The 57,671-nt window shown below is 36.3% G+C and carries 64 protein-coding genes (1 of these 64 running past the window's edge); 14 read left to right on the forward strand and 50 right to left on the reverse strand.

Annotated elements, in window-relative coordinates:
- The 28 genes from T529_RS13860 to T529_RS0102120 form a co-directional block, all read right to left on the reverse strand.
- The coding region (locus T529_RS13860; protein WP_476661777.1) for a transposase at positions 1-145 on the reverse strand (145 nt) is incomplete at its 3' end.
- 137 nt (positions 146-282) lie between these two features.
- Entirely contained in the window at positions 283-486 is a 204-nt protein-coding gene (locus T529_RS0101990; protein ID WP_033161947.1) for a hypothetical protein, read from the reverse strand.
- A gap of 49 nt (positions 487-535) precedes the next feature.
- On the reverse strand, positions 536-1,360 hold the full coding sequence (locus tag T529_RS0101995) for a hypothetical protein (protein WP_033161948.1): 825 nt from the start codon (positions 1,358-1,360) through the stop codon (positions 536-538).
- Positions 1,354-2,049, reverse strand: coding sequence for an ABC transporter ATP-binding protein (locus T529_RS0102000; protein ID WP_033161949.1), 696 nt, complete (start codon positions 2,047-2,049; stop codon positions 1,354-1,356). The genes T529_RS0101995 and T529_RS0102000 overlap by 7 nt, the downstream gene beginning before the upstream one ends.
- A complete protein-coding gene (locus T529_RS0102005) occupies positions 2,050-2,424 on the reverse strand; it encodes a GntR family transcriptional regulator (protein ID WP_033161950.1) in 375 nt (124 codons plus the stop codon).
- 114 nt (positions 2,425-2,538) lie between these two features.
- Complete coding sequence (locus T529_RS0102010) at positions 2,539-4,182, reverse strand: AAA family ATPase (protein ID WP_033161951.1); 1,644 nt, start codon at positions 4,180-4,182, stop codon at positions 2,539-2,541.
- Positions 4,183-4,330: 148 nt separating this feature from the next.
- A complete protein-coding gene (locus T529_RS0102015; protein WP_081823034.1) occupies positions 4,331-5,122 on the reverse strand; it encodes an SDR family NAD(P)-dependent oxidoreductase in 792 nt (263 codons plus the stop codon).
- 196 nt (positions 5,123-5,318) lie between these two features.
- Positions 5,319-6,119 (reverse strand): ABC transporter permease subunit, encoded by an 801-nt coding sequence (locus T529_RS0102020; protein ID WP_033161952.1) that lies wholly within the window; start codon positions 6,117-6,119, stop codon positions 5,319-5,321.
- 14 nt (positions 6,120-6,133) lie between these two features.
- Positions 6,134-6,460 (reverse strand): SdpI family protein, encoded by a 327-nt coding sequence (locus T529_RS0102025; RefSeq protein WP_033161953.1) that lies wholly within the window; start codon positions 6,458-6,460, stop codon positions 6,134-6,136.
- Entirely contained in the window at positions 6,460-7,272 is an 813-nt protein-coding gene (locus T529_RS0102030; RefSeq protein WP_033161954.1) for an ABC transporter ATP-binding protein, read from the reverse strand. The genes T529_RS0102025 and T529_RS0102030 overlap by 1 nt, the downstream gene beginning before the upstream one ends.
- A gap of 93 nt (positions 7,273-7,365) precedes the next feature.
- Positions 7,366-8,046, reverse strand: a complete 681-nt coding sequence (locus T529_RS0102035) for an Ltp family lipoprotein (protein WP_033161955.1) — start codon at positions 8,044-8,046, stop codon at positions 7,366-7,368.
- A gap of 105 nt (positions 8,047-8,151) precedes the next feature.
- On the reverse strand, positions 8,152-8,988 hold the full coding sequence (locus tag T529_RS0102040) for an N-acetylglucosamine kinase (protein ID WP_033161956.1): 837 nt from the start codon (positions 8,986-8,988) through the stop codon (positions 8,152-8,154).
- A 2-nt stretch (positions 8,989-8,990) separates the two neighbouring features.
- Positions 8,991-10,082 (reverse strand): DUF871 domain-containing protein, encoded by a 1,092-nt coding sequence (locus T529_RS0102045; RefSeq protein ID WP_033161957.1) that lies wholly within the window; start codon positions 10,080-10,082, stop codon positions 8,991-8,993.
- Between the two features lie 63 nt (positions 10,083-10,145).
- Positions 10,146-11,435 (reverse strand): PTS sugar transporter subunit IIC, encoded by a 1,290-nt coding sequence (locus tag T529_RS0102050; RefSeq protein ID WP_033161958.1) that lies wholly within the window; start codon positions 11,433-11,435, stop codon positions 10,146-10,148.
- Between the two features lie 114 nt (positions 11,436-11,549).
- Positions 11,550-11,849, reverse strand: a complete 300-nt coding sequence (locus T529_RS0102055) for a hypothetical protein (RefSeq protein ID WP_033161959.1) — start codon at positions 11,847-11,849, stop codon at positions 11,550-11,552.
- Entirely contained in the window at positions 11,846-12,982 is a 1,137-nt protein-coding gene (anmK, locus tag T529_RS0102060) for an anhydro-N-acetylmuramic acid kinase AnmK (protein WP_033161960.1), read from the reverse strand. Before anmK ends, T529_RS0102055 begins: the two co-directional genes overlap by 4 nt.
- A complete protein-coding gene (gene murQ, locus T529_RS0102065; protein ID WP_033161961.1) occupies positions 12,979-13,884 on the reverse strand; it encodes an N-acetylmuramic acid 6-phosphate etherase in 906 nt (301 codons plus the stop codon). The genes anmK and murQ overlap by 4 nt, the downstream gene beginning before the upstream one ends.
- Positions 13,884-14,720 (reverse strand): MurR/RpiR family transcriptional regulator, encoded by an 837-nt coding sequence (locus T529_RS0102070; RefSeq protein ID WP_033161962.1) that lies wholly within the window; start codon positions 14,718-14,720, stop codon positions 13,884-13,886. Before T529_RS0102070 ends, murQ begins: the two co-directional genes overlap by 1 nt.
- Before the next feature lie 158 nt (positions 14,721-14,878).
- Complete coding sequence (locus tag T529_RS0102075; RefSeq protein ID WP_033161963.1) at positions 14,879-15,283, reverse strand: very short patch repair endonuclease; 405 nt, start codon at positions 15,281-15,283, stop codon at positions 14,879-14,881.
- Positions 15,284-15,402: 119 nt separating this feature from the next.
- Positions 15,403-16,290, reverse strand: a complete 888-nt coding sequence (locus tag T529_RS0102080; protein ID WP_051646799.1) for a YitT family protein — start codon at positions 16,288-16,290, stop codon at positions 15,403-15,405.
- Entirely contained in the window at positions 16,238-16,969 is a 732-nt protein-coding gene (locus tag T529_RS0102085) for a copper homeostasis protein CutC (RefSeq protein ID WP_033162024.1), read from the reverse strand. The genes T529_RS0102080 and T529_RS0102085 overlap by 53 nt, the downstream gene beginning before the upstream one ends.
- Positions 16,969-18,066 carry a Sapep family Mn(2+)-dependent dipeptidase gene (locus T529_RS0102090; RefSeq protein ID WP_033161964.1) on the reverse strand — a complete coding sequence of 366 codons (1,098 nt, stop codon included), beginning with the start codon at positions 18,064-18,066 and terminating at the stop codon, positions 16,969-16,971. Before T529_RS0102090 ends, T529_RS0102085 begins: the two co-directional genes overlap by 1 nt.
- Positions 18,067-19,020 carry a glycosylasparaginase gene (locus T529_RS0102095; RefSeq protein ID WP_033161965.1) on the reverse strand — a complete coding sequence of 318 codons (954 nt, stop codon included), beginning with the start codon at positions 19,018-19,020 and terminating at the stop codon, positions 18,067-18,069.
- A gap of 74 nt (positions 19,021-19,094) precedes the next feature.
- Positions 19,095-20,462, reverse strand: coding sequence for a PTS sugar transporter subunit IIC (locus T529_RS0102100; protein ID WP_033161966.1), 1,368 nt, complete (start codon positions 20,460-20,462; stop codon positions 19,095-19,097).
- A gap of 37 nt (positions 20,463-20,499) precedes the next feature.
- On the reverse strand, positions 20,500-20,823 hold the full coding sequence (locus T529_RS0102105; protein WP_033162025.1) for a PTS sugar transporter subunit IIB: 324 nt from the start codon (positions 20,821-20,823) through the stop codon (positions 20,500-20,502).
- On the reverse strand, positions 20,798-21,154 hold the full coding sequence (locus tag T529_RS0102110; protein WP_051646800.1) for a PTS sugar transporter subunit IIA: 357 nt from the start codon (positions 21,152-21,154) through the stop codon (positions 20,798-20,800). The genes T529_RS0102105 and T529_RS0102110 overlap by 26 nt, the downstream gene beginning before the upstream one ends.
- Positions 21,155-21,240: 86 nt before the next feature.
- A complete protein-coding gene (locus T529_RS0102115; RefSeq protein ID WP_051646801.1) occupies positions 21,241-21,774 on the reverse strand; it encodes an RDD family protein in 534 nt (177 codons plus the stop codon).
- Positions 21,775-23,664, reverse strand: coding sequence for a BglG family transcription antiterminator (locus T529_RS0102120; protein ID WP_051646802.1), 1,890 nt, complete (start codon positions 23,662-23,664; stop codon positions 21,775-21,777).
- 374 nt (positions 23,665-24,038) lie between these two features.
- Here T529_RS0102120 and T529_RS0102125 point away from each other — a divergent pair, with 374 nt between their 5' ends.
- Positions 24,039-24,689, forward strand: coding sequence for a hypothetical protein (locus tag T529_RS0102125; protein WP_033161968.1), 651 nt, complete (start codon positions 24,039-24,041; stop codon positions 24,687-24,689).
- A 52-nt stretch (positions 24,690-24,741) separates the two neighbouring features.
- On the opposite strand, the gene T529_RS0102130 is transcribed toward T529_RS0102125, so the two are convergent.
- From T529_RS0102130 to T529_RS13020, 5 genes are all read right to left on the reverse strand, one after another.
- A complete protein-coding gene (locus T529_RS0102130) occupies positions 24,742-26,340 on the reverse strand; it encodes a hypothetical protein (RefSeq protein ID WP_033161969.1) in 1,599 nt (532 codons plus the stop codon).
- A 1-nt stretch (position 26,341) separates the two neighbouring features.
- Complete coding sequence (locus T529_RS0102135; protein WP_033161970.1) at positions 26,342-27,049, reverse strand: ABC transporter ATP-binding protein; 708 nt, start codon at positions 27,047-27,049, stop codon at positions 26,342-26,344.
- An 83-nt stretch (positions 27,050-27,132) separates the two neighbouring features.
- Positions 27,133-28,026 carry an ABC transporter permease gene (locus T529_RS0102140; protein ID WP_033161971.1) on the reverse strand — a complete coding sequence of 298 codons (894 nt, stop codon included), beginning with the start codon at positions 28,024-28,026 and terminating at the stop codon, positions 27,133-27,135.
- Complete coding sequence (locus tag T529_RS0102145; RefSeq protein WP_238560769.1) at positions 27,998-28,918, reverse strand: ABC transporter ATP-binding protein; 921 nt, start codon at positions 28,916-28,918, stop codon at positions 27,998-28,000. The genes T529_RS0102140 and T529_RS0102145 overlap by 29 nt, the downstream gene beginning before the upstream one ends.
- A 110-nt stretch (positions 28,919-29,028) precedes the next feature.
- A complete protein-coding gene (locus tag T529_RS13020; protein ID WP_156032139.1) occupies positions 29,029-29,196 on the reverse strand; it encodes a hypothetical protein in 168 nt (55 codons plus the stop codon).
- A 109-nt stretch (positions 29,197-29,305) separates the two neighbouring features.
- On the opposite strand from T529_RS13020, the gene T529_RS0102150 reads away from it, so the two are divergent.
- The 6 genes from T529_RS0102150 to T529_RS0102175 all read left to right on the forward strand — a co-directional run bounded on the left by T529_RS0102150 (position 29,306) and on the right by T529_RS0102175 (position 35,926).
- Positions 29,306-29,710, forward strand: a complete 405-nt coding sequence (locus tag T529_RS0102150) for a hypothetical protein (protein ID WP_033161973.1) — start codon at positions 29,306-29,308, stop codon at positions 29,708-29,710.
- Entirely contained in the window at positions 29,707-30,771 is a 1,065-nt protein-coding gene (locus tag T529_RS0102155) for a DNA/RNA non-specific endonuclease (RefSeq protein WP_033161974.1), read from the forward strand. Before T529_RS0102150 ends, T529_RS0102155 begins: the two co-directional genes overlap by 4 nt.
- 435 nt (positions 30,772-31,206) lie before the next feature.
- Positions 31,207-32,544, forward strand: coding sequence for a dicarboxylate/amino acid:cation symporter (locus tag T529_RS0102160; protein WP_033161975.1), 1,338 nt, complete (start codon positions 31,207-31,209; stop codon positions 32,542-32,544).
- A 130-nt stretch (positions 32,545-32,674) separates the two neighbouring features.
- A complete protein-coding gene (locus tag T529_RS0102165) occupies positions 32,675-33,307 on the forward strand; it encodes an NAD(P)-dependent oxidoreductase (RefSeq protein ID WP_033161976.1) in 633 nt (210 codons plus the stop codon).
- Between the two features lie 81 nt (positions 33,308-33,388).
- The gene (locus T529_RS0102170) at positions 33,389-33,829 is read left to right on the forward strand and encodes an Rrf2 family transcriptional regulator (RefSeq protein WP_033161977.1); all 441 of its coding nucleotides are present in this window, start codon (positions 33,389-33,391) and stop codon (positions 33,827-33,829) included.
- A 642-nt stretch (positions 33,830-34,471) separates the two neighbouring features.
- On the forward strand, positions 34,472-35,926 hold the full coding sequence (locus tag T529_RS0102175; RefSeq protein ID WP_033161978.1) for a sucrose-6-phosphate hydrolase: 1,455 nt from the start codon (positions 34,472-34,474) through the stop codon (positions 35,924-35,926).
- Between the two features lie 27 nt (positions 35,927-35,953).
- Here T529_RS0102175 and T529_RS0102180 read toward each other — a convergent pair whose 3' ends face one another.
- Positions 35,954-36,532, reverse strand: a complete 579-nt coding sequence (locus T529_RS0102180) for a VanZ family protein (RefSeq protein WP_051646803.1) — start codon at positions 36,530-36,532, stop codon at positions 35,954-35,956.
- An 83-nt stretch (positions 36,533-36,615) separates the two neighbouring features.
- A complete protein-coding gene (gene rsmH / locus T529_RS0102185) occupies positions 36,616-37,665 on the reverse strand; it encodes a 16S rRNA (cytosine(1402)-N(4))-methyltransferase RsmH (protein ID WP_033161979.1) in 1,050 nt (349 codons plus the stop codon).
- A 170-nt stretch (positions 37,666-37,835) separates the two neighbouring features.
- On the opposite strand from rsmH, the gene T529_RS0102190 reads away from it, so the two are divergent.
- The 4 genes from T529_RS0102190 to T529_RS0102205 all read left to right on the forward strand — a co-directional run bounded on the left by T529_RS0102190 (position 37,836) and on the right by T529_RS0102205 (position 41,421).
- Positions 37,836-39,263 (forward strand): alanine/glycine:cation symporter family protein, encoded by a 1,428-nt coding sequence (locus tag T529_RS0102190; RefSeq protein ID WP_033161980.1) that lies wholly within the window; start codon positions 37,836-37,838, stop codon positions 39,261-39,263.
- Positions 39,260-40,231, forward strand: coding sequence for a homocysteine S-methyltransferase (mmuM, locus tag T529_RS0102195; RefSeq protein WP_033161981.1), 972 nt, complete (start codon positions 39,260-39,262; stop codon positions 40,229-40,231). Before T529_RS0102190 ends, mmuM begins: the two co-directional genes overlap by 4 nt.
- A gap of 31 nt (positions 40,232-40,262) precedes the next feature.
- Entirely contained in the window at positions 40,263-40,667 is a 405-nt protein-coding gene (locus T529_RS0102200) for a pyridoxamine 5'-phosphate oxidase family protein (RefSeq protein WP_033161982.1), read from the forward strand.
- 91 nt (positions 40,668-40,758) lie between these two features.
- Positions 40,759-41,421: a cupin domain-containing protein gene (locus T529_RS0102205; RefSeq protein WP_238560770.1), complete on the forward strand. Its 663-nt coding sequence runs from the start codon at positions 40,759-40,761 to the stop codon at positions 41,419-41,421.
- Positions 41,422-41,458: 37 nt separating this feature from the next.
- On the opposite strand, the gene T529_RS0102210 is transcribed toward T529_RS0102205, so the two are convergent.
- Both T529_RS0102210 and T529_RS0102215 read right to left on the reverse strand, forming a co-directional pair.
- Positions 41,459-42,022, reverse strand: coding sequence for a GNAT family N-acetyltransferase (locus tag T529_RS0102210; protein ID WP_033161983.1), 564 nt, complete (start codon positions 42,020-42,022; stop codon positions 41,459-41,461).
- Between the two features lie 8 nt (positions 42,023-42,030).
- Entirely contained in the window at positions 42,031-42,540 is a 510-nt protein-coding gene (locus T529_RS0102215; RefSeq protein WP_051646805.1) for a GNAT family N-acetyltransferase, read from the reverse strand.
- A 170-nt stretch (positions 42,541-42,710) separates the two neighbouring features.
- Here T529_RS0102215 and T529_RS0102220 point away from each other — a divergent pair, with 170 nt between their 5' ends.
- On the forward strand, positions 42,711-43,046 hold the full coding sequence (locus T529_RS0102220; RefSeq protein ID WP_033161984.1) for a hypothetical protein: 336 nt from the start codon (positions 42,711-42,713) through the stop codon (positions 43,044-43,046).
- 48 nt (positions 43,047-43,094) lie between these two features.
- Here T529_RS0102220 and T529_RS0102225 read toward each other — a convergent pair whose 3' ends face one another.
- Together T529_RS0102225 and T529_RS0102230 are read right to left on the reverse strand one after the other, a co-directional pair.
- Positions 43,095-43,679 carry a class I SAM-dependent methyltransferase gene (locus tag T529_RS0102225; protein WP_033161985.1) on the reverse strand — a complete coding sequence of 195 codons (585 nt, stop codon included), beginning with the start codon at positions 43,677-43,679 and terminating at the stop codon, positions 43,095-43,097.
- 60 nt (positions 43,680-43,739) lie between these two features.
- On the reverse strand, positions 43,740-45,161 hold the full coding sequence (locus tag T529_RS0102230) for a C69 family dipeptidase (protein WP_033161986.1): 1,422 nt from the start codon (positions 45,159-45,161) through the stop codon (positions 43,740-43,742).
- A 203-nt stretch (positions 45,162-45,364) separates the two neighbouring features.
- On the opposite strand from T529_RS0102230, the gene T529_RS0102235 reads away from it, so the two are divergent.
- A complete protein-coding gene (locus T529_RS0102235; RefSeq protein WP_033161987.1) occupies positions 45,365-46,678 on the forward strand; it encodes an ATP-binding protein in 1,314 nt (437 codons plus the stop codon).
- A 62-nt stretch (positions 46,679-46,740) separates the two neighbouring features.
- Here T529_RS0102235 and T529_RS0102240 read toward each other — a convergent pair whose 3' ends face one another.
- From T529_RS0102240 to T529_RS0102275, 8 genes are all read right to left on the reverse strand, one after another.
- A complete protein-coding gene (locus T529_RS0102240; RefSeq protein WP_033161988.1) occupies positions 46,741-48,429 on the reverse strand; it encodes a sensor histidine kinase in 1,689 nt (562 codons plus the stop codon).
- The gene (locus tag T529_RS0102245) at positions 48,422-49,102 is read right to left on the reverse strand and encodes a response regulator transcription factor (RefSeq protein ID WP_033161989.1); all 681 of its coding nucleotides are present in this window, start codon (positions 49,100-49,102) and stop codon (positions 48,422-48,424) included. The genes T529_RS0102240 and T529_RS0102245 overlap by 8 nt, the downstream gene beginning before the upstream one ends.
- Positions 49,103-49,185: 83 nt before the next feature.
- Positions 49,186-49,836, reverse strand: a complete 651-nt coding sequence (gene phoU, locus T529_RS0102250) for a phosphate signaling complex protein PhoU (protein ID WP_033161990.1) — start codon at positions 49,834-49,836, stop codon at positions 49,186-49,188.
- Between the two features lie 3 nt (positions 49,837-49,839).
- On the reverse strand, positions 49,840-50,592 hold the full coding sequence (pstB, locus tag T529_RS0102255; RefSeq protein ID WP_033161991.1) for a phosphate ABC transporter ATP-binding protein PstB: 753 nt from the start codon (positions 50,590-50,592) through the stop codon (positions 49,840-49,842).
- Between the two features lie 7 nt (positions 50,593-50,599).
- Positions 50,600-51,460, reverse strand: coding sequence for a phosphate ABC transporter permease PstA (gene pstA / locus T529_RS0102260; RefSeq protein WP_033161992.1), 861 nt, complete (start codon positions 51,458-51,460; stop codon positions 50,600-50,602).
- A complete protein-coding gene (gene pstC / locus T529_RS0102265; protein ID WP_033161993.1) occupies positions 51,453-52,370 on the reverse strand; it encodes a phosphate ABC transporter permease subunit PstC in 918 nt (305 codons plus the stop codon). Before pstC ends, pstA begins: the two co-directional genes overlap by 8 nt.
- A 2-nt stretch (positions 52,371-52,372) precedes the next feature.
- The gene (locus tag T529_RS0102270) at positions 52,373-53,209 is read right to left on the reverse strand and encodes a phosphate ABC transporter substrate-binding protein (RefSeq protein ID WP_033161994.1); all 837 of its coding nucleotides are present in this window, start codon (positions 53,207-53,209) and stop codon (positions 52,373-52,375) included.
- Positions 53,210-53,485: 276 nt separating this feature from the next.
- Positions 53,486-53,797 (reverse strand): type II toxin-antitoxin system RelB/DinJ family antitoxin, encoded by a 312-nt coding sequence (locus tag T529_RS0102275; RefSeq protein ID WP_033161995.1) that lies wholly within the window; start codon positions 53,795-53,797, stop codon positions 53,486-53,488.
- Between the two features lie 403 nt (positions 53,798-54,200).
- On the opposite strand from T529_RS0102275, the gene T529_RS0102280 reads away from it, so the two are divergent.
- On the forward strand, positions 54,201-55,094 hold the full coding sequence (locus T529_RS0102280) for a YitT family protein (RefSeq protein WP_051646806.1): 894 nt from the start codon (positions 54,201-54,203) through the stop codon (positions 55,092-55,094).
- Between the two features lie 517 nt (positions 55,095-55,611).
- Here T529_RS0102280 and T529_RS0102285 read toward each other — a convergent pair.
- The 3 genes from T529_RS0102285 to serC form a co-directional block, all read right to left on the reverse strand.
- Positions 55,612-55,947 carry a hypothetical protein gene (locus T529_RS0102285; protein WP_033161996.1) on the reverse strand — a complete coding sequence of 112 codons (336 nt, stop codon included), beginning with the start codon at positions 55,945-55,947 and terminating at the stop codon, positions 55,612-55,614.
- 114 nt (positions 55,948-56,061) lie between these two features.
- Entirely contained in the window at positions 56,062-57,228 is a 1,167-nt protein-coding gene (locus T529_RS0102290; RefSeq protein ID WP_033161997.1) for a phosphoglycerate dehydrogenase, read from the reverse strand.
- On the reverse strand, positions 57,228-57,671 hold the 3' portion of the coding sequence (gene serC / locus T529_RS0102295; RefSeq protein ID WP_033161998.1) for a 3-phosphoserine/phosphohydroxythreonine transaminase. The gene runs 645 nt beyond the window's last position; only the last 444 of its 1,089 coding nucleotides appear in the window; its start codon lies beyond the right edge, outside the window; its stop codon occupies positions 57,228-57,230. Before serC ends, T529_RS0102290 begins: the two co-directional genes overlap by 1 nt.

Below are 57,671 nucleotides of genomic sequence, written 5' to 3' on the forward strand. Positions count from 1 at the left end.
AATATAGCGGATCACAGATATCATAGATAAAACTCCAGTCTACATATCTATCAAGTTTTCTTACCAGGTGGTCCTCTGGGACCAGGTCATCAAGCAGTGCACAGATCATGTACTGTTGCTTCTGTTCAGTCTTATTCTTAGCCATGCCACATCAGCTCCTTCATGCATATATTATACCATATATGAAGTATCATCTTGATATTTCTATTCTCCATACAAAAAAGACTGTCCACAATCATTTGATTGTCAACAGTCTGTAAAGGGTGGACATTTGTCCACCCTTTAATGTGTTGTTAGATTTTGTGTTGCATATTCCTGATATAGATCTAATAGATTGCCCCAGGCTTTTGTGAGCATGGTATTGTAGGCAGTGATGAATTGGGCCTGATCAGGTGGTAATTTCTCAATAACCTGATCCGATGACATCAAAACATCTTTCACCATCTCAATACTCTCCCACAGCTTTTCACTCTCTTCAAATGTCATATTTTCTCTCCTGATACCATCTTACCATATCAGCACACAGTCACAAAGCTTATTCTAAATTAAGTCGCTTTTCTAAGAAATACCAAGTCACAAACCAATAGATTGCAGCTACAATACCAAAGCCAACAATCATGATAAGCAAACCAAAGCCAAAAGGATTGGCAACACCATCCATATCAAATGGACGATTCAATAAAGCAAAGATATAGTGACTTGCATAGCCTGTCATACCTAAGATTGTCATAATAACGGCTTCAGCAATCTGGAATCCCCCATAAGCAAGAATACTGCCAATAATACGATGTTCATTCCATTGTGAGCCAATAGCCATTGCTGCATAGATACGAATAATCATTAAAGATATGATGACAATCAAGACAACAATACCAAGAATGATATTGATTATCATTGTAGGGGTAACTTGACTTAAGGTATGTGCTATTTCTTCAAATGTTGGTGTGACGATCGTTACTGGATCTTCACCACTAAGACCAATCATTGCAAATGCAAGAGCACTTGCTGAAATAATGAAAGCTAAGACACTAAAGATAATCCAGATGACATTGGAAATCACTTTAGCACTAATCAGCTTATTTGTTGAAACAGGCAAAGAAAACATCAGATAGCCTTCACGCCCCAGCAGGTTCTTATAGAAGCTATTGATAAGTAACACAATGGTCATCACCCCAACAGCGACAAGAATAACGCCATAGACAATAGGCATGAATGCCATCAAATATTCATCAAGCACATTATTCATGACAGCTGATAAACTTAAGCCTGTAATAACTGAAGTTGCGATTAACAAGCCATAGAGTGGCAATAAGATTCTGCCAAACATCTTCATTTCATATTTCAATAACTTCCCTAACATTTAAATACCTCCCTGAAATATTCATCAACACTCATTCCTGTCTTTTCTCTAAGTTCATCGGCATTCTCATGAAGCACAACTTCCCCTTCTTTTAAGAAGACCACTTCATCAAGAATGGACTCAACATCATTAATAAGATGTGTTGAGATAAGAACAACCGCATTTTCATTATAGTGCGATACAATCGTATGAAGAATATAATCTCTAGCTGCTGGATCAACCCCAGCAATAGGTTCATCAAGTAAATAGATTCTCGCCTGTCTGCTCATTGTGAGAATAAGCTGAACCTTTTCACGATTACCTTTAGAAAGCTTTTTGATGGTTTTCGTACAATCAATATGTAAGTTCTCCAGCATTTCTCTCGCAATCTTTTCATCAAAGTCTTCATAGAAATCTTTATACATCTTGATTAAGTCGTTGACTTTCATCCAGTCCGGTAAGAAATCACGATCAGGTAAATAAGAGACAAAGCTCTTTGTCTTCGCTCCTGGTGCTAATTCGTTGAGTATAATTAGCCCACTTGTTGGTACAAGCAAGTGCTCTAATAGCTTAATCAGCGTAGTCTTACCACTGCCATTAGGCCCAAGCAAGCCGACAATACGCCCTGCTTCTAAAGACAAATTCACTTGTTTTAAAGAAACTGTACTTCCATAGTTCTTACTAACATCCTTACATTCAATAAGTGCCATTTACTTCTCCTCCTTATCTTCCCCATAATTCTTCACAGCAGCAATAATCTCCTGCTTATCCATTCCCATCTTTTCAAGATTATGAAATAATTCAGCGATATATTGTTCACTCATAGCCTTTCTTAATTCCTTCATCACATTCTCATCCTCACTTACAAATCTACCTGCTGTTCTTTGTGTATAAAGCAAACCTTCTTGTTCTAATTGTGTTAAGGCACGTTGCATTGTATTGGGATTCACACCAGCATCAACTGCCATTTCTCTAACTGGAGGGATTTTACTGCCGGCAGTCAATTCCCCACTAGCAATCATCCCTTTAATCTGAGCAATGATCTGGAGATAAATAGGAATACCATTCTTAAATTCCCATTTCATATTTTCACTTCCTTTGTATTACCTTCTTAGTACAATAACACAATATCACGAGACTCATCTTGTGTCAATGCATTAATACAATAATTCAAGAAGAAAAAAAGAGCACCGAAGTGCTCATTGTTCATCCGTCTTTACGACATAACATTGTTTCTTATTGAAGGATATGCCATAGCCTACTGCATGTGCATATTTCTTAAATCTCTTCTCTCCGAAATAATTGCGATCCGTGATTTGTTTTGCGCCATCTACTGCATCTTCAATCAGGTCATCATCGCTTAGCGAATGCTTGCATTCAATAATGACTACAGTACCAAGTATCGAGTCAGGCAAGATGCACAAGTCAAACCTGCCATCTCCCGCCTCTCTGTTGGAGATGACTTCATGATCATTCAGCAGTCCTACTAAGAATCCATGGTAGAAGCTTTCCTGGTTGTCATAGTAGCTGATGCTTCTCATTAATATGTCATTAAGTATCTCATTCACGCTTGCTTCATTTCCTGAAATGAGTTCCTGATAGAGTGTGTTCTTTCTTGCACTTGCATAGTCCCTGAAGTAGCTCATGAAGGACTGCCGATAGATCTCGTAGACTTCCCTGTTTGGGATGACGAGTTCATACCGGTGATCACCCAGGTCATTGATTGCCTTGAGATAGCCTGTAAGCAGTAGGAAGCTGTAGATGTTGTTGATGTTGTCCATCTCACGGTACGTCAGCTCCGCCTTGATGTCCTTTATGATGGACTGACCGTTCATGAGCTGCTCAAACTCGTTTCTTAGCCTTCTGTCACCACTCTGGATATACTGCATGACAATACTATTGCTGCTCGTATTAGCCCAGAAGGATACCGGCCTGAAGGAGACATCCCTTATCCTGTACTTCACATAGCTTAGGGTGCTCCATGGATTATAGATCTCAAGATCTCCAAACCTGTATCCATCATACCATTCCCTGACCTCATTCATGCTCTGAGATAACTGATAGTCAGATAAGAGCTGCTCAACCTCTTTGGTGGTGAAGCCAAAACACTCATTGGCGATATTGTCAAGGATTGAATAGGATGAGAAGTTATTGAGGCCTGTAAAAATGCTTTCCTTGGATATTCTTAGACAGCCTGTCATGATGCCTTTCTCTAGTGCATCATTGGTCTTGAGAGATGACGAGAATACGCTTCTTAGAAAATCAACCATCTTATCATAATAATCATTCTGGTAAGCTGCCTGCATAGGAACGTCATATTCATCTATCAGGATGATGACTTTCTCGTGGTAATGTGCGAACATTGCCTGAGATATTATGCGCAATGATGTACTCAGGTCCTCTATGGAAGCAGTCTCGCTATGCAAGCTGTTAAGCTTATTCTTTGTGATATCTGTGAGATGATCAGATTCTAATAGTTCTAAGTTTTTTTCTAATAATTCATAGATGATATTTGAAAATGCATTCAGTTGTCGCTCATATGATAAGTTTGTCATTTCTTTCAACGAGAGAAAGATAACAGGATACTGGTTCTGATGCTTCATTGCTTCGCTGTTATGTGAGATGTTCAGGCCATCAAAGAGATAGCTATTCTCTTTCTCCTTGTTGGAGAAGAAATAGTAAAGCATCGACATGTTCAGTGTCTTGCCAAAGCGTCTAGGGCGTGTGTAGAGAACAACTTGTTCATTAAGGACTTCTGAGATGAAGTTTGTCTTGTCTATATAGTAGGCATTCTTATCAATCAGCGTCTTGAAGTTCTCTATTCCAGTTGGTATCAGCTTCATTCTGTCACTTCCTTTCACTATCTAGGTTGATTCCTCTTGTCATATTATATCCTATATCCATTTTTATTGCATTATGGGAAAAGTTTTATATTCATTTATATCATTCGCGCCAAAGAAAAAAGGATGGAATAATCCATCCCTTAGCATATTAATATGTAGATTTAACCATACCACCATCAACATTAAGTGCAACACCATTAATATAATGAGCCGGTTCAGAACTTAAGAAGACGGCTGCATTTGCGATTTCTTCTGGCTTTGCATAACGTCCAAATGGAATATTTGTCTTGGCATACCATTTAATAGCTTCTTCTTTTTCCATGCCTGTTGCTTCTGAAAGCTGATCACCCAACTGACCCTTAGCACGCCATAATGGTGTATCTACTGGACCAGGGCATACTGCGTTGACATTGACATTAAATGGAGCACAATAATTTGCATAGTCCTTAGATATCATGATATCTGCAGCTTTAATAGAATCATAGCTCAATAAGCCACCTGGCTGTTTACCAAACATGGATGCCATGTTGACAACAGAGCCCCAGCCATTTTCTTTGAAATATGGAATACAAAGTTGAATAAAACGAACAGGTGCATAAAGCATTAATTCAGAATGTTTTCTAAAGACATCTTCAGGGAATGTTGCTAAATCCATAATCTTAGCTGTACCAGCATTATTAACCAATACATCAATACGTCCATATTCTTTATGAACATGATCAACAAATGTCTTACAAGATTCAGCATTTGTGACATCTACCTTTTCTATATACACCTTGGTATCCTTCAATTCATCCTTAAGTGCCTTCAAGCCATCATAGTTAATATCAGCCAATGCCAGGTTAGCACCTTCTTTTGCATAAGCCTCTGCTGTTGCTTTACCAATACCACTTGCAGCACCAGTGACAATAACTGTACGACCTTCCAAACCTAATTCCATAAAAATCCGCCTCCAATTTACTTTTATGTTACCATCGGTATAGTCTTCTTCATTGGAGTTGTTAAGTTATATGACTTATTATTTGAATAGATTTCATAGAGATATGATAGATATTATGTAAATACACAACATCTATCACATTAACAGCAACTTCACTAAGCTGGCTAAAAAGCTATGGGAAACATTCTCATAGCTTTTAGACATATATATCCTTTTTTACAAATATGATACAGCTTAATACACAAAGTATTATTGCAACAGCAAGCAAAAGAAAGCTTGAGGATAATCCATGAGCTTTGTTTGTAATGATGCCATTGGCATCAAAGAGCGTAAAAAATGTAAAGTATTTTGCGTCTTCAGCCTTTCCTCCAACATTCGCAAGCATTTGTAGAACATACATGAAGATAGGAATACCTGCGCCAAATCCAAGGGAATATTTTGTATCCTGGAAAATACATGAAAAGAAAAAGCATATTGAGGCAATAAAGTAATGCAGAAATAATAAGCCTAGATTCAGTTTTAATAATGCCATTGTATCTAAGCTATGTGGGAATTGATGTCTAGCATAAATGAGTTCTAATACTGTTGTATAGCCTATTAATAGACTTACTGCCAACAATAAGACAGCCAATTGTGTTATGACAATTGTCTTACGCTTATGTCCACCTGTAAGCAGTAAAGCCATTGTGCCATTATCCGTATATTTCGCAATCAAGTTATTTGCTCTTAAAATAGAAAATAAGATCGGAAACAACAACAATATAAAACCATATAAATATGAAACCATAAATCCCAATAGTGTATGAGTCCCTGTATTCATGCCTACAGATGCCATTAAATCAGGCATCATCTTACTAAATGAATCCAAAGTCTTCATCATTTGGGGATCATACATATTTATAATAATGACAATATACATCGTCATAACAGCTCCTAGAATTAATAAAAGCTTAATGCTTCGTTTTAATTCATAGAAAAAAAGCGTGCGATTGAACATAGAATCATCTCCCATCATATTTGTTTATTAACAGCATATGTTATAGCTAATAATGCCAATATATTTATTGAGGCAATAAGCACAGAATTCCATTCCATCGCCAAGAGTTTCAAAAACCGCAATAAGACAACAAGTACTAATAAGACAATACCAACACGTACACAATACTTCCCACAAAGCAATTGAGCCTTTTTCCAGTTTTCTTTGTTTTCCATAGAACGTGTTGTTCTCATGCCGGAATACTGACTGATATCTCCATTAGCGATTTTCTTCCACCAAGGATAAGAGAAAATCATAAACAAAGGAATGCTGTAATCAATAATCATAAAGAAATATTTCATCATTGATCTCCTTGATAGTAGTCCATAAAGATATGTTCAAGACTGGATGTAGAAGTCACATGTACTTTATTCCCCTCAGCAATACCATCAAAGTCCCTAGCAAATGCTTCAGCTTCTTGGTTAGAAGATAATGTAACAGTGTATTGATGCATATGTCTCTTACGTAATATTTCAATTGAATCTACCGTAACCATCTTTCCTTGACGTATAATACCAACACGATCACAAGTACGTTCAACTTCTTCAAAGATATGACTTGAAAGTAGTATTGTTTTACCTTTTTCTTTCTCTTTGGCGATAAGTTCAATAAAGTGTTTTTGCATAAGTGGGTCCAACCCACTAGTAGGTTCATCGAGAATAAGAATATCAGGATTATGCATGAAGGCTGAAACAATGCCTAGCTTCTGTTTCATACCTTTGCTCATTTTCTTGATTTTACCTTGAGGATTGAGTTCAAAGAGTTCAATGAGTTCTTGTTGTCTTCTCATATCAACATGACCACGATATTTAGTCATAAAGCCAAGGAATTCATGACCAGTCATATCATCAAAGAAAGCCATCTCACCAGGAATATAGCCTAGATGCTTATTAATATAAGCACTCTCTTTCCAGCAATCATGACCATTAATCGTACAAGTGCCTGACTGATTCTTAATGAAGCCTACTAAATGCCTTATTGTCGTTGTCTTACCTGCACCATTTGGGCCTAGAAAGCCAAACACTTCTCCTCTATTCACATCAAACGAGATATCAAAGACACCTTTGCCATGCCCATAGTCTCTTGTAAGATGCTTGATTTCAATAACACCCATATGATCACATCCTTTACCCTTTATCTATAACTATCATATCTATTTTCTAAGCAAAGAAAAAGCACCTGTTATACAAACAAGTACTTTTGTCACTTATTCACTTAAATGATCAACTGCATATTGAGCTTCAGCTGGTTCGAATTGTTCTCCATAAGCCGATACGAGCTGATCATAAATAGCTTTCTTAGACATATTCATATCACTTTGATAAGTTTTAGCCTTTTCTAATGCATTTGCATTCCAGTCTGCTTTTACATGATCAATTGCATATTGAGCTGCATCAGCCGGGAACTGTTCACCATATTCAGAAGTTAACTGTTTATAAATGCCTTTCTTAGACATATGCATGTTATCTGAATAGCTTTTAGCTTTATGTAATGCATTAAGATATTCTATCGATGGCTTTTTGCCTTTTGAATAGGTAATTGTAAGTGAAGAGCCTTGTTTAACTGATGTATCAGCTTTAACACTTTGACTCACATAACCGCCTTCAGCAACACTATCAGAATAATCATCAACAAGCTTGTAGTTCATTTTATTATCCTGACACCATTTTTCAACGTCAGCTCTTGCCATCTTAGAAAAATCAACAACTTTGACTTTTACACTCTTTTCGGCAGTTTTTGGCGCAGTCTCCTTTGTTTTTGACTTGTCGTCGCCACCCATACTTGAAAAAGCAATGACAACAACGACTACAATAAGCCAGAACCACCATTTCTTAAATAATGGTTTCTTTTGTTTTAGTTGATCTAGGTCTTTATTCTTTGATTTCATCTTCATATTCCTCCCATTTTCTCAAAAAATACATAATCCCATAGAAATATTATATCAAGATGAAACAATTGATTGTAGAGACATATTTGTCTCATAAAGAACATATTAATGCTTTAAATGATAGATATAGCCACCATAAACTGGTTCATGTTTTGCCACTTCTATATGTATATGAGGTAAATAAGATTGAATGGCATCCATATAGTATTGGCTATGTGATAAGCCTCCAGTAATAACGACAGGCAGGTCATCTGTTTGCGCACTAGTAATCAGTTTTGCCGCATTGCTTGCAGAAGTTTTAATAATTTCTAAACATTCTTCAGGATGATCCAAGGCTATTCTTGCTGCCTTCGCAATTAGTGTTCGCTTAACAATACCATGATCAACAACTTTTGTGATAAGTTCATTTGGCGTATTGAGCTCATATAGTTCAGTGACTGAATCAATGATGATACCTTTTCTCTTTCGTCCATCTGCTTCCAAGGCAAATGTTTTAAGTACATTTTGTCCAAGTTCATATCCAGAACCTTCATCACCCAAGACAAATCCCCAACCACCAATTTGCGTTGTTTTTGCGCTCTCTTTGCGAAAGGCAACACTGCCCGTACCAAGAATCACAGTAATACCATCGTGTCCTAACAATGTACTATACATGGCCATTTCTGTATCTGGAATAATGTGGTAGGGATGATTGCCGCATGCCTTAGCTACAAGCCAATCAATTTTATCTTTTAAGCTTTGGGAACGGCCATAGCCTGCAAAACCAAAGACAATAGGTGCATTGTCATCTAGAATACATGCCTGAATATTATTAATAATGGTCTCATCATCATTTTGCATGGGATGACAGCTGCCCACAACAACTTCGTTAAGTACATCTCCATTTTCATTATATAGAACAGCTTTTGACTTTGTTCCTCCTACATCAACACTAATGACCATAACTACATCTTTGTGAATTCAAACTTCTGCCATGGCTTGATGACATCGATTAAGAATTCTTCTTCCTTTCTCATGTGACCAACAACATTTGTCTTACCACTATTCATCATATCTTTTTTCGCAATCTGTACTTCACCTGCATAATGTCCATACTCAGAACTTTCAACAAGAATATCACCTCGATGAATATATTCTGGAGCATTGATAATTGGGAAATTCTCACCACGATATTTTACACGTGTCAATGTTGAACGAATAATATTTTCATTGATATCTCCCCTGTTCATTTGAAGTTCTCCAAAAAGAACCTTTTCAAAGATTTCAGGTAGTTCATTTATTACAGAAATAGAGAGATTAAGTACTTGTAAGTTAACTTTATTTAATGCTTGTAGTTCTTTTTTTGAAGGATAACAATTGGCTATAACAATATCATCAATATTGCCCATCGATACATAATGCTTAACCTGGATATCTAATGGAAGATGACGATGCATTTCAAGCGTACAAAGTCCTTCCTTTACTGGCCATGGTCCAAAACTATCTTTTTCCTGTGAACCAACAAATGCTGCTGTTTTAAGGCCATATTGTTTAAATCTCTTTGTGGTGTTATAGAAGTGTTCGTATGTTAATCCTGTGTAGGGATGAGGATAGAAATTATGACAACCTTGTAAATGATAGATATCTGGCTGATAATCCATAATTGTATCAAGTGTATGAGTGTTATTTGACATATTGATTTCAATAATGAGATGTTGAGGATTATAAGTCATTAGTGATTCTTCCATACCTGTAAAGCCCTGATCAAGGCGTATGCCATCTGCCTCTATTTCTTTAAAGAAAGATAAATCTTGATATGAAATACCTAGCTTACTAAAGACTGCAGGTGAAATATCTAAGATAACTTCATAGCCTAGTTGATGGGCATAATGATTCATTTCATAGAATTCTTTCTTAATAGCTTCTGGTTCTTTTGTTGCTGATAGCAAACAAGAAAAGATTCTTGATGCACCTATCTTCTGTGCATCTTTTAGATAGTTTTTAATATGTTCTAGATTGTCTTTTTCGGGATAAATAGAAAGACCTAATCTTCTCATAATACTTACTTCCTTTCATTAATAGACTTAAAGCGGATCACAGTGATCCGCTATGAGATAATATTAAGCATTTGCTTCGTTCTTTTCTTCTTCAACAAGTAATTCATTATCCCACATTTTAAAGAAAGGATAATAGATGACTATGCTCAATGCAATTAAAAGAATACTCAGAATAATTGCACGCCAGTCAGCACCTGTGGCAAGATAAGCACCAATAGGTCCTGGTAATGTCCATGGGGCATTGACGGATACACGATTAACAAGTCCAGCTGCAGTTGCTCCATAAGCAATAACTGCATTAAGGATTGGGCTGATAATAAATGGAATCATAAGCGTTGGATTAAGAACAATTGGTGTACCAAAGATAATTGGTTCATTGATATTGAAGATACATGGTAATAATGCCGTCTTACCAAGACTCTTAGCATAGCTTGAACGAGATCTAAAAGCCATCAAGATTGCTAGACCAATTGTACAGCCTGCTCCACCAATCCAGATAAACCACTGATAGAATGGTTCAGGAGCAATATTAGGTAGAGCCTGTCCGTTTGACATAGCTGTTGTATTAGCTTCAAGAAGGATTAACCATACTGGACGTGCAAGAGAACCAACGATTGAAGCACCGTGAATACCAAAGCACCAGAAGAAAGTTGTTAAGAAGACAATAAGAATAACGCTTCCTAATGAATCACTTGCTGAAACAAGAGGGGTAATAAGTTTTCCAATAAAACCATGCCAATCAAAACCAAGCCAGAAAGTAATGCCACCAATGACTAAGATCACAACTGCTGCTGGAGTTAAGTTTTCAAAACTTTTAGCAACTGCTGGTGGTACAGCATCAGGCATCTTGATTTTTAAGTTCTTGGCATCCATGAAATGATATATTTCCACGGCAATAATAGCAGTAATAATACCAACGAACATACCTGCTGAACCAAGTTTTGCCATTGGTAATGCCCAGCCCTGTAACTCTGCACCTTTAGCTGTAATATTGACAGGAACAATTGTAAGCAGGTAGGCTGTTTCAGCAAGAATAGAACCTGATAAGCCATCCAAGCCATAAGATTCAGCTAGTGAATGACCAATTCCAAATACTGCATACAATGTCATGATGAACATTGTCATACGATAAGGTAATACAATATTCGCCGCATTAGCAGTTAAGAATTTTGATATTCCCCAAGATGCAGGAAGTGGTGGATTAGCAACAATCAAAAAGAATGAGCCAACGATAATTAAAGGTAATGTTGCAATAATACCATCACGTACAGCTAAGAGATGGCGCTCACTGCCAAGCTTCGTCATTGGTCCTGAAAGCTTTGCATTGAGTAAGTTTGCAAATTTCTCAAACATAATATTTCCTCCCATTTATGTTTATGAGCTTTGTAAGCCCTTTGATAATCTTATTATAACAGTATGTAATATTATTTCAATACATAATTTATATTCTTGTAATGTTATTTCATATTAGAGTAAAAAAATAAGAACACTAAAAGACAATCCAAAAATAATACCCATATTCCTATAAAAGCCTAAACAAATTCCACGCTTAGTATCAATAAAATAACGGGCAATCCCAGTTAATAACGCTAGCGAAATACTTAATGTAAGCGTAAGGGCTATTTTATTTGCAGGAAACAAATAAAGATCAAGTAACGTGAAAAGTAATAAGCCTCCCTGAATAAAGATAGCACTCTTATAGAAAAAACGAGGTATCGCATATTGTGTTTTTGTCGTTATAGTAAAAGGATTTTGTTTCTTTGTCATTTAAAGACCTCCTTTGTTGAAGGGGTAATTGTACCTAAGATCATTTTTCTTTTTGCCCCTGTTGCGCTGATCATATTGGCATAATGGTGATGTAATGTTTCGTTACCAAGAATCACAAAAGCAATGGCTTCTTTCGCATTAGAAGAATAGCCTATCTCTTCTTGTGTCAAGACACGTACATGAGGAAGCTGTGATTGGAGACGTTCAAGTAATGTCCTATTAAAAGCACCACCACCTGCAACAATAAGTTCATCACAGCCATTTGTGAATGTCTTGATGTTATAGGCAATACTATCTGCTGTGAAATAAGTTAATGTTGTGATGAAATCATCAGCTGGTATTTTATAGCGTTCAAATAAAACATGGGCTAATTGTTTACCAAAGAGTTCTCTGCCTGTACTTTTTGGTGGAACCATATGAATATACTCCATGTGCATAAGTTCCTGATATAGAGCTTCACAAAGCCTTCCTCTTTTTGCATGCTTGCCATCACAATCATACTCTTGTCCATAGAAGTATCGCATTGCTTCATCAATGAGCATATTACCCGGTCCTGTATCAAAAGCGTATACATCTTCCTCTAAGCATCCCTTTTTAAGATAAGTAATATTAGAAATCCCCCCAATATTTAAAAGTATGCGATCAAGATGATCATCCCGATACAACAAATAATCCGCATAAGGCACGAGTGGCGCACCCTGGCCTTCTGCTGCCATATCCATCGCCCGAAAGTTCGCAATCACCTGAAAACCTGTCTTATAAGCAATAAGAGCTGGTTCACCTATTTGTAATGTACTTTTATGGTAATTCTTAGTATCTTCAGGAATATGATAAATAGTCTGTCCATGTGAGGCGATATAATCAATAGATGTAATATTTCTTTCATCCATAAAGTTCTTTGTGCATTGACCAAACCAAGAACCTAGTTCAAAATTCAATGAACAAATATCCTGGACATGTCCACCATCAGTTTGACAACAATATTGAATTTTTTCTTTTAGATGATGAGGCATTTTCACTTCACGATAATCAAGTAATTTCACTTTGGTATCCGTATAGTTACCCTGAATATCACAATAAGCAATATCGAGACCATCCAAGCTTGTTCCCGACATCAGTCCTATTGCTTTCATAACTTGTTTGCCTCATTAATAGCTTCATGCACATTGCCCCCATTATGTGAAAGCAGATTCTTAGCATCATCATAGCTAATCTTACCAACACCCATAATCACCGCAATCTTGACATCATTATGACTCTCCTCAAGTAATCGCTTTGCTTGTTGGTGATTGCAGTGTACACATTTTTCAACTATACCAATAGCTCGTTGTTCAAGTTTTTCATTTGTTGGCTGTACATCAACCATGAGATTCTCATAAACCTTTCCGTAACGAATCATGCAACCTGTTGAAATCATATTACAGATCATCTTTTCAGCACTACCAGCCTTCATACGTGTAGATCCGGTAATGACTTCAGGACCAGTAATAACTTCAATAGGTGTAGAAGCATATTGACTAATGACAGCATTTGTAACACAGGCTACTGAAGCACTATAAGCACCTACTTCATTCGCGTAGCTCAGCCCACCGGCAACATAAGGCGTTCTTCCGCTTGCTGCTAAGCCGACAACTGTATCATTTTCGTTAAGATCCAGTGCTTTTAAATCATCTTTGCCTTGATTTTCATTATCTTCAGCCCCCTCCTGGGATCTAAACATGGCCTGATAACCACCAGCAATAAGGCCTACAACAAGATCATTTGATACACCATACGTAGGTGGGCATTCAGAAGCATCAAGAATACCAATACGACCACTCGTACCAGCACCCATATAAATAAGACGTCCACCCTTTTTCATACGAGCACTACATTCATCAATAACTTCAGCAATTTTATCTAGTTGCAAAGCAATTGCATCAGCTACTTTATGATCTTCAGCATTAATCTTTTCAACAATCTCCAACGTACTCACCCGATCAATATCCATTGTATGGATATTGCGTTGTTCCGTTTCAATACGCTCTAAATCCATCAAGATAACCTCCCTGTCCATTTTCTCGTTTTCATAAGCGTTTCTTTATGCTCATCGAGATGTCGAGAGAAAAGTGTGAGATATACGATATCTGTAATCATTAAGGAAGCATCCCTGCTCGCAATAGCACCAGCACGTAAAGAATCTTCCTGTACTGGCAAGAAGAAATTAATATCACTCAAAGCTCTTAGAGATGTATTGCCCAAATGAGAAATACCAATAACTGTTGCACCTTGTTCTTTCGCAACCTTAACACTTTCTAGCACTGAAGCTGTTTCACCTGAATAACTAATCGCAATAACAGCATCACCCTCTCTTATTCCTGCAAGAGAAGCAAGCTGAATATGAGCATCAGTATTAAATATAGCCCGATAGCCAATACGATTAAGCTTGTGATAAAGGTCCATACATACATTACCACTACCACCTATCCCAATAAGATAGATACAGCTTGCCTTTTCAAGTATATCTGCACTTTGACTAACAACTTCTTCATCAATGAGTTCTTCAGTTCTTTGTAAGTTGCCTAAGCGATGGGAATATGTAGCTTTAATAAGGTCTGAAGGCTTCTCATCTTGTTCCAGTTCTTTTGTAAGATCAGGAATCTCTTCTTTTTTAGTAACTAATAAATCAACTTTTAATTGAGACAATCCACTATAGCCTAACGTTCTTGCGAAACGAATGATTGTTGGAGCACTTGTATGACAAACTTCTGCCATTTGTTTAGCTGAATAACTTGCAAGCTGTTCACCATGATCTAAGAAATAATCTGCAATTTTCTTCTCGCTTTCTGTTAAAGCACTATAAGAATCACGAATTCTATCATTTACACTCATCTTCACTTTCCTCCTTCTATTTTATTATATTTCACGTTTTTGTGAAATGCAATTTCATTTTTATATTTTATACACGTAGACCACATTTTTTTGGCCTTTTAAGCAAATAAGTGACTAATTAATGAAATACCACTTATAGCACAAAAAAGATATCAACCTCAGTCAATATCTTTGATTTCTTCTATAAGATTTTCCATTGTTGCTTCAAAAGCATCCTTGATTTCACATTCCCAGACAGTAAGAACCCGATAATCCATTTGTTCTAGAAGATGGTAGTTCTTGGCGTCATTAGCCATATTACGTTCAATCTTCTTAACCCAATAGTCATGATGACTCTTAGGGACAGTAGCTAGCTTACAATGATAGTGATGATGCCAGAAACAGCCATTCACAAAGATACATACATGATATTTATCGATGACAATATCAGGTGTACCTGGTAATCCTCTCACATTCTTACGATAACGAAAACCATGATGATAGAGATATTTGCGTACTTTAAGTTCTAAAGACGTATCTTTGCCCTTAATAGCTTTCATATTGTTTGAACGCTTCTCATCCATACCATCACCCACCTGCTTCTATTATACCAAAGAACAAGTTAGATCTGAAAAACAAACAGAAAATATTCCTTCTTATAAAAAACGTATTCTATGTTATTTGAGCGTAGAATACGTTTTTATTAATCTAATGGTTGTCTATAGAAATGCCCAACAAAGCGTTCAGTAGATATTACATTGATGATAGCTTTAGGATCAACCCTCTTGATTAAACGAATAGCATCTTCTAGTTCATAGAACGAAATAACCGTATGAATTAATGATAGATTTTTATGTTCATATCCACCAATACCAGCAACCTCTGATAACCCATGACGATAATGTTTGATGTATGCTTTGCATATTTCTTTTGGATGATATGTAGTTATCTCTAATGTTACTAGTTTATACCTCTTATAAAATGAATCTATTGTTTTTGTGGAAATAAACTGAAATAGAATTGAATATCCAGCATATTTCCATCCAAACATATACCCAAAAATTAGAAGTAAAACTGAATTAAAGACAAAGACATATTCAAATATTGACTTCCCAATTTTATTAGAAACCCATAAGGCAATAAAATCAGTACCCGCTGTTGAAGCATTTCCTCTTAGTGCTAGCGATATCGCAATACCATATAGAAAGCCACCAAAACATACATTAAGCAGTAGATCATCAAATAACAATGTATAATGAAAATTAAGAAATATACTCAATAATATGACTTGTAGAATTGAGAAAAAGACAAACTTCTTACCAATACTTCTAAAACATAAAACGCCTAAAGGTATATTGAGTATTAATACAAGTAATGATACCGGGATTGTAAAACCAAATAGAGAAGAAATCTTATTAATAAGAATTGCCAAACCCGTAAAACCACTTGAAAGTAGCTTAGATGGAGTAATGAAAACGTTAATACAAAAGGACTGTAGAAGAGCTGACAAAAAGACACAAAATAATGTTTTAAGATATTTATTGTGTATTATGAATAAGCTTGCTGACTTGGTCACAATTGACAACCTCATACTTCATTTCATTGTCATGATAATAGCCATAAGACACCTTGCCATTTGATGTTGTTGTATCGATTTTATAGGATTTGCATGATGAATGAAGCTGTTTGACATGTGTATAGTTCTTAAAACCTAATGCATTATCCGCATTAATACCACAACCAGCTAATATCTCTATTTGACTGCCAAAATGTTCTTCAAGTCTCTTAATAGTATTCTTTCCAGCAATCGCATTAGCTTCACCACCACTTGTCAGTATGCGATCCACATGTAGAGTGATAAGTTCAGCAATAGCTTTTTTCAAATCTGCTGTGCAATCAAACGCTCTATGAAATACTGCTTCTTTGTGATATGAATGTATAATCTTTACAAATTCACTTGTCTTTTCCTTGTCAACAAGAAAGTCGTTTGTAAGAAAGCCAAAAGCAATACCATCAGCCCCATTTTCTAAAAAGTCTTTAGCCTCTGCTTTCATCTGAATAAATTCATTCTCATCATAACAGAACCCTGCTCCTCTAGGTCTAACCATACAAATAATTTTAAGATCTGTTTTTGCCTTTAGAAGCTTCAATGTACTTACTGTAGGTGAAAGGCCACCAAGATATAGAGCACTATTAAGCTCAATTCTTTTTGCACCGCCATAATATGCATTCATGCCATCTTCAAAACTTCCACAACAAACTTCAATCATCATAAATGTTCCTCCAGACCTAACCGATATAATGTCAATGCATAGATTTTCGTAATCATAATGAGATCATCAATTTTCATCCATTCATTAGGATTGTGTCCAATCCCTTTTTGTCCAGGGAATGATGGACCAAAAGGTACAATATGAGGCATTAACTTTGCATAGGTTCCACCTGTTGTTGTCACTGGCGTACCGTCCAATCCCGTTACTGCTTCATATGATTCTTGCATAATGGAAATCATTGGTGCATTGCGATTAAAATATACAGGATCATAGTTTCCTACAACATCAACTTCAAAACCTTTATTTTTCAATTTCTCTACAAGCTCATTAGAAGTAATCCCATAAGGATAGCTTATCGCAAACTGAAATGTTTTGTCATCTATGATCTTGTAGTTTCTTGTTTCTAGCTTTCCAAATTCATCATTCTTATAGTCAATCTCTAACTTAACACCACTATTATCACTATTAAGTATATAAGTATTCAAGAACTGATGAAGTGCTGGCGTATTTGCATATTTTACATTGACACCAAGTCGTCCTCTTTCAGCATAGACAACCGGGAACTTACAATCAGGTGTAAAACCAGCTAAAGGTGGTTGCTTTTTTGAAAGATAGTATTTTAAGTCATGAAAACCTGTCTCTTCATTACAGCCAAAAATAATTCTGATTTCTCTGTTGGGCTTATATCCAAGTTGCTTGAGTGCAAATAACGCATATAGACATGAAAGAATAGGTCCTTTATTATCAAGAATTCCTCTTGAATAAATAACGCCATCTTCTTCATAAGCTGAAAATGGATCATGCTTCCATCCTTCGCCAACAGGAACAACATCAAGATGCCCTATTGCCGCAATATAACCATCTTTATTTTTAGGACCAAAAGAAGCATATCCAATATGGTTATCAATATTCACAGTCTCAAAACCAAGCTCTTCACATAGATTTAGTGTTTCTACAAGTGCTTTTCTTGTATTCTCTCCATAAGGTGCATCTTCAGTGGCTGTATCTTGAACAGATGGTATTCTCACAATTCTTTTAATACCGTTGATAAGTTCTGGTACAATCTTGTCAACTTGATTCATTATTTTATCCATTTACTTTTTCTCCAAAGGTGCTGTTCTACTTCTCATATACTCATCCATCCATTGTTGACTTGCCACCTTAAAAACACAATGTCCATTCTCATGTTCAACAAGATAAACTGTTGGCTTTAATGAATCTGTTGCAACAACGAAAGAAAAGCCTTCAATATTGGTTGCACAGCCCCATTCACCTTTATTATTCAAAGCAATAAGACTCATATCACCAGCTTTTCCTCTCTTTTTAATAAGTAATGCATTGATATGAGATACTGCCTTTTCACACGCCTCTTGTGGATGCATACCTTCTTTCATCATTCTAACGATTTCATAAGACACACAGCCCTTCATCACATCTTCGCCTAGCCCCGTAGCAGAGGCACCACCAATTTCAGAATCAACATAAAAACCAGAACCAGACACAGGAGAATCACCAACACGACCAGCACGTTTCATAAATAAACCACTTGTCGATGTTGCCGCTGTCATCTTTTCCTGCTGATCAAGACATATCATACCAACCGTATCATGTCCTGAATAGGGCTTGATTTCCATTTCAATTTCTTTTGAGCGATTGTGATAATGTATTTTTGCACGTTCTGTCAACATATTCTTTCTTTCAAAGCCATTCTTATGCGCATATTTTTCTGCACCTTCTCCAACTAAAAAATTATTGACAGGCTCATGGGATAACTTTCGTGCTATAAGCACTGGATTCGCAAAGTCTTTGATTGCGCCAACAGCTCCAATAGATAATGTATTGCCATTCATATAAGCTGCATCAAGTTCAACTTCCATCTCCTCATTAGGCAGTCCTCCATATCCTACAGACTTGTAAAACGGAAAATCTTCTACTTCTTTAACTGCCCGTACTACTGCATCACCAGCATCACCTTTTTCCTTTAATATTTTGCTAGCTGAAGTAACACCTTCAAACGCCATTCTCCATGTTGCGATAATGCCCCACATATTCATTTCCTCCTTCAATAGAAAAGTGCGCTGATAAGTTCAAACGCACTTTTAATGATTATTTACAATGATTATTAAAGATCATCAAAAGAAATGTTATCTAAATCAATTGAATCTTCTTCTTTTTGATTGCTTGCTTCAATTTCTTCTTTCGTATACTGCTTATCAATAACCTTGATAAATGGAAGATAAATAAATACACCCATAATAATAAGAAGCAACTGTAATACAGCACCAGCCCAGTTTGTCGCAAGGAAACCAGAAATGATTGGTGGTGTTGTCCAAGGAATAGCAATACCAGAGCATACTGGAACAATCTTAGCAGCCATAGCTAGATAAGATATGATGATATTAAGAGTTGGAACTAAGATAAATGGAATAATGAGCGTTGGGTTAAGGACAATTGGAATACCAAATACAATTGGTTCATTGATACCAAAAATACCTGGGATTAGTGCTAGTTTTCCTAATTCAGTAACACGTTTAGACTTACAGAAAGCTAACATTGCAATAATTAATGAAATTGTTGATCCACAGCCACCAAATGTCGCAAAGAGATCCTGGAATTGCTGATTGATAATATGCGCACTACCAATGCCTTTAGTGAAATATGCAATGTTTTCAGCAGATAATGTCTGCAAAATAGGATTGAATACAGCACCAACAACTGAACCACCATTGATTCCAAAGAACCAGAAGATATGCAAGAAGATATACGCTGTGACCATAGCTCCCAATGTATCACCTAAGTTAAGAAGTGGCGTCTGTAAGAATGTAAAGATAATAGTAAATGCATCTGTTCCTAAGAAACCAAGTAACAAATTAATTAAGAAGAAGAATGTCATAACAAGTGTTGCTGGAATCAAGGCAGAGAAAGATTGCACAACTGTTGGTGGAACACCCTTAGGCATCTTAATTGTCCAACCTTTTTTCTCAACATAGGAATAGATATGAACTGATAGGAATGCAACAATAATTCCTAAGAAAATACCTTTTGCACCAACCCATCCAGTAGGAATACCAGATAACTTTACTGAAACCTGCTTTTTACCGATTGTTGCAGTCCCTTCAACAACATATGGCATAAGCAAGAACCATGACATTAATGCTGTTGCTGAAGCGAAGAGTTTATCCGTCTTCATTTCTCTTGCAAAAGAATAAGCAATCCCCATAACCGCAAAGATAGCCATGATAGAGAATGTTGCAGCAGATGGTTTTTCCAACAATGCGCCAAGCGTTAAGCCTGTTGTTTTATTGACAACAATACTACCAATCCAATTTGTCCATGCAGGAATTGGGAAGTTCGCAATCAATAAGAAAATAGAACCTGCAATAAGTAAAGGCGTAGACAATAAGAAACCATCACGTACCGAAACTAAATACTTATTTCTCCCAATAGCTTCAGCTAATGGCATCAAATACTTTTCAATTTTTTCAGTCATTCAACTCATCTCCCTTATATATATTTCGACATTAATATTATTTACTGTTTTTCTTAATCAATAATATTGCTTTCTTGAGAACACGTTCACCGTTCATCATGCCATAGTCATCTTGATCAATTACAGCAAAGGGAATACCCTCGTTGCCATATTTTTTTACAGTTTCATCATACATATACTGTACTTGGGGGCCAAGAAGTATGCAGTCTGGTTTGTCACTTTCAATAATTCTTCCCATTTTTTCAATCGGATGGGCTGCCACTTTGATAGGAAGCTTATGTTCATTGGCAACATCTTGCATAGCTGACGCTAACATACTTGTTGACATACCTGCACTACAAAACAGATAAACCTTTTTCATCATTCAAATCCTCCTTTTTTAATTCATTCATTTGTTTGTACATTTTTATCATTTGGAGTGCCATAATTTTAATTGTTTCGGCTGATAAAAGCTGATCCTCAGCATGCATAAGTAAAATTGTAGGTATCGTCCTATTTCCTTTAGCTTCCTCAGTAATAAGCTTGGCATGTACTTCATGTCCTTTATTAAACTCATTATCACCATCAACAATGAAACGCTCTGCTTTTTCAAAATCACCTTCTTCAGCTTTTTTCACAGCTTCAAGATATTTCGACTTCGCAACTCCAACAAACGAAATAATCCTAAAGCTTATTAAATCCAAATTCTCCATATGTCTCCTCCAACTACATTCAGTATATCTCTTAAATTTCACTACATTTCACAAATACTTTTCCTAATAAATTCATACTTAGGAAATTACACTCTTACAACGATTGTATGGGCGATACGGTCATGTAAAGACTGTGCATTTTTACTCAATACAACAAGTAATGCACTTACAATTGTAATAACCCAGAAAATAGTAACAACAGCTCTAACAACCTGAATATGTGTTAGTAAAGTAAATAACTGTTGTAAAATAGTAGAAATATTGTACATTCTCTCTTCAAAAAGCATGATGACTAGCACTTCTCTAATAAGCATTGTCTTAAGATTTATATCATCATTATTATTTCCAACAATCTTTAAATGCAGAATATGTTTTCCTAGTGTTTGTCCTTTCCATATCCATGTAGGCACAACAACAAAATAGAATAGTCCACAGATCATACTCAAAATGCCAGCAATAACACCATAAGATTCAGGAAATTTCAATAAATTCAAATTATTCGCTGTGCCAAATAGCTTTTGTGAAAAAAGACCTATAGGAAATGATACAACCAAGGCTCCTACATACCAGTCAACTAAATATGCGATAAACCTTCTCATCAACACCTTTCTATCATTCATTTAAATATCCTCCTTTATATTTTTCATGAGCTCGTCATAGGATTTTGTTGAGAACAGTTTTGAAATCATTTCTGGATTTGTCACAATATGGGTCAGCCACTCAAAGAATATGCGAATAAGTTCACTATCATCATTATTAATGCCCATAAGTATGACAAGTCCTACCTCAAATTGTCCCCATTGAATAGGATGCTTCAATGTCATCAAGGAAATATATTGCTTTGTCGTTTTTACAGTTAATGAATGTGGAACCGCAAAACCTTGGACAAAAGATGTTGAAGAAATGTTTTCTCTTTTAAGAACATCTTGTTCATATCCCTCTGGTGCGATACCTTTTTTCACTAGCTCATTACATAAATACGCAATACATTCTTCCTTTGTTTGAAAATCATAGCCAAAATAACAATAATCTTTTCTGATTACTCTCTTAAGAAGGGCAATAAATTCTTTTTGATTCTTTTGTCTCTCAAGAGTATCCAGTGTTCTCATAATCATACTTTCATCTTCATAGTCAAAAAACAGCTTGATTTCAACAATAGGGGCCTTTAGCTTTGTATTGATGGGAATGGTAGAAATAATAAGATCAGGCGATAATAGATTAATCTTCACTTCATCAACGAGCTTAAAATTATCAACAATATCAATACGATCATCAAAATGCTTTTTAATTTTCTCTAAGCATGCATTTGCAAGAACGACATTATGGGGAATGATTGTAATAACCCGATATTTATCATTGGTTATCTTTCTTTCATATGCCGCTCCAAGATGGAGTGCTATAAGTGCAATTTCATTCTCATCAACCGATTTATTTATCCTCTCAGCAATGATTTCAGTTGCATTTACTGCCATATCAAATACTAAAGGGTATTTTTTCTTCACTTCTTTAAGATAGAGATTACTTACTTTTGTACACGTATTTACACGAGATATAAGAGAGAGCACATGGGAAGTCAAACCACTCACAAGCTCATTGTCCCCCGTAAAATCAATATCATAGATATTATTTATGTGATTAATGATTTCATTTACAATTTCCTGCACATTAATATTTTCATTACTCTTTATGCAATCATAGCTCTTCCCTCTTAGCAGATAAGAAAACCAAATAACTTCATCTTCGACATAAGGAATTCTTAAATTTGCAGATACATTCTTGAAGAAATGCTTGCTGACATTATATTCAAGATCCATATCGCTGCTAATAGGTTTGACATTGGATATAAAAGCCGAATCCCTGATCCGTTCAATAGCTATTCCTGCATGTAGCAAAGTCATCACATATGTATCTTCTCTAAGATGATAATCAAACATATGACAAACCCTATCGAAGATTCTCGAAACTTCAAGAATATCAAAATCGTCCCAAAGCTTGCCCAATGCCGTCAGGTTCATGAAATTACCTTTAATTTCTTGATCAAGAAGAATCTTGTAAAGAATCCTTTTCTCATACTCATCTCCAGCTAACGAAATACTATGATCAGATTTCACAAGCTTTAGCGTCTCAAAGCTTTCTAACTTATTTCTAATCTTCTTAAGATCATTATCAATCGATGATTCACTGACATACATCTTACTTTCTAGTTCAATTAAGGAAATACTCTTTGTTAAAAGCATTTGTTTGGCAATCCAGACACATCTATTCTCCGGTGTATATGATTCAATTTGACTTTCATCAACCTTATTTAAAAGCAAAACATCAGAATTAATCTCATAACCGTATCTTTTGTTGGAAAGGATAAGAGTATTATCACTCATCTCATTGATTTTACTAATATCTGAACGAATAGTACGATCACTTACATTCAACATTCTAGATAAATCAGAGCCTGTTACCCAAGACCCATTGTCCTGTAGTATTTCTACTATATTACGCTGTCTCTCATTCATAATGCTTGCCTCCTATTAATAGTTTACAAAAGAATGAATACTTATTTTTATAAATCCATTTCCTATCACTTAGGAACTCTATTCTCATTATAGTCTTATAGATATTGTTATAAAATATTATATCTTCATTTAATATATGTATGCACAAAAATACTGTGAGAAAATTCAACTCACAGTCATTTCGTCATATTGGAATATAATCCGAGAAATACAAGCAATTTAGATAATTCATATAAACAACATTCTTATTCACAAGTTAAATATTACTCTCTATTCATCCTACAGCACTATCTACCGAATTATACCAAACATGTTATTTTTATTGCTTTGCTTTAGCGTACTTTCTAAAATAAAAATAGAGAGGGGGCCTTTTTATGAAGAAGTTTCTATGTTTGATTCTATCATTGATATTAGTAGGTTGTAGTCAAACTGGTTCACTTGATACACGAGAGCTTAAAATAGGCAGCCATGGTGCAAGCTATTATGATGGAATGTTGCGTTATGGTGTTGTTCTCAAGAATAGTAGCGAGGATGCTATAAGCATGAAGCCTGCTATTAAGGTATCTGCGAAAGATGAAAAAGGTCGAGTGATTGCTTCAGCTACACATTATGCAAGCTATGTCTTACCTAATGATCATACTTATTTTGGTGATAGTTTGAAATGTGCTAAGAAACCTGATCATGTTGACTTTGAGGTCAAGACAAGTCAATGGAAAGCGAAGAGTGATTTTAAACGTATTATTAAAACTGATTCTTTTAATGTTAATATGAAAGGTAAAGTTAATGATGATGAAGATAATAATCATTATCATGGTACAATTACGAGTAAGAGTCGTTATAATGCGAAAGATGTTGAGGTTGTATTGATATTCAAGAAGGATAAGAAGGTTGTCTTTGTTTCTAAGGTTGATGTTGGTAATCTGAGAGCTGATGAAACAAAGGAATTCAATACCATTATGGATAGTCATTTTGAATATGATGCATTATCTTTCTATGGACAACTTAAGAATGTTGAAGAGGCCTAGCAACGCTAGGTCTTTTGACAAATCATCACCAAAAAAGGGAGACAACCTCTCCCTAATGCATATTCATTAATTTCTCATTTCCATGGTGATCAAAATAACGAATAATCATATAAGATAATAACAACAGTAAAACAGATATCATCAGTAAGTAGATTCCTGCACCAAGATGATGGCCGATATACATATATAACAAACCCATTGCGAAGCTAACGCCCCATCCCCCAAATAAACAGATGGTTACTGATAATGATTGTTTAATAGGATAAAGTTCATTGGTCCATTGTAGATTTGCACGCATCATGCCAATCCATGATGCAAATAAGGCTGTAAATAGACAATAGAGTTGCGGGAAGATCAAGATAATCAGACTTGAAACAAATGATAGTTTAAAGGCAATCATCACACAAATAGATAAGAAACAAACAGGTATGCCAGTTAATATATATTGCATGCAGGCTTTTGCTTTTAAAAGCATTTTAGCATCAACAGGTAGTGATTGAATAATCCAGGCATTCTTCCCCTCAAGTGACATTGAAGGAGCTGCCATATCATTCATTGAAGCAAGCATACATATGCCACTACATGCAAGTACCACGATAGCCCCTTGAACATTTTGGCTTAACGCATTCATAACAGCTATCACTTCCTGACTTTTAATGATGAGCGCAATCCCGGCAATAGGCATGAAGAGGATGGCTAAGCCACAATTCAACATATAGTTGGCACTGCTCATAAAGCGACCAAATTCTTTATTAAGCAATGCCTTAAAAAGAGAATGTTGTTGAAAGGTTTTATTGTTGATTTTTGTATGCGTTGTAGTCTTTGTCATGGTTGCTATTTTCAAGAAGCTATAACTTAAAGTATGCCATAAGAGATAAATAATCAAGAGCGACAAAGCTAAATAGCCAACAACACCTACAATACTACCTTCTGCCATTGTGCCAAATAAATAGAGAGGATAAGCGGAATTTTTAACGGATTGACCATAAAGAACAGTATTCTTGACAAGTTCTTGCATCATATCAATAGCCTTAGCATAGAATACATAATAGATTGCTAGGAAGATGACAGAGATGAAGACTGTAACGATATTCTTACGTTTGAGTCTTGCCGCTATCTGCGCAACGACATAGCCTAGCAAACAGCTTAATGCAAAAACAAATATACTAATAACTATTAGCCAGCTTAAACACCCAATGATCTTAAGGAAACTGATGGCTGAAACGGTAAAGTAGACAATGATAGAAGGTATGCAGACAATTGCACTATACATCAGTCCCATGATATAGACACTGACCAGTCTTGAAACAATGAGATCCTTAACAGGAATAGGCATACTAAGTAATAAGTCATTGTCTTTGGCAAGATAGAGCGTTGAATAAGTATTGAAGACACTGCCAAATACTCCTAAAAACAAAGCTACAAGTCCCATAACGATATAATAGAACCAGCCATAACCAAGCGTAATAATCGAACGTATACCCATCGCCAAAGAGAAAAACATTCCCCCAAGTATACCAATCATAAGAAAGGCGAATAAAACAATCATGATGATCTTTGAAGAAAGCGTACGCGCTTTATTTCTTTTAGGATCATAGAAAAAGCTTCGAAAGATTTCAGCAAGCTGTTTCTTTACGAGAATATACAACATATTATTCTTCCTCCAGCTCCAAGAAGACATCTTCGAGACTTTCATCCCCTTTGACTTCTTCCATTGTCCCTTGTTTAATCAGCTGACCTTCTTTGATAATCGCAATCTTATCACAAAGCTTTTCAGCTACTTCTAATACATGAGTAGAGAAGAAGATAGCGCCATTCGCTTCACAGACTTCATGCATCATGCCTTTAAGAATATGGGAGGCTTTAGGATCAAGACCAACAAATGGTTCATCCATAATGATGAGTTTAGGATTATGCATCCAGGCCGCAATAATTGCCAGTTTTTGCTTCATCCCATGGGAATAGGTACTAATAGGCTGTCCAAGATCATTGGTGATTTCAAATAGATCACCATATGTTTTTATTCTCTCCTGTCTTAATACACTGTCAACATTGTAGATATCGGCAATAAAATTCAAATACTTATAGCCGGTCATGAATTCGTAGAGATCTGGATTGTCGGGAATATAGGCAATGATTTTTTTACAGGCAAGAGGTTCTTTTTGAATACTGTGTCCATCAATAAGAATCTCTCCTTGATCAAATTGCTGGATACCAACGACAGAACGTAATGTTGTTGTCTTGCCAGCCCCATTATGGCCAATAAATCCATAAATTTCACCTGGCTTTATATGCAGATTTAAGTCTTTCACCGCAATCTTATCGCCATATGTTTTTGTCAGATGATTAATTTGAAGCATATGTTTTCCTCACTTTATATTGTTTTTCTTATTTTACCATAACTAGATATTATATACTATGTCACATGTTGGTAATATGGTTATCATCTTTTAGAAGCATGCTGGCTTAAGAAGAGATAGAGAATACAAAGAACAATAGTAGCTACAACAAGCATTAATACCATCATCTCAGTTCTTACAAGATGCCCCATGAATTTTGGCTTACAATCCAGGCTTATGGCTATTTCATGAATGACCGCTTTTGGCACACCTGCTTCCTGCATTTTTATAAAAGGACGTTCTAAGAAATGATTTTTTAATAGCGATGTCGCATAAGTACTTGGAAAGAAACTCATAACTTTTTGAAGTGTCGTCCCAAAGTAATGAAGTGGCATATAAGCTCCACATAAGAAACCATAGCCAGCCGAAACAATTGTCCCCACGGCATTACGTGCCCCTTGTGTCCTCAAAGGAAAACAAACAATACCGGAAAGCACCGCTCCAAACATCACCAATAAAATCACATCACCAATTAAATACAAAACATCTCCAAACTGTAAATACCAGCCCCTTGAAGCAATATAAACCAAGCCTAAAATAAGAGCAATCATATTGACAATTAAGCTATTGAAAATAGTTGCGAAAAGATAGCTTAAATAAAGGATGCTTTTTTTAACAGGTGAGACATCAAAATCCTTTCTTATCCCTAGGGCATAATCTTGCACCATTGTCATATTGACACTAAATGTCACAGTCACGCATGTCACTGCCAGTAATGAAGCAACGAGCTGTGATGCGATTGTGGCATTAATAATGCAATCTGGTAATGAAAAATTTTTAGGCATATAGGCCACAAAATTATTGTGATAGATTTGATCTAGAAATGTCATATAGAGGACAATGAGAATAACAGGTGTAATAAGGGATGAGAGAAACATGCCTTTGTCTTTGAAAAAGAGTTTCTGATGTCTATGCATTAAGATCAACATTGTCTTCATGTTCGTTGCCCTTCTTTCCTGTTACGTTTAAGAATACGCTGTCCATATCTCCTTTGATGATTTCATAATCCGTAAAGAATTGTGGGTAGGTAAGAATTAGTTTTGTGGCTTCTTTTGTATTATTAAGCATGATGGCATAACCATGCTCTATCTTGTGGTAAGGCATATGAAATGATTTGATATCTTCCTTATTTACACCATACAAATAAAGCGTGTCTTGTCCATAGCGATTCTTAAGTTCACGTGGTGTCCCCTTGGCGACAATATGCCCATGATCAATAATGACAACATAACTTGCATCATTTGCCTCTTCCATATAATGGGTTGTTAAAAAGACTGTGAGTTCTTCTTCCTGACGTAGTCTTTCAATAATCGACCAGATCATTTTTCTTGTTCCTGGATCAAGTCCGGTCGTCGGTTCATCTAGGATGAGCACTTGTGGTCGATGAATAAGAGCTCGAGCGATATCAATACGTCTTCTCTGTCCCCCAGAAAGATGTCTTAAGGGACGATTCATAAATTCATGCATTTCAAATATCTCCACAAGTTCTTCAAAACGTCCTTTGAAAGCTTTACCTGTGATCCCATAAAGTGCTGCCCGGCATTTAAGATTTTCATAAGCCGTGAGTTCTTGATCAAGAGCTGTATCCTGGAAAACAACGCCAATCTTCTCTTTAATCAGATTACTTTCATCCTGAACATTGACACCATCAATAAGAGCAATGCCACTTGTTGGCGTAAGCTCACTTGTCAGCATGGAAATCGTTGTACTTTTGCCTGCACCATTAACGCCTAAAAAGGCAAACAGCTGCCCTTTTTTCACAGTAAAACTGATATCATTCACAGCTTTAATCTTTCCATATAACTTACTTAAATGTTTGACTTCAATCATATTATGCCACCCCCTTTCTAACATTATGCCAAACGTTACCTTTTAATACAAGTTCATAGGATTTTCTTCACGAATGATTAACGAAATGATAATATTAAAAAGAAAACTCCCTATTCAAGGGAGTCTCTATTGAGTCTTATGAGAAGGTCATCAATTTTTAATGCGAGGTATTCAAGATAGGCAAGTGAGCCATCTTCATCATGTAAGCTGATCAGATGCATAATCTGGCTAATGGCATTGAGCTCTAAATAAATATCATGGATGTTTTCTTTTTTCATATATTCTCCTAGTGGCTGCTAGTGAAACATATTGAAATTCATACATAGTATACATGATTTAAGTATCAATGTCTTTAAAAAATATAATTGTTACAAAAAGGAGGAATATATGAAAATATTATGTGTAATTGAAGATAATTATGGCATCCTGTTTAATCATCGCAGAGTTTCAAGAGATCGTCTTATGAATGAGAAAATACTTGAGATAGTTGGCTCAAACAAACTTTATATCAGCCCTTTCTCAACATCTCTCTTTAATACAAAAGAGAATATTATTATTGATGAAGATTATTTAGAACATGCAGGAGACAATGACTATTGCTTTGTAGAAGATAAAGAGCTTCTTGCATACAAAGATAAAATCAATATGTTCTATCTATTCCATTGGAATAGGCATTATCCAAGTGACTTCTCACTTGACTATCAACCATCTCTCGATATGCATTTAATTGATTCTATAGAGTTTGCGGGATCTTCCCATGATGATATTTTATTGGAGGTTTTTGAAAAGTGAAACAACAGTTCAAACGTTTTCTTACTGCCATCCTTTTAGCTACATTAATGCTTACAGGATGTGCAAGTGAGACATCGACAAAGAGCGAACCGAAAACAAATGAAGTCGCTAAAGAGAAAAAAACAGAAAATAAAAATAAAGAAGAGAATAAAAAGACTCAAACTGCACAACAGAAAACACCAAACAAAGAAACACCTGCACCTGTCACAACGACACCGACAACAAGCTTCTCACTCGCAAGCATTCCTGCTTATAGTGGTAAGCCCTATGTCGCAGTTAATGACAATAAGCCATTCTTTCCAAATAACTTAAGCAATAAGCCATTTGAGAGCTATTCTAACTTGGATCAGTTAGGCCGATGCGGGGTAGCAACGGCATGTATTACAAAAGCTTTGATGCCAACGACAAAACGTGGCTCGATTGCATCAGTTAAGCCAAGTGGCTGGCAGACAGTCCGTTATGAAGTTGTTGGTAAAGGAAGCTCTGGTTATCTTTATAATCGTTGTCATCTGATTGGTTATCAGTTAACTGGGGAAAATGCGAATGTAAAAAATCTTATCACAGGAACACGTTACCTCAATATTGAAGGCATGCTGCCCTTTGAAAATATGGTTACCGACTATATCAAAGAAACAAATCAACCTGTCTACTACCGTGTCACACCTATCTTTGATGGCAATAATCTTGTGGCTTCTGGTGTTCTTATGGAAGCGAAGTCCCTTGCTGATAATGGTGCTTCAATTCTCTTCAACGTCTTCTGTTATAATGTACAGCCAGGTGTAAACATCAATTATGTGAATGGTACAAGCAGTGTGGCAAATACGTCAAATGCATCTTCAAAACAACAAGCGCAAACGACAAAGCAGGCTAAAAGTACACCTCAGCCAAAACAAAATACACCTGTCACTGCATCTTATATCGGTAATAAAAATACAAGAAAATTCCATCGTGGAGATTGCCGTATGGTTGCCCGCATGTCACAATCAAACAAAGTCACTTTCAACAATCGTGATAGTGCCGTAAGTCAAGGCTATAATCCATGTAAAATCTGCAATCCATAGAATGAGCAAAATTGCTCATTCTTTTTTTATTTTCTTCATTTTTCATTTTACTTAATATTCATCTTATTTATAGTAATTATTTACTATTTATTTTTTATCTTCAATTATCACCAATAAGAATTTATTCGTTTATAAGGTTGTTTAACTTGTAAGCAATTTCATAACAAGAATATTCGTACGTATTGATGCATTATCAATAGCGTGTTTTCTCTCACATATCATTACTTAATATTAAGTTATATGTAAGTAAATTATCGAAGAAAAACGAAGGACAAAGAAATGTAAGCGCTTCATCATTTTACTACAAATAAGATTCACAAAATTCATTACTATATGTTTTGACATAAGCATACAGTTATTGTAGAATATCACCATATTCCTACTTATGAAGTAGGTTTATAGGGAAATAAAGTTATAGAAATGGAGGAAAGTATTATGACTTTTACAGTTTTAGATTTTGTCGCTGCAGCAGTCGCATTAGTCATGTTTGCAGTGCTATTCTTCCTAGATAAGAAAAAGAATTTGGATTTTAGCCTTCTTATCTTATTAGGAACAGCTTTTGGTATTCTCTTGGGAGTTCTCTTTACAACACACTATAATATCGTAGCGATGGTTGGTACGATTTATTCACAGGCGCTTTCAGCCTTCGTCGTTCCTCTTCTTCTCTTTAGCGTTACGGCAAGTATTACGAACTTAAGTGATTCTATTCGTTTAAAGAATATTGGTCTTAAATCAGTTCTATGGTTATTATTCCAGACTTTATCAGCTTCTGTTCTTACTTTAATTGCTGCAGAAATCTTCAATGTTGGAGCTAATTTCCACTATGTTCCTGAAGCTGCCACTAAGGCAAGAGAGGTCCCTTCGGTTATTGATACAATCGTTGGTTTATTCCCTTCTAATCTTGTTGCACAATGGTCTACTAACGCTGTTGTTCCTGTCATTGTCTTTGCGATTATCGTAGCATTAGCTTATAACAGCTTAGTCAAGGATAATCCTGATGTTGTTTACTTTAAGAAGTTTATTGATGCAGGTAATAAAGTGATGTCTGGGGCTATTGGTATTGTCATTGACTTTACACCATATGCCGTTACGGCCTTAATCTTCCGTGCTGTTGGCGCAAATAAGATTTCTGACATGCTGCCACTCTTACTTGTCTTAGTTATTGCCTATGCTTTAAGTGCTATTCAGATCTTTGGTGTTGAAACATTATTAATTAAGTTTGTCGCTAAATTAAATCCTATTCAATTCTTAAGGAAGGTTGCTCCTGCAGGTGTTGTAGCCTTTACTTCAGAAAGCTCTATTGGTACGCTTCCTGTAACAATTCGTCAGTTAAAAGAAAAGATGGGCGTGCATGAAGATATCGCATCCTTCACAGCATCACTTGGTGCTAACCTTGGCATGCCTGGATGTGCCGGTATGTGGCCAATGCTTCTTGCCATCTTTGTTGTACACATGCAGAAACTCAATTACACAGCTGGTGATTATGGTCTATTGATTGTTCTAACATTACTTGTCTCTATTGGTACAGTTGGTGTTCCAGGTACGGCTACAATTACAGCTACAGCCCTCTTTACTGCTGCTGGATTACCTATCGAAATGATCGTGCTCTTCTCCCCTATCTCAATGATTGTTGATATGGCTAGAACTGCTACAAATGTAATTGGTGCTGCAACAGCAACAGTCTTAGTTGCAGAAAGTGAAAATATGATTGATCACGAAGTTTACAACGCTGATAATGCTGATCAAAAAGGAATCGCGAAAGCAAATGCATAACTCTTAGCTCCAGTGCTTAGGCATTGGAGTTTTTCTTGAATATTTGTTGTAACATATTTGTTGACATCTATAAAGAAATAGTTATACTAAATACTGTAATAGATTTACTTACATCAAGGAGGATGCAACTATGAAAATTGCAGTAGTAGCCGCTAATGGAAGAGTGGCAAGAAAAGTCATTACTGAAGCTATCAAGAGAGGTCATGATGTAGCCGCCTTTGGTCGTCATGAAGAAAACAATACTGATGCTTCAAATTATATTATCAAAGATATTTTAGATTTAACCAAAGAAGATCTTGTCGGTTATGATGTTGTTGTGGATGCCTTTGGAACTTGGGCTAGTGAGACCATGCATTTACATACGGATACGTCCCAGCATTTAGCTGATTTACTCGAGAACACAAATACACGTTTACTCATTGTTGGTGGTGCAGGTAGTCTCTATACAAATAAAGAACATACTGAAACAGTTTCATCAGGTCCTGATTTCCCTCATGACTGGTTGCCGGTTGCCAATGCAATGGCTGATGCCCTTAATAAGCTTCGTAAGCGTAATGATGTGCATTGGACTTATTTATCTCCAGCAGCTAACTTTGTCGCTGATGGTGAAGCAAGTGGCAAGTATACATTTGCCAATGAAGAGTTTACTCTCAACAGAAACAATGAGTCCTCTATTTCCTATGCTGATTATGCTAGTGCTATGCTGGATGTCATTGAAAGTGGAAAACATGATCAAGAACGTATCTCAGTCTTTCAAGATTAAATAGCTGTCTTAATAAGGCAGCTTTTCGTTTGTACTTAAATGCCCGGTGTGATATATTATCATGCAGAAGAAGGTGACGACATGCAAGTATCTACAAAATTCACTGTTGCAGTTCATATACTAACCTATGTTGCTTATGTCAAAGATAGCAGTAAAAATACCAGCGAGGCTATTGCTAGCAGCGTTGGAACCAACCCTGTTATTATCCGTAATAGTATGTCAGCATTAAAAAAAGCTGGTTTAATAGATGTCAAGAGAGGTCCTGGAGGTATTGTTTTAAAGCACCCTTTATCAGAAATTACGCTACTTGATGTTTACCGTGCTGTTGAAACAAAAGCCGATGATACACTCTTTAGATTCCATGAACATCCTAATCCTGAATGCCCTGTTGGTAAACATATCCATGATGGCTTAGATGATGTACTCAATTCTATTCAAAACCATTTTGAAGCAGATCTCGCAAGTCATACACTTGAAGAAATCTATCAAAACTCAACACTTCCAAAAACAGTATCTGATTAGCGATACTGTTTTTTATCTTTATGTCATTATTTCTATTACCCTTATCAACAATATCCTCTTCTCTTCAATTATTTAGCGCCCCTATTAATATGCAGTTACAATAAATACACTTTTGAAGAGATCTACAATAATTATCACAAATTTCTTTAAAGAGTTTACTAAGGCAGATATCCATATTTATATCGAAAAAGCTTCATTATTAGAATATTTTTTCAATTTACGAAAATATGCACTTTTCTCTTGTAAGCGTTTACATGTGATGCTATTATATAAGTGCAAAGAAGGGATAAAGTCCTTCTTAAAAAGGTACTTGAAATAAAAGTCATCATAGTATTTGGCATAACAAAGTTTGAGAAATGTTTATGAAGTGACATGTAAAATACGGTAAAGCCAAATAAGTGCAAAGCCAATGTATATGAGCAACTCTCCATTGAGGCGAGGCGGTATGCAAGAAGCTTAAAATCCAAGCACAAGGTTGAGTTCTGGCTGGGTGTTATTTAGGTGAAAGATGAGTAATACTCCTTAAGAGAAAGTGTCAGGACAAGAAGGAACGAGAATAATAATGTTCCTAAAGGATCGCAAACAGATCAAATGATGATAATAAATAGAGTATCTTTTTTCATATAATGTGAGGAAATAATTATGAAAGAATGGACAAAAGAAGAACGTTATACAGTATTGAAATCGGCTGATGAAATCAAGCCATTATACAATCGCATTCAGCTCACCCACTATCGCCAGCATTTCCACATCCAGCCTATTACTGGCTTATTAAACGATCCAAATGGTTTTGTTTACCATGATGGCAAATGGCATTTGTTTTATCAATGGTGTCCTTGGGGAGCTGTACATGGCTTAAAATATTGGTATCAGACCGAGTCTAAAGATCTTGTACATTTTGAAAACAAAGGTGTATGTATTAAACCAGATTGTGAATATGACAACAAAGGTGCTTACAGTGGCTCAGCCCTTGTCACAGAGCATTCCATCTATCTCTATTATACCGGCAATCACCGTGATGAAGACTGGAAACGTATACCTTATACATGCCTTGTCAATTTACGTGATGACGGCAGTGTTCATAAATATTCAAAGCCTCTATTTGGTCCAAATGACAACTATACTGAGCATCAACGTGATCCTAAGATCATCTATCACAAAGAAACAGAAACTTACTATATTGTCCTTGGGGCACAAAATAAACAAAAACAAGGGCGTATCATTCTTTATAGATCAAAATACTTTAATCGTGACTGGGCGTTTGCCGGAGAATTAAAAGTACCTGGTTTTGAAGATTTTGGTGATATGTGGGAATGCCCTTCTATTGAACATATTGGTGATCATGATGTTCTCATCTTTTGTCCACAACATATCAAGATAAAAGGACGGGGTGATAGTATTCATCATAATGGTTACTTAATTGGTAAGATGGATTATGAGACTTTGACCTTTACTCCTATTGGCGATTTCCATGTCCTTGACTTTGGCTTTGATTCCTATGCAGCTGAATGTGCTGCTAATATTGGTGATAATGGCAAAGCAATACTAGTTGCCTGGATGGGCTTACCCGATGCATCTTATCCAACGGATGAAGATGAATGGTCCGGCTGTCTGACAATGCCTCGTGAGCTGACAATTCGTAACCGCCGTCTTATTCAGCGTCCATTAGATGCCCTTAAGAGTTTACGTCATCAAGAAATCGATCCTGATGAAGGTATTCTGCCTGAAGCTTGTGAAATTGAAATGCATACTTCAGGTAACTTAGAAATGCATCTCTTTAATACCCCACAGACTGATGGTATTACAATCCTCTATGAAGATGACACTAAATCAATTACCATTGATCGTAGTGGTATGAAGAAACGCTTCAATAAAGAACAAGGTGAAGCACGCACACGTCAGCTTGATCATCCATTAACACATTTACGTCTCTTTATCGATACATCTTCCCTAGAAGTCTATGTCAACGATGGAGATGCACTCTTTACAACTCGCGTTTTCCCTGAAGCAGAAGAACATCACTTTACGCTTATTGGCCTAGCCGATATGAAGATATGGACTCTTGAAGATGCTATGAAAAATGACTTTATTATATAGAAATAGGTGCAGAAAACTGCACCTATTTTACACTTCACGTATAGAAGCATTATACTTCTTAATTTTATAAGCCTGATAGGAATGATAAATCGTATAGATGATACAAAAGAGAATCAAGGCAACAATAATACCCATTGAAGCTCCAAAAGTATCAATGAGAACATCTCTAAAAGATGGTCCCCTGCCATAAGAAAATGACTGATGAAATTCATCCGTACAGGCATAGAGAAAACAGCCAAATACACTCAGCAGCATCCTTACAAGCATCGGTATTCTATCAAAAGTAAAGAGCAGCAGCATTGCGGTTATCGCAAGAATAAAATAAATAAACATATGAGCTAGCTTACGAATGCCATATTCAAACTGACTGCGATAAGTGACTGTTAGCTTGATTTTTATATGATCATTGCCTGTAACTTTCGCAATGACATCGCCAAAGACTTCAACGACCTGATCACTAGCCTGAGTACTTTGTGTGCCATTCTGTGCGGAAAAATTAAAAATAACAGACATCCACCACAATAAGATAATAATCAAGACGATTCTTAATGCAATAAGCCATTTATGTGTATTGTTCGCAAGAACTTTCTTTAATGGATAAGCCATGATACATCACCTCTTTGTTTCATGTATCATACGCTCATTATATGAAGAATGCAATTTTGTCTTCTTCTTCACATAAATTCTCATTATTCCTTACAGCTTTTAATAGCCCAGCGTAGTTTTGTAGATTTAGCACGGGGGTTGCGATGACATTCCTCGCTTGTTGGACGAATGACATTGCGAGCTACGTCACTATAGATACCAAGATTCTTCATTTCTTTAAAGCTCTTCTTCACAATACGGTCTTCTCCCGAATGGAATGTCAAAATAACCGCACGACCACCCGGTTTTAGGACTGTTGGAAGTTTATCCATGAATTCATAGAGAACTTCGAATTCCTGATTCACTTCTATGCGAATAGCCTGAAAGACTCTGGCTGCAGTTTTATTTATGAGATCCTTACGTCTTGAATCACTGTTATGAGGTAGAGATTTATCGATAATTTTATAGAGAAGTGATGTTGTATCGATTGTCATGCCACTCTTTTGATAGCTGTCAATCGTTTTCGCTATTTCAGATGCATAGGGTTCATCACTATTTTCTGATAATATATGTTCAATATCCCACTTGGAAAGCGTTTTAAGATATTCACTAGCCGGAATACCCTTTGTCGGATCAAGGCGTAAGTCAAGGGGACCATTTGCTTTATAACTAAAGCCACGTTCAGGGTTATCAATCTGCATGCTTGAGACACCTAAATCAGCAAGGACAAAATCAAACTTCCCATATTCTTCTGCAACCTTATCAATATTTCTAAAGTTTGTATGAATAGCGGTAAAAATATCTTGACCATAACCCAGTTTTGAAAGACGCTCTTTCGTCTTTTCAATTTCAATTGCATCAACATCAAGGCCATAGATATGTCCTTTGCCTTCTAGCTTTTCCAACATATGTCTTGTATGTCCACCATATCCAAGCGTACAATCAAGCCCATGATCTCCTGGCATGATTTCCAAATGTTCTAAACACTCATCAACCATGATAGAGATATGCATACCTGCCGGTGTTGCACCTTTCTTGATACGATGCTCGATAATACCGGCATATTGTTCAGGATGCAATTCCTTATATTTCTCATCAAAATGCTTGGGATATTTCCCACTATATCTTTTTCTACGTTTATGTTCTTCTGCCATATTCTTCTCCTGTTCGTTTCGATTCTATCACAAAGACTGATACAAATATATACTATAGGAACAAACTATTATTGAGGAATGGAAATTGATATCACACTTACAAAACAATTTCTAGAAATTTCTTTCTCATTCCTCTATGATAAACCTATCTAGTTATAGGGGAGTATGGTATGGTTGTAAAGTTTTTAGTTGATATTTCGAATTTTATGTGGGGAACTTGGATGACAGTATTTCTGCTTGGTACAGGGATATTCTTATCGATTCGTTTCCGTTTTATGTATAATTTTAGAAAGATAGGTTTTCACTTCAAGAATACCTATGGCAAGATGTTTAAATCAGGCGAAGGAACTGGGACGGTCTCAGGTTTTGCTGCTGCCTGTACAGCCATGGCTAATACGATTGGTGTTGGCAATATTGGTGGCGTCGCTACGGCGATTGTAGCAGGTGGGCCAGGTGCTGTTTTCTGGATGTGGTTCTCAGGTCTGTTCGGGATGTCAACAAAAGCCTGTGAAATTATTCTTGGACAGCGCTATCGTACAAAGTATTCTAAAAGTATGGATGAATATATGTGTGATCGTTCATTCGTCATGAAGAATGCCCTTGGCTGGAAGAAAGGCGCTATCATGCTTGCCTTTGCCTGCTTCCTTTTAGGACCATGGACATGTGCTGTTCAGACGGAATCAGTAACTGGTTCTTTAAAACAGGCCTTTAATCTTGATCCACGTATTGTCGTTACGGTATTAGGACTTACTTGTTTTGTGACAATCTTTGGTGGGTTAAAGCGTATTTCTTCAATTATGGAAAAGGTTGTGCCTTTTATGGCTATGATTTATATTCTTGGTGGATTAGGCATTCTTGTTATGCATATTACTGCCCTTCCTGAAGCTTTCTTCTTAATCATCAAAAGTGCCTTTACACCAATGGCTGGTGTTGGTGGCTTTGCCGGGGCTACTGTTCGTGATGCGATGCGTTATGGTGTTGCGAGAGGGCTTTATTCCAATGATGCTGGTACGGGGTATGGTATTATCGCTCATGCTTCTGCCAAAACTGATCATCCGGTTAGACAATCATCATGGGGCTGGGGGGAAGTCTTTCTTGATACAATTGTCGTCTGTTCAGTAACAGCTTTCTCGATTATTCTGACAAATGCCTATATTGATTTTCCTGGTGTAGACTCAGCTTCTCTAACAACAATGGCTTTTAAAGTCTCTTATGGTCAGTTAGGTGCCTGGTTTATGGCGATATCGATTACTGTCTTTGCCTGGACAACAATTATTGGCATGTATTATAGCTGTGAGAAATCCGTAAATTATGTCTTTGGTGATACAGAGAAGAACAAGATTGCGACAAAGATTTATATGATTTACTATCTTTTCCCATGTATCTTCTTCTATAATGTCAAAGCGCAAAGTCTCTGGGCTATGACTGATATTCTCTCTGCTATTTATATCCTGATTACCTTTATCTTCATTATCACAAAACAAAAAGAAATTATGCGCCTATTCAACGATTTCTGGAATCGTTTCATCCCGGCAAAAGAACGTGGTGAAAATGTTCCTGATGTTGTCTTTGGCACTATTGAAGGAGAACTCGAATGAAACAAACAATCGATCAGATCTTAAAAGACAATACTGTCATGGTTGTGGATGGATCAATGTCTAGTGCATTAGAAGCATTAGGCTGTAATCTTTCCAATAAGCTTTGGACAGCAACAGTGTTAATAGAAAATCCAGAATTAGTTAAAGAAGTACATAAATACTATTTTCGTGCTGGGGCTAATTGTGGCATTACATGTTCCTATCAAGCTTCAATTCCCGGTTTAATGGCTGTTGGCTATAGTGAGAAAGAAGCTGAAGATTATATTCGTTTATCTGTAAAGTTGTTTTTAGAAGCACGTGATGAATGGTGGGAAGAAGAAGGTAAAAAGGCAAACTGTACTTACCCAATCTGCCTTGCCTCCGTTGGTCCTTATGGTGCCTATCTTGCCGATGGTAGTGAATATAAGGGACATTATCATGTCAGTGATGAAGAGCTTTATCATTTTCATAAGCGTCGCATGGAGTTGCTTCTTGAAGCAGGAGCTGAAGTACTACTTTGTGAGACGGATCCTTCTTTGCCAGAAGCACTTATTGAAGCGAAAATCTGTGAAGAGCTTAATGCAGACTTTATCATCAGTTTCTCTTGTCGTGATGGACTTCATACATATGAAGGTCAATCCATCATCACATGTGCAGAAAGTCTAAAAGACTTCCCCCATCTTAAAATGATCGGTGTCAACTGTACTTACCCTACTTATATTGAATCACTTATCACTGCCTTAAAATCAGCTACAGACCTTCCTATTATTGTCTATCCTAATAGCGGTGAAGTTTATGATCCTAAGACAAAGACATGGTCTAAAGGCAAAGAAGATGTTTCTTTTGAAGACTATGCTTACTTATGGTTTAAATGTGGTGCTAAGGCGGTTGGTGGATGTTGTACAACTGTCGATAAGCACATTAAGCAGGTCGTTTTGGCAAAAAATCGTTATCTTAAAGACCTTTCCATCAAGAAAATTTCTTTGTAAAGAACTATAATAGGAGCAGGAGGTATTCAAGATGAATGATAAAGAAAAAGTATTAGAGTTTCTTAATGACGCAAAAGTTTGGTATCTAGCGACAGTGGATGATGAAGGCAACCCCCATGTAAGACCTTTTGGCGCACAGGCAATTCTGGATGACAAGCTTTATATCCAGACTGGCTTGAAAAAGAATGTAGCAAAACAAATGTTGGCCCATCCCCAAGTAGAAATCTCTGGCATGGCAGAAGGCAAATGGATTCGTTTGGAAGCTACTGTTGTTCATGATGATCGTGTTGAACAGGAAGCACGCTTTCTCGACGCAGTCCCTTCATTAAAGAAAATGTATGCCGCAGGTGATGGCAATACAGCTATCTTCTATCTTAAAGATGCACATGCCACAATCTGCAGCTTCACTGAAGCTCCAGAAACTTACGATTTTTAAAAGCACCTCACTTTTGTGAGGCTTTTGTGTTTATAACAACATTTTCTTTTTTTAGAATACATTACAATCTTGTTGAAAGGAAGGTGTTGATATGAAAACAATGTCAGAAAAAGCTGGTGTTACTTTCTCGATTGCAAAGGATAATCCAGCAATTGCTCATTGTACCATTTCTAAAGAAGTTATTGGTGGTCCACATGCCATAAATTACTTTTCTTTAGGTGAAGATACGGATATTAGTGCCGAAATTCATCCCTATCACAAGTTTATCATTGTGAATGAGGGTGAGCTTGAAGTCTATACAAATACTGGTGAGAGCTGGTTGCTTCATACGTTGGATGGCCTTATGACACCAAGTGATATTGCCATCGGTATGCGTACAAAGACATCAGCTGTTTATACAGAAATACAGATAAGGAGTGAAGAAATGATGAATAGTGTTATAAAAGCAGGAGAAGTTTTCAAATTAGCTGATCTTCTCCCATATCAGGAAGGTCGTATTGTCAACATGGATATTGTCAATAATGACAGTATGAAATTTGTTGTAATGAGCTTTGATAAAGGAACTGGTCTTAGTGAACATGCTGCACCTGGAGAAGCTATTATCTTTGCCTTGGATGGTGAAGCTGTCATTACTTATGAAGGCGTTGACCATGTCATTAAGGCAGGCGAAAACTTCCACTTTGCCCGTGGTGGTAAACATGCCGTAAAAGCAACAAGTCAGTTTAAAATGGGACTACTGCTTACATTAGAATAGAATTCAAAAAAGGTCTGATATTGAGGGCAGCTCATCATCAGGCCTTTTTCATATCTTGATAATTAATAATTGATGGCATTGGAATTTGGTGTTCACCAATTATCTTTTCATACCAAACCATGTCATACCAACGATCAAATTTATATCCACATGTATGAAAACGTGCAATCTCTTTGTATCCCATATGGGCATGAAAGTCCATACTGTTTGTATCAAGATAGGGATCATTGCCATCTTTTGGAGCAGAAATACAAGCATACATATTCGTTATATGCATCTTTGCGCATATCTCTTCTAGTGCTTCATAGATTTTTCTTCCGATTCCCATCTTTTTCGCATTGTGATCAACATAGATGGAAGTTTCAACAGACCAGTCATAGGCTGCACGCCCTTTGAGAGGGCCAACATAGCCATAACCAAGCACAACCCCCTTATCTTCATATACGATATAGGGATAGTGCTCTAATGTATGTTGAATACGGTTTGTAAATTCTTCAATACTTGGGGTTGCATATTCAAAGGTAATTGCCGTGGAAGTCACATAATAATCATAGATTTCTACAAGCCTCTTTGCATCTTCTAAACGTACTTCTCTAATCATCCTAACACCTACTTTATCTCTGGTAATTGTTTATCCAGTATTTGGATTGTCTTTTTATAGCTTTCCATATCAAATCCTGGGGTTGAGAGGATGGCATATTCACCATGTGCTAGCAATAATTTATAATGTGTATTCATAAAGCCATTCTTCTTATAAAACACATAGCGTCTCAAGCGTTCATTGATATTGCTGCTAGAGGGGTCAAGTGCCTCAATGTTCAAATTGATGGCTTTTTCGTATCTTTCTTTCAATAGCTTCAATATTTCCGATCCATAACCCTTATTCCTGAGTTTCTGATTAACCGCAAAATATAGCACAAAAACACTTTGTGGACCAATAATACTAAAAGTAAAGCCGACAAACATCTGATGATCATAATATGCCAAAAATTCAACATCCCTTCTTGCACTTAAATTCATTAATTGATCAAAGGGAAACTTTTCTTCAGGAGGAAAGCAGCTATGATAGAGCTCAATTACTTCCCGCTGGTTAGCCTTTACTTTCTCACTCTGTAACATCTAATCACTCCTAATTCTATTAGTATATTAACTGAACAATCTTCACTCTACAACACCCTATTTTTTCTTAATCGAAATATGATCCCATATATGGGATTTAAACAGCCTATTTTCCTGCAAGACATCTATCTTTCCTCTACAATAATACATGAAGAGAGGTGTAATAAAATATGATTACGAAAGTAGAAAGTGATATTTCCCATCTCTTTATTCAAAGAGATGATCGTGTCGTTGTTAAGATTCCCATGCATGACCAGATGGGTGTTTCCTATGGTCAGAAGTTTGTTGTTGTGCGTTCTTATTGTAATGGGCCTGAAGCTTTCATCTATAACGAAGGGGGCTATCTTACTGATGCCCTTTATTCCCATGATGGCCACTATATTACAGATGTCTCGAAGGACAAAGTTACTTCCATAGAATTCATTGATAAGAAGAATCATCAAATCACCTATCAAGTCAACAATGGCAAGTTTGTCAAAATCAAAGATGAAATACTAAATCTCTAGCCCATAGTATTAAACTATGGGTTTTTACCTAAAAAGAAGTAGCCAAAGCTACTTCTTTAAAATGACATTTAGCCATCTCACGTTTCTATTTGATCGATCATCCGTAATCATGACATCAATCATCTTAAAATCACCAATATACTCTTTTATACTCTCATCAGTAATATCTGAGTAATGGCGGCCATTGCGATCTTCTTCCTTATCCCCATACTTAAAAGAACAATATAATATGCCACCTTCCTTAAGGGCATTATAGAGCTTCGAAAAAGCAGCCGCGAGTTCTTTCTTGCGATAATGCAAAAGTACGGCACATGCCCATATGCCATCAAACATGTCAAGAAATTCGATATGTGCGACATCACTTTGATAGGCATCAATTTGAAAGTTACGCGCATGTTCGACAAATTCCACATTAGGATCAATGGCAATGACATGGTGACCCTGACTTTTAAAATAGCGTGCATCACGTCCACTTCCGCAGCCAACATCAAGGATGAATTGTTGTCCTTCTCCTAGATGTCTTTCAAACATTTCATGTTCCCTGCTCATATCGATATTTTCAGTAGCTTTAATATATTCTTCTGCATGTTCTTTATAGTATGCATTTGTATCTACAATTTGATTTGTATCCATAGATTTTTCCCTCATACATAAAGAATACTAAAAGATTGGCCTGTTGTAAATATGAAGAATTTAGGCATCAGAGCGACTGAAGGCATTCTTCATACCATTGCTTGATGTATAAAGAACTTTATTGAGGCAGTCATCAGTTTCTTTATGAACCATATTTGTCAAGGCTTCATTTGCTTCTTCAATGACAGCTAAGTCTTTCTTTTCAACAAATAAATCATCATATTTATTGATTAATGCATGTGAAGAGGCAGCAACTTTATTCTGATAACGTTCAATATGAATCTCTGTGGTATTGAAATGTGCATCAGCTAATGCCCCAATTAAGCGATTAGCCCAATAGAAATTATTTGTATCAACAAGGGCTGTTGTATTAGCCACATAATCAGGCGCTTTTGAAGTATTGGCATAAAGAGGCAGGAATGTATTGAAAACATTCGAACCAAATGTCATCCATTCAATGGCACTGATTTCTTCAGGTACATAATCACGAATTTGAATTAAACCTAAGAAATCTGTTCTATTGATACCAATAGGACGATATTTACATTCCTTGTTTTCTCCTTTTCCATAAGGATCATAAGGTGTTCCCTGATAATGGTTGCTTAATGCCCATTTGACGTCTTCAACAGTAATCTTTCTTTCTGGCACTAATGACCATGGTAAGTCATCATCTTCTGGTCTTAATTCATTATCCCAGTCATATGTACGTGGGTTAAAATAGCGCAGTAATGCCCATGATCTTGGTGTGTTATAAGTATGATCACTATCATCATGGGAACCAAAGACAAAACGAGCATTAAAGCGATCACCCATATTAAGATTCAAGTGATTCTTTTCAATGAATGTCTGCATATCTTTAGAACACATATATTCTTTTTGTGAAGTCAGAGCGTCTTCTAAATCAAATTCACTAATGCCTTGTTGGTTTGGCATAATGACATATTCATCATCAGGGACACGTTTCGCAATCCAGTGATGTCCACCAATTGTTTCAAGCCACCAGATTTCATTCTTATCACTAAAACCGATTCCATTCATTTCATATGTGCCATATTGTTCCAGCAAGCTTCCTAAGCGTTCAACACCTTCTCGAGCGCTATGAATATAAGGTAATGTGAGAACAACGATATCTTCTTCACCAATTCCTTTTTCAACAAGTGGGTCTGCACCTAAAACAAGGGCGTTCGAAGTAATGGTTTCCGTTGCACTCATCCCGACATTTGCTTCATTGACACCACATGCTGCCCAGATTCCCTCACCTTTTAAGGCATTTGGCATGGCAGTATAGCGCATTGGGTTATCAGGAAGTTTAATTTCAACACCTGATATTACTGATTTATAATCTCTTGGCTGGTCTTTGCTTTCAACGACTGCAAACTTCTTGGCAGCGAATTTACCAGCTGATGCATCATCATTACGGGCAATCATTGTTGAGCCGTCATAAGATGCTTTTTTTCCTACTAAAATTGTTGTACAAGCCATAAAATAATCCTCCTGCTGCTTATTCTAGCACCATTAATGTCACTTGTCCTATCAAATGCCATAAAGACAACTTATTTTCAATATGATTATCCAATAAACATGAAAGTATTTAGTAAATTCAAACAATCCATGATCTATAATTGTTTTCTAGACAAATAATGATGAAATCTATAAAATAGTAAAAAAAGAAAGAAGGAATCATTATGTATCGACTAACATCAAAGCTCATTGTCTATCGCTCAATAGATAAACAAAGTATTCTTTATCGACTTGCAGATATCTGCCATGAGTTTGATCAGGGACATTATGAGAAAGAAGATCTACGTGGACGTATTCTTGATGAAATCAATCGCTTGCTGGAGTTATCGACAAAATATGGTTTTAACCATAACCTCTGGCATAACTATCTAGCCTACTTACTAGCAAGCACAGAAGTTCCTTTCTCTTTAGTTAGTGAGAAAGTTGGCGCTAATGAAGGTTCAGTAAATCTCTTTGCGAAGAATGATTTACATATCTTCAAAGAGCTTTTTGATTATGATTTTTCAAGATTAGAAGAAGCTTTAGATTTGAATTGTTTTACGATTATTGAACATTATGATGCCCTTACAAAAAAGGAACGCATCTTCAATAAATCTGTGAGTGAAAAGGTGATTGCCCTTTCCACACAAATTGAACAAACAACAACTGATGATGAACTCTATCACGTTTTAACAACATTCTATAAAGATTATGGTGTTGGTAAGCTTGGCTTGAATAAAGCATTTAGAGTACGTATAAAAGAAGGAAGTTCTTCCGTACTAGAGCCAATTACAGCTACTGGTACTATGGTTCTTGATGATTTAGTAGGTTATGAAATTCAGAAGAAAAAGCTTGTCGAAAATACTGAAGCCTTCATTGAAGGTCGACTTGCGAATAACGTTCTCTTATATGGTGATGCTGGAACGGGTAAATCCACTTCTGTCAAAGCAATTATGAATGAATATTATGATCGTGGCTTACGTATGATTGAGGTCTATAAACAGGACTTTGTACATCTTTCTAAAGTCATTAATGAAATCAAGAATAGAAATTATCGTTTTATTATCTTTATGGATGATCTTTCTTTTGATGAAGGTGAATATGAATACAAATATCTCAAAGCGGTTATTGAAGGTGGTCTTGAAACAAAGCCTGATAATGTTTTGATCTATGCTACAAGTAATCGTCGTCATTTAGTGCGTGAAAGCTGGAACGACCGTAATCAGGAAAGCGAAGATGATGATTTACATAGAAATGATACCGTACAGGAGAAGCTCTCCCTAGCAGCGCGTTTTGGCTGTTCCATTGGTTACTTCAAGCCAAATAAGAAGGAATATAACAACATCGTTAAGACACTTGCTCAAAAGTATCCAGAAATCACTTTAAATGAAAAAGAGCTTGAACTAGAAGCTAATAAATGGGAAATTGCTCACGGTGGATTCTCCGGCCGAACAGCCCAGCAATTCATTAATTATCTTGTTGGAAAGAATGGAGAATAGGGATGTCACAAGACATCCTTTTTTCAATGGATGATTTGTCAATGCAAAAAAGAAAGTAAACCTTAGTCTACTTTCTTCATAGGTAATGAAATAGTAATTTGTGTTCCAACATCAAGTTGTGACTGTAACTGAATCTTACCATCATAGTAGGATACAATATGCTTCACTATGGCAAGACCCAGCCCTGTTCCACCAAGCGCTCTTGAGCGCCCTTTATCAACACGATAGAAACGTTCAAAAACACGTGCCTGATCAGCACTAGGTATACCAATACCAGTATCTGAAACAACGAGTACCATTTGATCATTAGCTTCATGAAGCTTGATCATTAAATCACCATTTTCCTTATTATACTTAATGGCATTGCTGACAAGATTAGAAATAAGTGTTTGTAGCTGCTGGTCATTACCAATATAGATAACATCCTCTAGATCAGTATGAACATGAATATTTTTCTTCATGATACTTGCATCATAATTCTCAAGAACATTCTCCACTGTCGTCTTGATATGCAAAGGAACTTCTTCAACAAGCAGATCCCGGCTATCAAGTCTTGATAACATGAGAATATCACTAATGAGATTGCTCATATTTCTCACCTGATCGAGAATCTTATTGAGGACTTCTTTTTGTTTATCTTCATCTGTAATCACCCCGGCAGAAAGCAATTCTGTATAGCCTCTAATTGAAGTAATAGGCGTCTTAAGTTCATGGGATACAGACGAGAAGAAGTCTTCACGCATCTTTGTCGCATTATGCAGCATTGTAATATCGACAAAGAAGAGTGCTTTACCAAATGGTAAATTAGAAATATAACAACGATAATAATAATCACCAATAGGCATTTCAACATGCAAATGCTTTTCTTCACTCTTTAAAGCATCTAGGAGTTCGTGATGAGTCACATGTTCAATAAAGGACTGCTTCTCTTCAAGCCCACCTAGTATTTCTTTAGCTGCTTTATTGATAGTGAGAATACATCCTTTTTCATCAAGAAGGAGGAAGCCTTCACGCATCTGACTTATGATTTCATCCTGCTTATCACGTTCAAATGCAGTTTCACGCATTGACTTACGTAAACGATGAGTTAAGTTCTCAAGTGTACTTGTGATTGTCTCAACTTCTTCATAATCATATTCCTTGAGCTTAAAACGGAAATCATCCGTCATATTGTTGAGGGCATCAACAAGTTCATCCAAAGGCTTGGTGACATGTCTAGCAAGCTTTCTTGACATGATGAATGATATCACAAAGGAAATAATCGCCGAGATGAGTATTGCCGGGGCAATAACGGACGCATACTCAAAGACAGAGTGATAAGGCATGGAAAGTCTTATAACCTGATTGCCATTAAAATAAGCAACATAGAGCATCATTTCTCTTGTTGTATCACTCTTACGGATTGCATAGCCATAATGATCTTTATGATGAAGAGCTTCCTGTACTTCTTCACGATGTAAATGATTTTCTGCAATAAAATTCTTGTAAGTGTCAGCCAAAACCGTTCCATTCTTGTCAATAATGGATATTCGCGTATGGTCAGAATAGGCAAAAGGGGCAAGTTCTTCAATCTGACTTATCAAATTTCCTTTATAATCAATTGAATGCGAAATTAAGCGTACTGAGTAGCCCATTTCCTTTTCTGTATTACTGAGCATTGAACTAGAAATCAAGGCAAAGCTTAAACCTAGCGTAATGACCATGCTGATGAGTGTGACTGTTATGAAATAGCGCAATATACTTTTATACATTTTGGTCCCCTACAAAGCGGTAGCCAACAGAACGAATAGTCTTAATATAATGACTACCATCATCACCTAGCTTACTTCTTAATGAACGAATATGGACATCCAGTGCTCTACTTTCGCCCATGAAATCATAGCCCCAGATATTATTGAGAAGTTCTTCTCTTTCCACAACTCTTTCTCTGTTATCAATTAAATAGACAAGTAATTGATATTCTTTATGTGTTAATTCGAGCTGTTCACCATTCTTCTTAATAACATGTTTTGACTTATCTACAGAGAGGTCAGCTGTTTTAATCAGCTTTTCTTCTTTCTTCGTACGTCTTAGCAGTGAACGTACTCTAGCCGAAAGCTCAAGGACCCCAAAGGGTTTTGTCATATAGTCATCACAACCACTATCTAGTCCTTTGACTTTATCAATTTCTCTATCTTTAGCCGATAAGACCATGATTGGTAGGGTTGTATTTGTTTCTCTGATTTTTTTAATGGCAGAAATGCCATCAAGCTCCGGTAACATTATGTCGAAAATAGCCATGTCAGGCGTGTCATCATGAATGGCCACGATGGCGTCAATTGCATTATCAAATTGTCTGATTTCATAGCCATTGCTTTCTAAGGCTAATTTGATGATTTCCTGGATATTCTCATCATCTTCTACCACATATATACGTTCATTCATAATTACTGCCTCCTTGATGACTATTTTAGCACTATTGTTAGGGATATATGTTAAGAACAGGTTAAGAAATTAACAATTCTTTTCTACTGCGTATTCTCAAGTTCACCTGTCATTAAGAATTCTAACCATTCATAAATATTCGTCGCATGATCACCAATACGTTCTAAATACTTTGCAATAATCAGATAATTCAAACAGTCATCAATATTCTCTTTACCTTCTTTTAAGATTTCAACAATCTCTGCCTTTACCTCACTAAAGAGCACATCAACCTGATCATCCATTGCATCAGCACGCTTGCCTCTTTCAAGATCTTTTGTGACATAAGCACGAATAGCTTCATGAACCATTTCACGACAGACTTTCATCATTGTAGGAATATGTTCAACTGTCTTATAGGGATATTTACCATTGAAGGATAAAGACATTTCACTAATATCAGCAGCCTGATCGCCAATTCTTTCTAGGTCAGTGACAACTTTTAAGGCTGTGGCAATGACTCTTAAGTCTGTTGCAACAGGCTGTTGTCTTAACATCAGCTTAAAACATAATGCCTCAATATCATGTTCAAGATTATTGATACTTTGATCGCCTCTGACAATATCTTCAGCTAAAGTCTTATCCTGTTCTTTGAAGGCCTTCTTGCTTTTTTCAAGAGAAATTTCCACAAGATTACCCATTTCTACAAGCATATCATTTAATTTCTTTAAATCTTCATTATATTGTTCACGCATAGTTTATCCGAACCTTCCTGTGATATAGTCTTCTGTACGTTTATCTTCTGGGAATGAGAAGATCTTTTCTGTATCACCATATTCAATAATTTCCCCATGTAAGAAGAATGCTGTTTTATCAGCAATACGACTTGCCTGCTGCATATTGTGTGTAACAATAACAATCGTATACTTATCCTTTAATTCCATAAGCAAGTCTTCAATCTTACTTGTTGAAATAGGATCAAGGGCACTTGTTGGTTCATCAAGAAGAATAACTTCTGGTTCAACCGCAAGTGTACGGGCAATACAAAGACGCTGCTGCTGTCCTCCGGATAAGCCTAAAGCTGATGAATGAAGACGATCCTTGATTTCATCATAGAGTGCTGCACTCTTTAAGCTCTTTTCAACAATCTCATCAAGCTTCTTTTTATTCTTAATGCCATGAATTCTTGGTCCATAAGCAACATTGTCATAGACACTCATAGGGAATGGGTTAGGCTGCTGGAAAACCATCCCAACCTTTTTTCTTAACAGTGTTGGATCAACACCCTTGCCAAAGATATCTTCGCCATCAAGAGATACGAGACCTTCAATTCTTACCCCTTTGACATAATCCTGCATTCTATTAAGGGTCTTTAAGAATGTTGACTTACCACATCCTGAAGGACCAATGAAGGCTGTTATTTTGTTTTCTTCAATTTCCAGGTTTGTATCTTTTAAAGCATGCTTCTCTCCATACCAGAGATTCAAATGCTGTACTGATATTTTACTCATATTAAAACTACTCCTTTGTATTTACGTCGAAATGCTTAGTGATCCATTTTGCTAAAGCATTCATCAGGAAGATTAAGACAATCAAGATCATCCCAATCACAAAAGCCTGACCATACTGGGCATTTGTCATAGCGATATAAAGCTGAATCGTTAATGTGCCACCACTTTCCAAGAAATGCGAGAAGAAATCTCTTGGCATTAAATAGGCAGAACCGGCAGTAAAGAGCAATGCAGCTGATTCGGCAATAATACGTCCCATCGCCAGAATGACACCAGTTAAAATACCTGGCAAACAGCTTGGCAAAATGACTGTATGAATCATATACCACTTTGTTGCACCAAGGCCTCTTGCTGCTTCACGGTAGCTTTCAGGTACTGAAGCCAATGCTGTCTGTGTGCTTCTAATAATAATAGGGAGAATCAATAATGTCAGAGTGAAACAACCTGTTAAAATAGAATACTTAAAGCCAAGCAATTCACCAAAGAAGATCATCCCAAACAAACCAAAGATAATCGACGGAATACCGGATAAAACTTCAGTCGCAAAGCTAACAGCTTCAACGAACTTCTTATTTTTAGCATATTCATTCAAATAAATAGCTCCACCAATACCAATTGGACAAGCAAGAAGCAATGTACCCAAGATAATATAGAGCGTATTAATAATATTCCCTAATAAGCCATTTGGGTTAGTAAGTGCTGATTGAGGGGAAATGAGATCTTTAAATTTGAAGAAAGGAATGCCCTTAGAAAAGACATAGACAATAATGACAACAATAAGGGCTGCTGAGAAGAATGTACATATGCCAATAAGAGCAAGCAAGATATTGTCAGAAATACGAGTCTTTTTTGCAGTAATACTAGTCATCTTCTTCTCCTTTCTTCAATATACGTGACAAGATAATATTGATAACCATAATAAATACAAAGAGTACTAAGCCAATCGTAAAGAGCACTTGTCGATGCAAGCCCTGTGAGTAGCCCATTTCACTGACGATTGCGGTTGTTAAGAAACGAACCGAGTTGAATGGCCAAGGTGCTTTAACGGCATTACCAGCAACAAGCAAGATAGCCATAGCTTCACCGATTGCACGACCAACACCTAAGACAATTGCTGAGAAGATACCATTCTTAGCTGCCGGAATGACAACCTTAAAGATTGTTTGAATCTTTGTTGCCCCTAGTGCTAATGAAGATAAGCGTAAATGCTGAGGAACTGTTTCAAGGGCTGTTTCTGAAACATTGACCAATGTTGGCAGAATCATGATCACTAAGACGAGAATGGTAGCAATAAGATTGGCGCCACCTGTCATCTGGTGATGTGGATTGCCAGCATAGATGGATCTCTCCAAAGCATACATCGCAGGGTTGATAATAAGGATACCAAGCAAGCCATAGACAACTGATGGAATACCTGCCAGCATTTCAATCGCACTTTTAAGAACTTTCTTAAATTTCTCATTCACAAGTTCACTTAAGGCAACGGCTGTTAATAAGCCAATAGGCACGGCTAATAAAACCGCAAAGAATGTACCAATAATAGAAGTAAGAATAATATAGAGAATCCCGAACTTACCAGCAGTTGGCTGCCAGACTGTTGAAAAGAGAATATCAACGAGACCAACTTTAAAGATTGCTGGAGTACCGGAGATAATCATATAAGCAGTAATGGAAACAACAGCGATTATAGAAAGAGCGGCACACGCGATGAAGATGTATGCCGCTGCTTTCTCTTCTCTTGTCGTTGTTTTATTACTACCGACAATTGAATATTTCATATTTATTTTGCAGAGATTAAACCAACTTTTTTAATGATGGCCTGGCCTGCATCACTATTAATGTAATTGAATAATGCCTGAACTTTTTTATTCTGTTTTGAAATCTTACCTTTAGTAGCCATAACGAATGGACGCTGTAATGGATATTTACCTGCTTTGATATTCGCGACTGTAGCTTTAGCACCATCAAGTTCCATTGTATTGATAGAGTTATCTACAGCATCAAGTGATACATAACCAATAGCACCTGTAGTTGCTGCACACTTGGCAACAACGGCACCTGTGTTATCAAGTTCCTGAGCATATTTACACTGGTTTTCAATTTTTAATAATTCTTCAAAGGCACTACGTGTACCTGAAGCAGCTTCACGACCAATGACAACGATCTGTTCATCAGCACCACCAACATCTTTCCAGTTCGTGATCTTACCTGTATAAATATCAGCTAATTGCTGTTTTTTAAGAGATTTAACTTTGTTAGCTTTATTAATAGAAACTGCAATACCATCAATAGCCACAACATTTTCAATTAAGCCACTATTCTTTTCATCATCAGATAAAGCTCTTGAACTATCAGCGATATCACAAGTACCCTTCTGTAAAGCTGCAATACCAGCTGAAGAACCAGTGAACTGAGCTTCAACATTGACATTTGGATATTTTTCTTTGAAACTTTCACCAAGTGCTGTTACAAACTTCTGCATTGAAGTAGATCCATTTAATGAGATCTTACCGCTTAAATCACCTTCATTAGATTTTGTAGATGTGCTTCCTCCTCCACATCCTGCAAGTGTGAATGCCATAAGCATTGCCACAAATATAGAGACGACCTTTTTCATTGAATATTCCTCCTTGTCTCTTTTAGACACGTATATCTTAGGATATGTACAATTATGTAAAAATCCTATTTATGTATTGATTCAATAAAGGTTCTCTAAAGATTGTTAAGAAGAAAGAATAATTGTAAAGGAAGTGTTAATTGAAAGAAAAATAATATAGATCATCACTTTCATTAGCATGAAATAAGAGAAATAGACTGTTAGCTTTTAAATTTTACGTAAAAAACAGGATAAAGCACTCCTGTTCAATATATTATATCGATTCTTTCTTCTATTCTAAGTATTAATTTCAATGATTTTCTTTGAATTCAAAAAAGCTTTAGCGGCATTCGGTACGCTTCCCGCCGCTATATCGTCATAGCCTTTTTCTAATTTTTGATAGAATTCTTCTAGTATCATAAGATCAGCATTCATAGATGCTGGTGTTTTTGGTAAAGAAATAGAAAACGAAATTCCATCAGAAAGAGATGTCTGACTTAAATACATATTAATAGCTGTTGACATAGGAATACCTAATTGTGATAAAACTTTTTCTGCTCGTTCCTTAACCGCTGGATTGACTCTTAAAGTTAATGTTGTTTTTTCAATATTTACGCATCTCTTTTATTTATAATGTTTTGTCATTACATTTTCATTATTTCTTCATTAATTGAATTTCTTTAGATTCACATGCTTAGTAGTAAAGACTACCAGTATTTAATTCGCTTTACTTTGTAGCATTTGTATTAGAAATATAAACGAGAGAATTGTTTATTACAAAGATTACTTATGTATTCACATGGTTTCATCATAAAAGGCTTATGTTAAATAAACAAAATTCATGTTTAATAAGCTATGTTTATAAGAGTTTTCATGTTAATATCATAGTAAAGAAGGAGAAAATGGGCTTTTTACGTGAATATTCAGTAAATATGTATTTTTCGTTCAAAAAGAGAAAAAAGAATTGTATTTTCTTTTGTACAATAGTAGAATGCTCATTTGGGTGGTTTATATGCATAACAACATCTTCAAAACAATCGATCAATCCACTAATCGAAAAGTAAAGACCATTCGTACAATAATCTTAGTAGCGATAGCTTCCCTAATCATGTCTATTAATATTAAGACATTTGTACATTCAGGAGGATTACTTCCTGGTGGTATTACTGGATTATCATTACTAGTACAACGTATCTTTCTTCGTTTCTTTAATTTAACTTTACCCTATTCTTTAATTAATATTATCTTGAATGCAATACCTGCAATAATTGGTTTCAAGATGATATCAAAACGTTTTACGTTCTACTCAGTAGTCATGATTGTTTTAAACTCTCTCTTAGTCGATGTTATTCCAGCATATACAATCACCAGTGACCCCTTATTGGTTGCTTTATTTGGTGGCTTGTTGAATGGTATTGCAATTGTCATAGCGCTATATGGGAATGCGAGCAGCGGTGGTACAGATTTCATAGCCGTGTACCTTAATCGCCGCTTTAATATTTCTTCTTGGAACATTATTCTCTTATTCAATTCTGCAATCCTGCTCACAAGTGGAATGTTATTTGGCTTTAAAGCTTCTCTCTATTCTATTATATTCCAGTTTGTCTCTACCCAGACAATCTCTACATTCCATAAAAGCAATCAGAAAGTTACAATGTTGATCATCACAAACTACGCTGATGCTATTGAAGACGATATCCTGAACACTACCCATCATGGTATCACGAAGTTTATGGGCGAAGGTGTTTATGACAAAGCACCTCGCTGTATGTTATATACCGTTGTCTCAGCCGATGAAGTCAACCTGGTAGCCGACATTGTGCATATGCATGACCCCCATGCTTTTATCAATGTCCTCAGATCAACATCTGTCAAAGGCAAATTCTATCAGAAGCCTTTAGACTAAGAAAACCCTCAGCACTTATAATAGCTGAGGGTTTTTTATGCAAAAATTCATGAACTATGCTCACTCAACCCTCTTTTTATTTATAATAATCTTCAGCGTATATTGATTGCTGATCACTTTCATGTTTTCTCAATGATGTCTTTATTATATTCACTATAGTAAAAAGTTTTATTTCAATCCTTGAATCTAATCTTTCAAAAATGATTTATAAGCTTTTATCTTAAAGAAAAGACATTCTCACAAAGATGTAAGTATTATTTTAGCAAGCTTCATTCAGCATATAAACATGCTCAATGCACACTGCTTTCTCAAGAATGTTGATATCTCTTATTCACATTGTTATCTTTGTGCATCAAAAATGTTCTTTTCTATTTTGTGTTGTAGTTGGAGCCTAGTACAATTATAGTATTAGGATACTTTCTTTATTACTTTGCAAAGGCTTGAGTGAAATCTAAGAAAATCCGAATTTCATATTTATGCAAAAAATGGGATAGACATTACTATCCCATAATTTATTCTATTGTCCTGGAGTATGTGTCATAGAAACTTTGACATTAAGGTTCTCAGCATGTTTGACAGTTGTCGTCGTTACAGTATAAGAACAGTCATGACCTTCTTCTTTTGTAAGGACATACATTTTTTCATAAACCATCTTGGCAACTTCTTCTGGAAAGATAGCTTTACGATCAATTGTCTTTTTAATCCATTGATCCAACAAGGAATAGGAGAACTGAATTGGATCATAATCTTCAAATTCAACTGTAATAAGTAATTTGTATTTCTTGTTCTTGGCATCAAAGCATTCTACTTCTTTATTGAGCGTTGTGACTAACTTTGCATGATCATTCAACATAAGCATCCCTTCTTTCACACTTTTCTAAAGACATTATACCACATAAAAATGAAAAAAGTCCCACTTGCGGCTATGAGGGAACTTTTTTCAAAGGATTTAGGAAGTTTTCGGAAATTAGAAAACCGCTTTGGCAATGACGCGTGCACGAATAACACCATCATGCTTCTCAATGACTTTTGTGATATCTTCACTCAGATCATTTGTATCAATGATTGTATAAGCGATATCTCCTCGAGCCTTATTGACCATATTTTCGATGTTCATGCCTTTTTTTGCAAAAGCATTAGCGAACACTGCCAACATATTTGGAATATTCTTGTGGATAATGCAGACACGATAATTTGTCGCACGTGCTTCCACAACTGTAGGCATATTGACAGAATTCTGAATATTACCATTTTCTAGGAAATCTTTTAATTCAGTAACTGCCATTCTCGCACAGTTTTCTTCTGATTCTGGTGTTGAGGCCCCTAAGTGTGGCATAACAATGACATTTGGTGTATTCACCAAATCCTTATTACCAAAATCAGTCACATATTTCGCAACCTGTTCTTTCTTAAGAGCCGTAATCATATCTTCGGTATTAACTAAAGCATCTCTTGCGAAATTCAATATACGGACATCACGCTTCATTAACGCAATGGTTTTCTTATTGATCATATTCTTTGTTTCTTCGTTGGCAGGAACATGAATTGTAAGATAGTCAGCTTCACGATAGACTTCTTCTGGTGTTGTGGCATGTTTAACCCACTTAGATAAGCCCCATGCAGCCTTAACAGAAATGTATGGATCATAGCCCACAACATGCATGCCAAGCTTGATAGCTGCATTCGCAACGGCAACACCTATTGCACCTAAGCCAATGACCCCCAGTGTCTTACCATCAATTTCCGGTCCGACAAACTGTTTCTTGCCAGCTTCAACAGCCTTACCAAAATCGTCATCTTCAATTGTTTTTGCCCATTCAATACCTTCAACAACCTTTCTTGATGAAAGGAAGAGTCCACATAATACTAACTCTTTAACAGCATTGGCATTAGCCCCTGGTGTATTGAATACTACAATACCTTTGTCACTGCAGGCATCAACTGGGATATTATTAACCCCTGCCCCTGCTCTTGCAATGGCTTTTAAATTATGTGGTGGGTCATAATCATGAAGCTTAGCGCTCCTGACAATAATCGCATCCTCATCTTCAAACTTATCATCCACTTCATAAAGATCTCCAAAGAGCTTTAAGCCTTCATTAGAAATCTTATTCATTGTTTTAATTTTATACATTACTTATTCTCCTCTTCGAATTTCTTCATAAAGTTCACTAAGTATTCCACACCTTCATAAGTCATTGCATTATAGATAGAAGCACGAATACCCCCAACCAAACGATGGCCTTTAAGGTTTGTCATACCAGCCGCAATACTTTCCTTCACAAATTTAGCATCCAATTCCTTAGAAGGTGTTGTAAACGCAACATTCATTCTTGAACGACTGCCTGCTTCTGTAGGATAGTTATAGAAATCCGATTGATCCAAGTAATCCTGTAAGAGTTTTGCTTTCTTTTCATTACGCTTAGCCATTTCTTCAAGACCACCCTGATCTTCAACCCACTTCGCAACTAAGCCTGCCATATAAATGGCATATGCAGGTGGTGTATTATACATAGAATCCTTAGCTGCCATTGTGTCATACTCTGCTAAGACCGGGATATTTTCTTTATGTGGCTT

The sequence above is a fragment of the Sharpea azabuensis DSM 18934 genome (assembly GCF_000702165.1).
GTDB lineage: Bacteria > Bacillota_I > Bacilli_A > Erysipelotrichales > Coprobacillaceae > Sharpea > Sharpea azabuensis.

Excerpts from the sequence above, each read along its gene's own strand:
- T529_RS0101990 (WP_033161947.1), bottom strand. The coding sequence starts at position 486 with ATGACATTTGAAGAGAGTGAAAAGCTGTGGGAGAGTATTGAGATGGTG.
- T529_RS0101995 (WP_033161948.1), bottom strand. The coding sequence starts at position 1,360 with ATGTTAGGGAAGTTATTGAAATATGAAATGAAGATGTTTGGCAGAATC.
- T529_RS0102000 (WP_033161949.1), bottom strand. The coding sequence starts at position 2,049 with ATGGCACTTATTGAATGTAAGGATGTTAGTAAGAACTATGGAAGTACA.
- T529_RS0102005 (WP_033161950.1), bottom strand. The coding sequence starts at position 2,424 with ATGAAATGGGAATTTAAGAATGGTATTCCTATTTATCTCCAGATCATT.
- T529_RS0102010 (WP_033161951.1), bottom strand. The coding sequence starts at position 4,182 with ATGAAGCTGATACCAACTGGAATAGAGAACTTCAAGACGCTGATTGAT.
- T529_RS0102015 (WP_081823034.1), bottom strand. The coding sequence starts at position 5,122 with ATGGAATTAGGTTTGGAAGGTCGTACAGTTATTGTCACTGGTGCTGCA.
- T529_RS0102020 (WP_033161952.1), bottom strand. The coding sequence starts at position 6,119 with ATGTTCAATCGCACGCTTTTTTTCTATGAATTAAAACGAAGCATTAAG.
- T529_RS0102025 (WP_033161953.1), bottom strand. The coding sequence starts at position 6,460 with ATGAAATATTTCTTTATGATTATTGATTACAGCATTCCTTTGTTTATG.
- T529_RS0102030 (WP_033161954.1), bottom strand. The coding sequence starts at position 7,272 with ATGGGTGTTATTGAAATCAAGCATCTTACAAGAGACTATGGGCATGGC.
- T529_RS0102035 (WP_033161955.1), bottom strand. The coding sequence starts at position 8,046 with ATGAAATCAAAGAATAAAGACCTAGATCAACTAAAACAAAAGAAACCA.
- T529_RS0102040 (WP_033161956.1), bottom strand. The coding sequence starts at position 8,988 with ATGGTCATTAGTGTTGATGTAGGAGGAACAAAGTCAAAAGCTGTTCTA.
- T529_RS0102045 (WP_033161957.1), bottom strand. The coding sequence starts at position 10,082 with ATGAGAAGATTAGGTCTTTCTATTTATCCCGAAAAAGACAATCTAGAA.
- T529_RS0102050 (WP_033161958.1), bottom strand. The coding sequence starts at position 11,435 with ATGTTTGAGAAATTTGCAAACTTACTCAATGCAAAGCTTTCAGGACCA.
- T529_RS0102055 (WP_033161959.1), bottom strand. The coding sequence starts at position 11,849 with ATGACAAAGAAACAAAATCCTTTTACTATAACGACAAAAACACAATAT.
- anmK (WP_033161960.1), bottom strand. The coding sequence starts at position 12,982 with ATGAAAGCAATAGGACTGATGTCGGGAACAAGCTTGGATGGTCTCGAT.
- murQ (WP_033161961.1), bottom strand. The coding sequence starts at position 13,884 with ATGGATTTAGAGCGTATTGAAACGGAACAACGCAATATCCATACAATG.
- T529_RS0102070 (WP_033161962.1), bottom strand. The coding sequence starts at position 14,720 with ATGAGTGTAAATGATAGAATTCGTGATTCTTATAGTGCTTTAACAGAA.
- T529_RS0102075 (WP_033161963.1), bottom strand. The coding sequence starts at position 15,283 with ATGGATGAGAAGCGTTCAAACAATATGAAAGCTATTAAGGGCAAAGAT.
- T529_RS0102080 (WP_051646799.1), bottom strand. The coding sequence starts at position 16,290 with ATGAGGTTGTCAATTGTGACCAAGTCAGCAAGCTTATTCATAATACAC.
- T529_RS0102085 (WP_033162024.1), bottom strand. The coding sequence starts at position 16,969 with ATGATTGAAGTTTGTTGTGGAAGTTTTGAAGATGGCATGAATGCATAT.
- T529_RS0102090 (WP_033161964.1), bottom strand. The coding sequence starts at position 18,066 with ATGGATAAAATAATGAATCAAGTTGACAAGATTGTACCAGAACTTATC.
- T529_RS0102095 (WP_033161965.1), bottom strand. The coding sequence starts at position 19,020 with ATGTGGGGCATTATCGCAACATGGAGAATGGCGTTTGAAGGTGTTACT.
- T529_RS0102100 (WP_033161966.1), bottom strand. The coding sequence starts at position 20,462 with ATGACTGAAAAAATTGAAAAGTATTTGATGCCATTAGCTGAAGCTATT.
- T529_RS0102105 (WP_033162025.1), bottom strand. The coding sequence starts at position 20,823 with ATGAAAAAGGTTTATCTGTTTTGTAGTGCAGGTATGTCAACAAGTATG.
- T529_RS0102110 (WP_051646800.1), bottom strand. The coding sequence starts at position 21,154 with ATGGAGAATTTGGATTTAATAAGCTTTAGGATTATTTCGTTTGTTGGA.
- T529_RS0102115 (WP_051646801.1), bottom strand. The coding sequence starts at position 21,774 with ATGAATGATAGAAAGGTGTTGATGAGAAGGTTTATCGCATATTTAGTT.
- T529_RS0102120 (WP_051646802.1), bottom strand. The coding sequence starts at position 23,664 with ATGAATGAGAGACAGCGTAATATAGTAGAAATACTACAGGACAATGGG.
- T529_RS0102125 (WP_033161968.1), top strand. The coding sequence starts at position 24,039 with ATGAAGAAGTTTCTATGTTTGATTCTATCATTGATATTAGTAGGTTGT.
- T529_RS0102130 (WP_033161969.1), bottom strand. The coding sequence starts at position 26,340 with ATGTTGTATATTCTCGTAAAGAAACAGCTTGCTGAAATCTTTCGAAGC.
- T529_RS0102135 (WP_033161970.1), bottom strand. The coding sequence starts at position 27,049 with ATGCTTCAAATTAATCATCTGACAAAAACATATGGCGATAAGATTGCG.
- T529_RS0102140 (WP_033161971.1), bottom strand. The coding sequence starts at position 28,026 with ATGAAGACAATGTTGATCTTAATGCATAGACATCAGAAACTCTTTTTC.
- T529_RS0102145 (WP_238560769.1), bottom strand. The coding sequence starts at position 28,918 with ATGATTGAAGTCAAACATTTAAGTAAGTTATATGGAAAGATTAAAGCT.
- T529_RS13020 (WP_156032139.1), bottom strand. The coding sequence starts at position 29,196 with ATGAAAAAAGAAAACATCCATGATATTTATTTAGAGCTCAATGCCATT.
- T529_RS0102150 (WP_033161973.1), top strand. The coding sequence starts at position 29,306 with ATGAAAATATTATGTGTAATTGAAGATAATTATGGCATCCTGTTTAAT.
- T529_RS0102160 (WP_033161975.1), top strand. The coding sequence starts at position 31,207 with ATGACTTTTACAGTTTTAGATTTTGTCGCTGCAGCAGTCGCATTAGTC.
- T529_RS0102165 (WP_033161976.1), top strand. The coding sequence starts at position 32,675 with ATGAAAATTGCAGTAGTAGCCGCTAATGGAAGAGTGGCAAGAAAAGTC.
- T529_RS0102170 (WP_033161977.1), top strand. The coding sequence starts at position 33,389 with ATGCAAGTATCTACAAAATTCACTGTTGCAGTTCATATACTAACCTAT.
- T529_RS0102175 (WP_033161978.1), top strand. The coding sequence starts at position 34,472 with ATGAAAGAATGGACAAAAGAAGAACGTTATACAGTATTGAAATCGGCT.
- T529_RS0102180 (WP_051646803.1), bottom strand. The coding sequence starts at position 36,532 with ATGGCTTATCCATTAAAGAAAGTTCTTGCGAACAATACACATAAATGG.
- rsmH (WP_033161979.1), bottom strand. The coding sequence starts at position 37,665 with ATGGCAGAAGAACATAAACGTAGAAAAAGATATAGTGGGAAATATCCC.
- T529_RS0102190 (WP_033161980.1), top strand. The coding sequence starts at position 37,836 with ATGGTTGTAAAGTTTTTAGTTGATATTTCGAATTTTATGTGGGGAACT.
- mmuM (WP_033161981.1), top strand. The coding sequence starts at position 39,260 with ATGAAACAAACAATCGATCAGATCTTAAAAGACAATACTGTCATGGTT.
- T529_RS0102200 (WP_033161982.1), top strand. The coding sequence starts at position 40,263 with ATGAATGATAAAGAAAAAGTATTAGAGTTTCTTAATGACGCAAAAGTT.
- T529_RS0102205 (WP_238560770.1), top strand. The coding sequence starts at position 40,759 with ATGAAAACAATGTCAGAAAAAGCTGGTGTTACTTTCTCGATTGCAAAG.
- T529_RS0102210 (WP_033161983.1), bottom strand. The coding sequence starts at position 42,022 with ATGATTAGAGAAGTACGTTTAGAAGATGCAAAGAGGCTTGTAGAAATC.
- T529_RS0102215 (WP_051646805.1), bottom strand. The coding sequence starts at position 42,540 with ATGTTACAGAGTGAGAAAGTAAAGGCTAACCAGCGGGAAGTAATTGAG.
- T529_RS0102220 (WP_033161984.1), top strand. The coding sequence starts at position 42,711 with ATGATTACGAAAGTAGAAAGTGATATTTCCCATCTCTTTATTCAAAGA.
- T529_RS0102225 (WP_033161985.1), bottom strand. The coding sequence starts at position 43,679 with ATGGATACAAATCAAATTGTAGATACAAATGCATACTATAAAGAACAT.
- T529_RS0102230 (WP_033161986.1), bottom strand. The coding sequence starts at position 45,161 with ATGGCTTGTACAACAATTTTAGTAGGAAAAAAAGCATCTTATGACGGC.
- T529_RS0102235 (WP_033161987.1), top strand. The coding sequence starts at position 45,365 with ATGTATCGACTAACATCAAAGCTCATTGTCTATCGCTCAATAGATAAA.
- T529_RS0102240 (WP_033161988.1), bottom strand. The coding sequence starts at position 48,429 with ATGTATAAAAGTATATTGCGCTATTTCATAACAGTCACACTCATCAGC.
- T529_RS0102245 (WP_033161989.1), bottom strand. The coding sequence starts at position 49,102 with ATGAATGAACGTATATATGTGGTAGAAGATGATGAGAATATCCAGGAA.
- phoU (WP_033161990.1), bottom strand. The coding sequence starts at position 49,836 with ATGCGTGAACAATATAATGAAGATTTAAAGAAATTAAATGATATGCTT.
- pstB (WP_033161991.1), bottom strand. The coding sequence starts at position 50,592 with ATGAGTAAAATATCAGTACAGCATTTGAATCTCTGGTATGGAGAGAAG.
- pstA (WP_033161992.1), bottom strand. The coding sequence starts at position 51,460 with ATGACTAGTATTACTGCAAAAAAGACTCGTATTTCTGACAATATCTTG.
- pstC (WP_033161993.1), bottom strand. The coding sequence starts at position 52,370 with ATGAAATATTCAATTGTCGGTAGTAATAAAACAACGACAAGAGAAGAG.
- T529_RS0102270 (WP_033161994.1), bottom strand. The coding sequence starts at position 53,209 with ATGAAAAAGGTCGTCTCTATATTTGTGGCAATGCTTATGGCATTCACA.
- T529_RS0102280 (WP_051646806.1), top strand. The coding sequence starts at position 54,201 with ATGCATAACAACATCTTCAAAACAATCGATCAATCCACTAATCGAAAA.
- T529_RS0102285 (WP_033161996.1), bottom strand. The coding sequence starts at position 55,947 with ATGTTGAATGATCATGCAAAGTTAGTCACAACGCTCAATAAAGAAGTA.
- T529_RS0102290 (WP_033161997.1), bottom strand. The coding sequence starts at position 57,228 with ATGTATAAAATTAAAACAATGAATAAGATTTCTAATGAAGGCTTAAAG.